Genomic DNA, 57,544 nt, shown 5'->3' with positions numbered 1-57,544 from the left:
CGCTTGCCCGCGAGGTAATCGTCGATACGCTGCATCACGAGCGGCGAGCGATGCCGTTCGGCGCACGCGCGCATTTCGTCGGCGCTCATCCACAGGGTGCGGACGATATCCGGGTCGAGCGCGCGGTCGCCGGGCGTGCCGGCTGCACCGCAGAACGTGAAGCTCAGATACGTCGTGCCGTCGCTGCCGTCGCGCGAGTAATGCGTCATATAGACGCCGATCAGCGCGTCGGGCGTGAACGGATGCGCGGTTTCCTCGAGTGTCTCGCGAACGACCGCCTCGGCGAGGGTTTCGCCTGTTTCGAGGTGCCCGGCCGGCTGATTGAGGCGCAGCCCGGCGGACGTGTGTTCCTCGACGACGAGAAAGCGCCCGTCGCGTTCGACGACGGCCGCGACCGTCACATGCGGAGCCCAGGTTTCCGGTTTCATGGGCCGATATTTTACCGTTTCCGAGGTTTCGCCGCCCGCCGGTGTGGGCCTGCGAGGGCCGACGAGGGACAGCAAGGGTCAACGAGGGTCGGCGAGGCGCCGTCGCGCGTCTGCGGCTTTCCCGTGCCGCGCGACGGCCGACAAATTTAATGCGCGCGCTGGGGTTTCGGTTAAAGTGACGCCGTAGCCGTTGCAGTAAGCAAGCCGGCGAGCCCTCGTCGGCAAGTCCGTCAAACAAGAAGGTCGAGGAGGAGTTCACGATGCACATCGGAGTGCCAGCCGAGACGCGCGCCTACGAAACCCGCGTCGCCGCGACGCCCGAGACGGTTAGAAAGTACGTGTCGCAGGGCCACCGCGTGACGGTGCAAAGCGGCGCCGGGGTGCCCGCCAGCTTTCCCGACGACGCCTTTTCCGCCGCCGGCGCGGAAATGACCGATGCGGCAACGGCCTTCGCCGCCGATCTCGTTCTCAAGGTCCAATCGCCCACCGAAGCCGAATTGCCGTCGATGAAGCGCGGCGCGACGCTGGTCGGCATGCTCGATCCGTTCAACGCAGACAACGCCGCGCGCCTCGCCGCAACAGGCGTCACCGCCTTCGCGCTCGAAGCGGCGCCGCGCACGACGCGTGCGCAGAGTCTCGACGTGCTGTCGTCGCAGGCGAATATTGCCGGTTACAAGGCAGTGCTGCTCGCCGCGGACCTGTATCCACGCTTCATGCCGATGCTGATGACCGCGGCCGGCACCGTGAAAGCCGCGCGCGTGCTGATACTCGGCGCGGGCGTCGCGGGCCTGCAGGCCATTGCCACCGCGAAGCGCCTCGGCGCCGTGATCGAAGCGTCCGACGTGCGGCCCGCGGTCAAGGAACAGATCGAATCGCTCGGTGCGAAATTTCTCGACGTGCCCTACGAAACCGACGAGGAGCGCGAAGCGGCCGTAGGCGTCGGCGGCTACGCGCGGCCCATGCCGCCGTCGTGGCTCGCGCGCCAGGCGGCGCTCGTGCACGAACGCGCGAAGCAGGCCGACGTGGTGATCACGACCGCGCTGATTCCGGGCCGCGCGGCGCCGACGCTGATTTCGACGGACACCGTGCAGTCGATGAAGCCCGGCTCCGTACTCGTCGATCTGGCGGCCGGCCGCGGTGCGGAAGTCGCAGGCGAGGCGGGTCGACGCGGCGGCAACTGTCCGCTGACCGAAGCGGACAAGGTGGTCGTCAGGCACGGCGTGACGCTCGTCGGTTACACGAACCTCGCGGCGATGGTGCCGGCCGACGCGTCGTCGCTGTACGCGCGCAATCTGCTCGACTTCCTGAAGCTGATCGTCACGAAGGAAGGCACGCTCAACATCGATCTGACCGACGATATCGTCGCGGCCACGCTGCTCGTGCGCGATGGCGCGGTGGCGCGCGCAGCCTGATCGTCACGAGCCGGTCGCAAGCGCACAGGCACCGCACAAGCACCGCGCGCGCACTGCGCGAGCACCGCAAAACAACGCTTCAGTACGCTCTCAAGGACGCACAAGGAGAATTGGCGATGGAAGTCATCAACCACACGGTGATCAACCTGATCATTTTCGTGCTGGCGATCTACGTCGGCTATCACGTGGTCTGGAACGTCACGCCCGCGCTGCATACGCCGCTGATGGCGGTGACCAATGCGATCTCGGCGATCGTGATTGTCGGCGCGATGCTCGCGGCGGGACTCACGGTCGGGCCGGGCAAGTTTTTCGGCACGGTCGCGGTCGCGCTCGCGGCCGTCAACGTATTCGGCGGCTTTCTCGTGACAAGGCGCATGCTCGAGATGTTCAAGAAGAAGGAGCCGAAGAAGCTCGCCGCTCCGGGCAAGGAGGGCGCGTAAATGAGCATGAACGTCGTTACGCTGCTCTACCTCGTTGCGTCGGTGTGCTTCATCCAGGCGTTGAAGGGCCTGTCGAATCCGAAGAGCGCACGCGCGGGCAATGTGTTCGGCATGGTCGGCATGGCGATCGCGATCGTCACGACCATTGCGCTGATCGTCAGGCAGGCGGCGCTCTTCGGCACCGATCTGCCGCTTGGGCTCGGCCTGCTGTTCGGCGGGCTCGTGGTGGGCGGCGCGATCGGCGCGTTCATCGCCGCGCGCGTCGAGATGACGAAGATGCCCGAGCTCGTCGCGGCAATGCACTCGCTGATCGGTCTGGCAGCGGTGTGCATCGCTTATGCGGTGGTGTCGGAGCCGGCCGCGTTCGGTCTCGCGGCCGAGGGTGCGCCGTATCCGAACTTCCTGCCGTACGGTAACCGCATCGAGCTCTTTATCGGCACGTTCGTCGGCGCGATCACGTTCTCGGGTTCGGTCATCGCCTTCGGCAAGCTGTCGGGCAAGTACAGGTTTCGCCTTTTCCAGGGCGCGCCCGTGGTCTACGCGGGCCAGCACACGATCAATCTGCTGCTCGCGCTCGCGATGATCGGCTTCGGCATCATCTTCTTTCTGACGCAGTCGTGGCTGCCGTTCGTCATCATGACGCTGATCGCGTTCGTGCTCGGCGTGCTGATCATCATTCCGATCGGCGGCGCCGATATGCCGGTCGTCGTGTCGATGCTGAACTCGTACTCGGGCTGGGCCGCCGCGGGCATCGGCTTTTCGCTGAACAACGCAATGCTGATCATCGCGGGCTCGCTCGTCGGTTCGTCCGGTGCGATTCTGTCGTACATCATGTGCAAGGCGATGAACCGCTCGTTCTTCAACGTGATTCTGGGCGGCTTCGGCGCGGAGCCGGGTGCGGCCGCCGCCGGCGGCGCGCAGGAGCAGCGGCCCGTGAAATCGGGTTCGGCGGAAGACGCCTCGTTCATGCTCGGCAATGCCGAAACCGTCGTGATCGTGCCCGGTTATGGGCTTGCCGTTGCGCGCGCGCAGCATGCGCTGAAGGAACTGACCGACAAGCTCGTGGAGAAAGGCATCGACGTGCGCTATGCGATCCATCCGGTGGCGGGCCGTATGCCGGGGCATATGAACGTGCTGCTCGCCGAAGCCGAAGTGCCGTACGACCTCGTCTTCGAGATGGACGACATCAACAACGAGTTCGGCCAGACCGACGTCGTACTCGTGCTCGGCGCCAACGACGTCGTGAATCCGGCGGCGAAGAACGATCCGAAATCGCCGATCGCGGGCATGCCGATCATCGAGGCGTACAAGGCGCGCACCGTGATCGTCAACAAGCGGTCGATGGCGGCCGGCTACGCGGGCCTCGACAACGATCTCTTCTACATGGACAAGACGATGATGGTCTTCGGCGATGCGAAGAAGGTGATCGAGGATATGGTGAAGTCGGTCGAGTGAGCGATACGGGCCGGGGCGCGGCAAACGGGCGGTTGCCGCGCACCCAGGCCTTCGCGATTACTCCGAGGCCGCAGCGGGCTTCTGTTTGACGCTGCCCGCCACGAGATCGAAACGGAACAGCCGGCATTCGAGCGCGCCGTTGTAAAGCGGCGTCTTGGCCGATTCGCGCAGCCGGAGCTGGCCGGGCAGCTTGCGATCGGACGTCAGAACGAACGCATGCCATCCGGTGAAGCGCTGCTTCAGCGCATCGCCGAGCGACTGGAAAAATTCGCTGTCGGGCGTATCCGAATGCGTGCGATGAAACCGTTCGTCGCGATCGTCGCGATGCTCGCGCTCGCGGCTCGGCGCGCGAACTTCGCCGCGCGGCCCGCGGCCGCGCACTTCGATACGCTCGCCGTATGGCGGATTCGCGACGAGAATGCCCGCTGTGTCGGTCGGCGGCGTCATGCCGCGTGCGTCGACCTGCTTGAGCGGCAGCCCCGGAAAGCCCGCGCGTTCGAAGTTCGCGCGCGCCTTGTCGAGCATGTCGCCGGAAATGTCGCTGCCGAAAATCTGCAGGTCAGCGCGGTTTGCGTTGGCGCGCGCGGCGCGCTTCGCGTCCTGCGCCGCAACCTTCATCGTCTGCCACGCGCCGACGTCGTATTGCTTGAGCTTCTCGAAGCCGAAGCGCCGGTCGGTGCCCGGCGCGATATTCAACGCGACCTGCGCCGCTTCGGCGAGGAACGTGCCGCTGCCGCACATCGGATCGTAAAGGGGCGTGCCCGGCGTCCAGCCCGTCAGCCGCAGAATGCCGGCTGCGAGGTTCTCGCGCAGCGGCGCGGCGCCTTTGTCGAGGCGCCAGCCGCGCTTGAAAAGCGGCTCGCCCGAGGTGTCGAGATACAGCGTGCATTCGGTCGCGGTGAGAAACGCGAACACGCGCACGTCGGGTGCGCCGGTGTCGATGCTCGGCCGCGCGCCGCTGACTTCGCGCAGGCGATCGCAGATCGCATCTTTCACACGCAGCGTCGCGAATTCGAGGCTGCGCAGCGGCGACTTGATTGCGGTCACATCGACGCGCAGCGTTTCATTCGCCGAAAACCATTGTTCCCAGCGTTGCTCGAGCGCGAGCGCATAGACGTCCTGCTCGTTGCGATACGGGCGCTGCGCGATTTTCAGCAGCACCCGGCTCGCGATGCGCGAATGCAGATTGGCGGCCATACCGGCCGCCCAGCCGCCGCCAAAGTGCACACCGCCGGGGACCTGCGCGCCCGCGGTAAACGGCGCGCCGTTCAGATGCGTCGCGGCGATCGCGGTGAGTTCGGCGGCAAGCGCGGCTTCGAGGCCGCGCGGGCAGGGGACGAAAAAATCGAAAGACATGGAGCGGGCCGCAGGGCGTTGGACGCGGTTCGGAACGCGTCGGGCGTGGAGTAAGCCGCCATTGTACGCGGTCGCACGGGCGGCTTTTCCCCGGGATGGCGGCGCGAACCGATCTCCCTAGCTGCCGCCACCGGCCTTCGGCATGGCGGCCGCCGTTGGCGTCGCCTGCACCGAAGCGCTCGGACACGCCGGCGTCGCGCCGCGCGTGGGGTTGGCGGACAGGGCGCGCACCGCATCGGCGATCTCGCCCGAAATCTGCTGGACCGCGCGCTGATGCCCGACGGCGAGCGCATCGTAGCCGCCCGCAACCGGCACGCTCGCCACGGTGCGGCACGTCAGCAGCGCCTGCGTGCGCACCGCGCGCACGCTCCATACGGCATCGATGAGCGCGTGCGAACCAGGCCACGATTCGAAGCGCTGCACGTTCACCTTGACCCGATAGACCGGCACGCGGTCCGGATAAGGCGTGCCGAACACATCGATCGTGCCAAGCTGCCGCGTGAGCGCGTTCGACAACGCGCGGCGGATCTCATCGCCCGGCAGCGACGCCCAGCGCTCCTGTTCGAGCACGTCGACCTGGTTGTTGCTCGTCTGCACCACGAACTGGTTCCTTGCGACCTGCGGTGGCACATCGACGGGCGTCATTTCGATCAGAAACGCCGGATTCGCGACGGCGGAAGTGGCGGCATTCGGCGCGAAAGAAGAATCGCCGGTGGAGAGCGTATAGAACCGGCTCGACGGGGACGAGCATGCCGCCAGCGCCAGCGCGCACAGTACGCCTGCCGTGAGCGCACCAGCAGCCTTGCCGCCGGAACCGGACCGCGCCGCCGTGCCGCGCGGCGCTCGCAACGAACGGGTGAGCCACGCAAACGTCATTTGTTATCTCCTGGTTTTCCGCGGACGAGCGACTCGGGGTGGCGCTCCAGATAATCAGACAGCGCATTCAGCGACTGCAGCGTGCGCGTCAATTCCTGCAGCGCCTGATGGACGTCGGATTGCAGCGGCGAATCCTGCTGCAACGTCTGCTCGGCCGAGCCGAACGTCTGCTTCGCGGCCGCGAGCGTATCGCGCGCCTGTGGCAGCAGCTCCGAGTCGACTTGCGAGAACAGCTTGTCCGCATGCGCTAGCGCCGTGTTCAGGTTCGTGCCGATCTGGTCGAACGGAATCTTGTCGAGCTTCTTTGCGATGTCCGCGATCTGCAACTGCAGTTCGTCGAGCGAGTTCGGCATGGTCGGCAGCTCGAGCGGATCGTGCGATGCGTCGACCGATGCCTTCGGCGCATTCGGGAACATGTCGAGCGCGATATACAGCTGACCGGTGATCAGGTTGCCGGTGCGCAACTGGCCACGCAGCCCATGCCTGACGAGTGCCTGCAGCAGATCGTTGCTCGACGGCGTGCCCGGCGCCGGCAACGCGTCGCGCGTGCGGCGGCGCAGACGGTCCGGATACAGGTTCATCGTGACCGGCATCGTGAAGTTGCGGATCTTCGGATCGTATTCGACGCCGATGCTCGTCACCTGACCGAGCACAATGCCGCGGAAGTCGACCTGCGCGCCGACCGACAGCCCGCGCAGCGACTGGTTGAAGTTCATCACGACGCGCACCGGTTCGCCGTCGGGTTCGCGCATCGCATCGCTTTCGTCGTCGCCGAGACGGAACGTCATATTGTTCGGCGCCTGCACGCCGACCGCCTGGCCCGGCGGCGACTGGAACGCAAGGCCGCCGACGATCACCGTCGCGAGCGACTGCGTGTTGAGCTTGAAGCCGCTCGAATCGAGCCGCAGGTCGACGCCGCTTGCGTGCCACCAGCGCGAGTTCGTGCCGACGTACTGGTCGAACGGCGCATTGACGAACACCTGCACCGTCACGCCGGTGCCGTCCTTGTCGAGCGAGAAGCCCGTGACCTGGCCGACCTGTACGCGCCGGTAGTAAACGGGCGAGCCGATATCGATCGAGCCGAGCGACTCGCCGCGCAGCGTGAACTGCCGCCCTTTCTGGTCGACGGTAACAGCCGGCGGCGCTTCGAGGCCGACGAATTCGGTCTGCGTCTCGGTCGAACGGCCGCCGTCGACGCCGATATACGACCCCGACAGCAACGTGCTCAGGCCCGTCACGCCGCTTGCGCCGATGCGCGGCCTGACCACCCAGAAGCGGCTGTCTTTCACCGCGAAGTCGTCGGCTTCCTTCGACAGCTGCACATAGACGAGCACGCGCGAATGATTGTTCGACAGCTTGATCTGCTTCACGTAGCCGATGTCGACGTCCTTGTACTTGACCTTCGTCTTGCCCGGCTCGAGCCCTTCCGCGGAGCTGAAGCTGATCGTGATGGTCGGGCCTTTCTGATAGATCGACTGGATCACGAGCGCGACGCCGATTAGCGCGGCGATCAGCGGAATCACCCACACGAGCGACGGTAGCCAGCGGCGGCGCGTGTCGATATCGGGCTCGGGCACGTCCGGTCCGGCCGGATCGTGGCGCGGCGCGTCGGGCGTCGGGTCTTGTGGACTATTCATGGGGCGTGTCCTGGGGTTGCCGGGAGTCTTTGGAGGAAGGGGGCGTGCTGCCGTTGTCGGTGGTGCCCGGTCGGCGCCGCGGCGGCGGTCCGGTTTCGATGTTGTCCCAGATCAGGCGCGGATCGAATTGCATCGACGCGAGCATCGTCAGAATGACGACCGAGCCGAACGCAATCGCGCCGGGCCCCGCGGTAATCTCGGCAAGCGACTTGAAGCGCACGAGCGCGACGGTCAGCGTGATGACGAAGATATCGAGCATCGACCAGCGTCCGATCCGCTCGACGACGCGATACAGCGTCGTGCGCTCGTGCGGCCGCCAGCGCGAACGGCGCTGCGTGGTGATGCTGAGCAGCGCAAGCACCGTGAGCTTCATCATCGGCACGAGAATGCTCGCGACGAACACGATGATCGCAAGCGGCCAGTCGCCCGAGGTCCAAAAGTAAACGACGCCGCTCATGATCGTGTCGTTCTCGGTGCCGACCAGCGAGGTGGTGTGCAGCACGGGCAGCAGGTTCGCGGGAATGTAGAGCACGGCGGCCGCGATCAGCAGTGCCCACGTGCGCATCAGGCTGTCCGGATTGCGCCGGTGCATCGGCGCGCGGCACCGCTCGCAGCGCTGCGGCGCATGGTCCGGGCTCGCAAAGCGCGCGCGCTTCTGCACGCGCCCGCATGCGTGGCACGAGATCAGACCGGCGCGCGAGGCCGTCAGGTATTTCATCGGGTGCTCATCCCCCGCGCGACGACGTGCCCGCCGGGTTGCTGCCGGGCCGCTGCGCGGCGGCCTTGGCGAGTTCCTTCGTGCGCCGCATGCGCCGCCGCGTCTGCCGTGTTCTGTGCCGCGTCAGCGTGTCGGCAATCTCCCATAGCGTGCGCGGCTCGAACGTCACGACTACCGCGAACATCAGCGTCAGCGCGCCGAAAGCGAAGAGTGCCGCTTCGGGTATCACGCGCGCGACGCTCGTCATTTTGACGATCGTGACGAGCGTGCCGAGCATGAACACTTCGATCATGCCCCACGGCCGCACGAACTGGATCGCGCGCATGACCTGATGGAATGCGAGCGGCACAAAGCCCGCACGCACCGACAGCAGCACGTACAGCAGCGCGAGCAGTTCGGTCAGAGGAAAGAGGATCGTCGAACAGAACACCATGACGGCGACGATCTGCATGTTTTCGGTCCACAGCACTTCGATTGCGCCGAACAGGCTCGCCTGCGACGTGATGCCATTGGCCTCGAGCTCGATGATCGGGAAGGTCTGCGCGATCAGGAACGTGATCAGCGCGGCCATTGTCATCGCGCAGATCGGATCGAGACGTCCCGTTGAACTGCCGTACAGCACGGCCCCGCAGCGCGGGCAGCGCGCGAGGCGCCGCCGGCCGAGCCGCGGCTTCTGAAACAGCGCATCGCAGTCGTGGCATGCAATCAGGCGGTCTTGTTCCATGCGTACTAGAGCAGAACGTTAAGTGTTCGGCGGTCGGCGGCGCTTGCCCTGGCAGGCGCGCCGCTCTCCGCGGGCGGGCCGCAAAAACCTGGCGACATAGTATCAAAGGCGCTTCGCCGTCACCGCATAGGGTGGCCGGGCCCGGAGCTTAGTTGTTCGAGCGCGGGCTCGGGTTACCGCTGCGAAGCCCGACGGTACGAAGGCGTGCCGGTTCCTGATGAGCCCGAGCCGTTATAGCAAGTTCCGGACCGCACGCGCACCGCACGCGCGATACGCTTCGGACGCTTGCATGAAAGCGCGTAGGGTGGAGTAGCATGGCGCGAAGGCGCGTCCACGATAAAAGGTGCGTCGCTGGTGCGTGACTTAGGGTGCGTGATTGCGCGCGATGCGACATGCATCGGCGGGAATAACGGGCGCTGTCGTGTCGTTTAAATTCAATCTCGCGATTCGCTGTACGGGAGGCTTCGTGGCACATCTCTCGTCGTTTGCCGGGCGCGCGACGAGCCTGCGTTATACGCGCACGGCCATCGCGTTTCACTGGCTGATCGCAGTGCTGATTGTCGGCGGCTTTTCGCTCGGCTGGGTAATGACCGATATACCCGGCTTCACGCCGACGAAGCTGCGCTACTTCTCGTGGCACAAGTGGATCGGCGTCACGATCTTTGCGCTCGTCGTGCTGCGCATTCTATGGCGCGCGACGCATGCGGCGCCGCCGCTGCCCGCGGGCATGTCCGCCTGGCAGCGCAGGGCCGCGCAGGCCACGCATGTCGCGTTGTACGCGTTGATGGTGGTGATCCCGGTATCCGGATATCTGTACAGCTCGGCGGCCAACGTGCAGGTCGTGTACCTTGGGCTCGTGCCGTTGCCGCGGCTTATCGCGCCCGACCCGGTGCTCAAGACGGTGCTCAAGAATCTGCATATCGCGCTCAATTACACGCTGCTCGTGCTCGTGGTGCTGCACGTCGCGGCGGCGCTCAAGCATCAATGGCTCGATCGCGATGGGTTGCTGTCGCGGATGATCCCGTTCCTCAAATAAGGACAACCATTGAAAGCCTCGTTCACTCCGGTCAGGATCGCGATATCGGCCAGGCTCGCTGCCGCCGCGATCGCGGTTGCGCTCGCCGTGCCATTTGCGCTGAACGCACGCGACGCGCATGCGCAGATCGACGCCGTGCACAGCACGATCACGGCGACGTCGAAACAGATGAATGTGCCTGTCGAAGGCAAGTTCACGAAGTTTTCCGCGCAGCTCGCGTTCGATCCGGCGAAGCTGGCTGCAGGCAGCGCGCAGGTCAACGTCGATATGACGAGCTACGACCTCGGCGACGAAACCTATAACGACGAAGTGCGCGGCAAGGACTGGTTCGACGCGAAGACTTTCCCGAGCGCGACCTTCGTGTCGAGCGCAATTGCGCCGGCCGGCGCGGACCGATTCAACGTCACCGGCAAACTGACGATCAAAGGCAAGTCGCAGACCGTGGTCGTGCCGGTCACGGTGACGACGCAGGGCGCGGCGCATGTGTTCGACGGGGCGCTTACGATCAGGCGCTCGCAGTACGACGTCGGGCTAGGCGAGTGGAAGGACACGTCGGTGGTGGCCGACGATGTCGTCATCAAGTTTCATTTCGTGGGTGCTGGAAAGTAGAAAACGCAGCAAGGGCAGCAAGGGTAAGGAGAGACTAACGGCGTCGACGCGCTTTCGCTCGCGCATCGCGCCTTAAAAGGAGAATAAATCGTGAAGAAGACACGCCTGGCCGGCGCGATCGCGCCGCTCGTCGCGGCTTTTGTTTCGCTCGACGCAACCGCGGCCGCCGATACGTATCAGCTCGATCCCAATCACACGTTTCCGAGCTTCGAATCCGATCATATGGGCGGTTTATCCGTATGGCGCGGTAAATTCACGAAGTCGACAGGAACCGTGACGCTCGATCGCGCAGCGAAAACGGGGACGGTCGATGTGACGATCGATACGTCGTCGATTCAGACCGGTAATCCGAAGCTGGACGAGCATGCGCGCTCCGACGAAATGCTCGATGTCTCGAAGTATCCGACCGCGGTCTACAAGGGCACGCAGATCCGTTTCGACGGCGACAAACCGGTCGAAGTGATCGGCAATCTCACGCTGCACGGCGTGACGAAGCCGCTGAATCTGCAGGTCGTGGCGTTCAAGTGCATGCAGCACCCGATGCTCAAGCGCGAGGTTTGCGGCGTCGATGCGACCGCGAAGTTCGACCGCGCCGACTACGGCATCGATCTGGGGCAGAAGCAGGGTTTCGGCATGGCCACCATGCTGCATATCCAGGCCGAGGGGATCAAGCAGTAGCAAGCAGTAGCAAGCAGTAGCAAGCAGTAGCAAGCAGTAGCAAGCGGCGCCGGCCGGGTCACTCGTCTGGTTGACAGAGCGGGGCTCCAGCAAAAAAGGCCGGTTCAACATGAACCGGCCTTCTTGCCGAAGCGAAACGCAGCGCGAAAGTACTGCGATCAGACCTGCGCGCCCGCGTTCGGGTCGTTCGGGTCGTGGCGTTCCTTCTTTTCCTTCAGCAGGTCTTCGCGCTTCACGCCGAGCCACATTGCGAGCGCCGCCGCGACGAATACCGACGAGTAGATACCGAACAGAATACCGACCGTCAGCGCGAGTGCGAAGTAGTGCAGCGTCGGGCCGCCAAACAGGAACATCGACAGCACCATCATCTGCGTACAGCCGTGCGTGATGATGGTTCGCGACATCGTGCTCGTAATCGCGTGGTTGATCACTTCGATCACGCTCATCTTGCGTTCGCGGCGGAACGTCTCGCGGATCCGGTCGAAGATAACGACCGATTCGTTGACGGAGTAGCCGAGCACCGCAAGCACGGCCGCGAGCACCGACAACGAGAACTCCCACTGGAAGAACGCGAAGAAGCCGAGAATGATCACGACGTCGTGCAGGTTGGCGATCACGCCGGCGATCGCGTACTTCCACTCGAAGCGGAACGACAGATAGATCACGATGCCGGCCACCACGCACGCGAGCGCGAGCAGACCGTCGGTGGCGAGCTCCTTGCCGACCTGCGGCCCGACGAACTCGACGCGTTGCAGCTGCACCTGCGCGTTTTCGGCCTTCAGCGCGCCCATCACCTGGTCGCTTTGCTGCGCCGAGCTGAGGCCCTGCTTCAGCGGCAGGCGGATCAGCACGTCGCGCGACGTGCCGAAATTCTGCACCTGCGCGTCGGCGTAGCCGATCTTCGTCAGCGTGTCGCGCACCGGTTCGAGCTGCGCGGCCTGCGGATACTGCACTTCGATCACCGTGCCGCCCGTGAATTCGATCGACAGGTGCAGGCCGCGGTGCACGAGGAAAAACACGGCGGCAATAAACGTGATCAGCGAAATCGCGTTGAACAGCAACGCGCGCTGCATGAACGGAATGTCTTTACGGATGCGGAAAAATTCCATGGTCTCGTTCTCCGGGCATCAGCGGGTTGAACCCGGTTTCTTCGGCGCGTTGCTGCCGCTCGGCGTGCCAGGCGCGTTGCGCCGGCGCACGGTTGGTTTGCCTGGGTTGGCGCGCGTACCGGCGGATGCGTTTGCGGGCGCCTTGCGTTTGGCTGCGGGAGCGGGCGCGCTCGCGCGGGCAGGGCTCGTGACTGTATCGTCGTTCGCCGTATCGTCTTCGAGGTAAGCGGCCGCGCCGCCGGCCGTGGCCGTGGCGGGTCGCCACACCTGGCCGACCGCGAGCGATTTCAGTTTCTTCTTGCCGCCGTACCAGAGGTTCACGAGGCCGCGCGAGAAGAACACCGCGGAGAACATCGACGTCAGAATGCCGATGCAGTGCACGACCGCGAAGCCGCGCACCGGGCCCGAACCGAATGCGAGCAGCGCGAGGCCGGCGATCAGCGTCGTGACGTTCGAATCGAGAATGGTCGCCCACGCATGCGCGTAGCCGTTCTGGATCGCAAGCTGCGGCGGCGCGCCGTTGCGCAATTCTTCGCGCACGCGCTCGTTGATCAGCACGTTTGCGTCGATCGCCATACCGAGCGCGAGCGCGATAGCGGCGATGCCCGGCAGCGTTAGCGTGGCCTGTAGCATCGACAGGATCGCGACCAGCAGCAGCAGGTTTACCGACAGTGCGATCATCGAGATCAGACCGAACAGCATGTAGTACGCGATCATGAATGCGGCGATCGCGATAAAGCCGTAGACGACCGAATCGAAGCCCTTCTTGATGTTGTCGGCGCCGAGGCTCGGGCCGATCGTGCGTTCCTCGATGATGTCCATCGGCGCGGCGAGCGAGCCGGCGCGCAGCAGCAGCGCGAGGTCGGCCGCGGCTTGCGGCGTCGGCTGGCCGGTAATCTGGAAGCGGTCGCCGAGTTCCGACTGGATCGTCGCGACCGTCAGCACCTGGCCCTTGCCCTTTTCGAACAACACCATCGCCATCGGTTTGCCGATGTTGTCGCGCGACACGGTGCGCACCGCGCGGCCGCCGGCCGAGTCCAGACGGATATTGACCGAAGGACGCTGATGCTCGTCGAAGCCCGCCGACGCGTCGATGATGCGATCGCCGGTGAAGATCACCTGCTTGCGCAGCAGTACCGGCACCTGGTTGCCCTGCGTGAAGAGCTCGTCGCCCGGCGGCACCGGGTCGTTCGGATTCGGATGCGTGTTGACGGGGTCCGCGAGGCGCGCTTCGAGCGTCGCCGTGCGGCCGATGATGTCTTTCGCCTTCGCCGTGTCTTGCACGCCCGGCAGTTCGACGACGATACGGTCGTTGCCTTGCTGCTGGATCACGGGTTCCGCGACGCCGAGCTCGTTGACGCGGTTATGCAGCGTCGTGATGTTCTGCTTGAGCGCGGCTTCCTGCACCGCCTTTTCCACCGCCGGCGTAAACGTGCCGACCACTTGCCAGCCGCCGGTCGGCGCCGGTTGCGTGGCCCACTGCAGTTCGCTGACGCCCGTCGTCAGTTGCTTGCGCGCCGCCTCGGCGACGCTCTGGTCCGCGAAGCTCGCGACGACCGACTGGCCGACGCGGTTCACGCCGCCGTCGCGAATGCGGTTGTCGCGCAGCAGCGTGCGCGCATCGGACGCATCGGAATCGAGTTTCTTGTTCAGCGCGCCTGCCATGTCGACCTGCAGCAGGAAGTGCACGCCGCCGCGCAGATCGAGCCCGAGGTACATCGGCAGCGCGTGCAGCGCGGTCAGCCAGTGCGGCGACGCGCTTTGCAGGTTCAGCGCGACGACGTACGTCGGATCCGACGGGTCGCTGTTCAGCGACTTCTGCAGCAGATCCTTGACGCGCAATTGCGTATCCGTATCGGCCACGCGCACGCGGATGTTCGCATTCAGCGTCGAATTGTCGAACGTGACATCGTCGGCTTTGATGTGGCTCTCCGCCAGCGCCGCTTCGACCTGCGACAGCGTGGCCGAATCGAGCTTGACCGTTGCCTTGCCGCTCGACACCTGCACTGCCGGCGCTTCGCCGAAGAAGTTGGGCAGCGTGTACAGGAGGCCGATGGCAAGCGCCACCAGCATCACGGCATATTTCCAGAGGGGGTAACGATTCATGGGATGGTCCAACGGACGGTTGGCGGCAAGGTGCCAGTTGCTTGCAAGGCCGCGCCGCGTTCAGCGGGAGCGGCTTCGTATGAGGCTTCGGGGCAGGGCCTTGCGGGTCTTGCTCTAGTTGCGCACGAGATCGCAAAAAAACGCGCAGGAAGCGTGCAAAAAGCGTGCAAAAAGCGTGCAAAAAAGCGCGCTGGAAACGCGTTACAGCGATTTGATCGTGCCTTTCGGGAGAATCGTCGTGACCGAAGCCTTCTGCACGGTGATTTCCGTTCCTTCGGAGATTTCTACGCCGACATACGCTTCGCCGACTTTCGTGATCTTGCCGACAATACCGCCGTTCGTCACTACTTCGTCGCCTTTGGCCATCGCCGCGAGCATGTTGCGATGCTCTTTCTGGCGCTTCATTTGCGGGCGAATCATGATGAAGTAGAGCACTGCGAACATGAGGATGAGCGGCAGAAAGCTCATCAGGCTCGATTCGGCGCCCCCGGCGGCACTGCCTTGTGCGAATGCATTGGAAATGAACGACGGCACGTTGGTCTCTCCGTTTATACCAGTCAAAAAAAGTCAGCCGATTATTCTACCACCGGCACTTTGCGCGTCGGCGCGCCTCATTTGCATCTGCACCCCGCTTGCGGCACGGTTTCGACCACCGTGCCGACGCCGCGGTTTGACAGATCGAGCGGCACGCCGTTGCGAAAGTGAATTGTAATGTTTCGCGCGCGGTTCGACGTGCCGTTGTGCGGACGTGCGGCTAATCGATGCCGCGCGCGCGATTTTCGTGGAACAGCCTGCGAAACGCGGTGAAGTTGCCGCCGTCGATCGCGTCGCGCATTTCCTGCATCAGCTCGAGGTAGTAGTGCAGGTTGTGGATCGTGTTCAGCTGTGCGCCGAGTATCTCGCCGACGCGATGCAGATGGTGCAGATAACCGCGCGTGAAGTGGCGGCACGTGTAGCAGCCGCATTGCTCGTCGAGCGGCCGCAGCGAGTTCCTGTGCGTCGCGTTGCGGATCTTGATGTCGCCGAAGCGCGTGAAGAGCCAGCCGTTGCGCGCGTTGCGCGTGGGCATCACGCAATCGAACATATCGACGCCGGCTGCGACGCCGGCCACGAGATCCTCGGGCGTGCCGACGCCCATCAGATAGTGCGGCTTGTTCGCGGGCAGCCGCGGCGCGACGTGCTCGAGCACGCGCATCATGTCCTCTTTCGGCTCGCCAACCGACAGGCCGCCGATCGCAAAGCCGTGGAAGTCCATTTCGGCGAGGCCGGCCAGCGATTCGTCGCGCAAATCCTCGAACATGCCGCCCTGGACGATGCCGAACAACGCATTCGGATTCGACAGGCGGCCGAATTCGTCGATCGAACGCTTCGCCCAGCGCATCGACATGCGCATCGATGCGCCCGCTTCGTCGCGCGTCGTCGGCACGCCGTTGGTTGCGTAAGGCGTGCATTCGTCGAACTGCATGACGATGTCCGAATTCAGCACTTTCTGGATCTGCATCGACACTTCCGGCGACAGGAACAGCTTGTCGCCGTTGATCGGCGACGCGAACGTGACGCCGTCTTCGGTGATCTTGCGCAGATCGCCGAGCGAGAACACCTGGAAGCCGCCCGAGTCGGTCAGGATCGGCCGCTTCCAGCCCATGAAGCCGTGCAGACCGCCGTGCGCGGCGACCGTCTCGAGGCCCGGGCGCAGCCACAGGTGAAATGTGTTGCCGAGGATGATCTGCGCGCGGACTTCTTCGAGTTCGCGCGGCTGGATCGCCTTGACCGTGCCGTAGGTGCCGACCGGCATGAAGATCGGCGTTTCGACGACGCCATGGTTCAGCGTGAGGCGGCCGCGGCGCGCGAGACCGTCGGTTTTCAGCAGATCGAATGCGAGGCCGCCGGCGGGCGGCGTGTGATCGGTGTGATTGTCGTCATGATGACCGTCGGTCATTGAGCAGCTCCCGAGCGACCGGAAACACAGTCCGGCGCGTAAAAAATGAAGCCTGCCGGAGGATGCCCGGCGGCCGATAAAGGCACTAGATAAGGCACTGAATGTCAGTCAAACGCTGTCAGTCGAACACGCACGCGCGTTACGCGTCGCTGCGCGTCAGCAGCATCGCGTCGCCGTAGCTGAAGAAACGATAGCGCTCGTCGATTGCATGCCGATACGCGGCACGAATCGTATCGATACCGGCAAATGCGGACACCAGCATCAGAAGCGTCGATTTCGGTAAATGGAAGTTCGTCACGAGCCGGTCGACGACGCGAAAACGATAGCCCGGCGTGATGAAAATGTCCGTCTCCGCGCTCGTTGCCGCGAGCGCGCGGCCCGCGTTCTCCGCATCGCGCGCGGCCGCTTCGAGCGCGCGCATCGACGTCGTGCCGACGGCGATCACGCGCCCGCCGCGCGCCCGTGTCGCGGCGATTTTATCGACCAGCGACTGCGGCAACTGGTACCACTCGCTGTGCATCTTGTGCTCCGCAATGTTCTCGACGCGCACCGGCTGGAACGTGCCGGCGCCGACATGCAGCGTGAGCGTCGCGCGCTCGACGCCGCGCGCGTCGAGCCGCGCAAAAAGCGCTTCGTCGAAATGCAGGCCGGCGGTCGGCGCGGCCACCGCGCCCGGATTCTGCGCGTAGACGGTCTGGTAGCGCGTCTCGTCGGTCGCATCGGGGTCGTGCTCGATATACGGCGGCAACGGCAGCCGCCCGTACTGCTCGATCAGCGTGAGGCAATCGGTCGGAAAATGCAGCGTGTAGAACGGCTCGACGCGCTCGCCGACGGTAACGTCGAACGCATCGGCGAGGCGCAACTGCGTGCCCGCGGCAGGGCTCTTGCTCGCGCGAATCTGCGCCAGCGCGGTCCGTTCGCCGGTGAGCCGCTCGACCAGCACTTCGATTTTGCCGCCGCTCGACTTATAGCCGGGAAAGCGCGCCTTCAGCACCTTCGTATCGTTGAACACGAGCAGGTCGCCCGGTGCGACGCAATCGGGTAGTTCGGCAAAGCGGCGGTCGGTGAGCGTCGCCGGGCGGGTCCGGTTGTCCACTTCGAGCAGGCGGCTCGCGCTGCGCTCGGGCAACGCGACTTGTGCAATCAGTTCGGGCGGCAGCGCGAAATCGAAATCGGAAAGGGTGAACATGCGCACGGGTGTGGATACGGAACGGCTAAAAAAGGGCGTGCTAATAAACGGCGTGCCAATAGACGGCGTGCCAATAGACGGCGTGCTAATGGCGCGGGCACTTCGAATCAGACAGAATCGACGCCGCGCGCCGAGCGGCTATGATTGCGGGACACTGCCGAGCGGGCGCCGGCCGTCCCGATGCCGCGCCGAACGGCCACGAAAACGTGGAAAGCCGATATTGTACTTGCGAAGCGACTCATGCCCTTGTCCGAACGCCGTCCGCCTGTAGACCCCGATGACGCCGACACAGCGCCGCCGCGGCGCGCCGCGCGCAGCAAGGCGGCGCACGCGCGGATCGGCGACAATGTTGCGGCCGGGCACGCGCCGCACGATCCGGTGCCCGCAACCGAAGATTCGACCTCGAAATCGGCGATGCAGCCGGCTGCGAAGCCGACTGCAAAGCCGGCTGCAAAGCGCACCGCAAAGCCCGCCGGTTCCGTGCCGCAAGAGTCGACGGACGGGTCCGCGCAAAAGGCCGCCCTGCCGCGCACCGGCGACAAGCTCGCGAAGCTCGGCCTGTCGCGCGACATCGATCTCGTGCTGCATCTGCCGATGCGTTACGAAGACGAAACGTCGCTGACGCCGATCGGCGAGCTGCTGCCCGGTGGCATCGCGCAGACGGAAGGCGTCGTGTTCGACAACGAAATCGCGTACCGGCCGCGTCGTCAGTTGCTCGTGAAGCTGCGCGACGATGCGGGCGACGAGCTCGTTCTGCGCTTCCTCAATTTCTATGGCTCGCAGGTCAGGCAGATGTCGGTCGGCGTGCGGCTGCGCGTGCGTGGCGACGTGCGCGGCGGTTTCTTCGGCATGGAAATGGTGCACCCGGCCGTGCGCGTCGTCGACGAGGATACGCCGCTGCCGCAGGCGCTGACGCCGGTCTATCCGAGCACGGCGGGCGTGACGCAGGCGTATCTGCGCAAGGCGATCGACAACGCGCTGTCGCGCACGTCATTGCCGGAACTGCTGCCGGAGCCGATCGCGCGCGCGTATCTGCAGCCGCTTGAGCTGCCGCCGCTGATGCAGGCGGTGCGCACGCTGCATCACCCGCATGCGGACGCGGACGAAACGGCATTGATCGACGGCACGCATCCCGCATGGTCGCGCATCAAGTTCGAAGAGCTGCTCGCGCAGCAGATGTCGCTCAAGCGCGCGCACGAAGAGCGCCGCACGCGCTCGGCGCCCGCGATGCCGCGCCGTGCGTCCGGCGACGCCGATTCGCTCGTCGCGCGTCTGCTCGCCGCGCTGCCGTTTTCGCTGACGGGCGCGCAACAGCGCGTCGGCGCCGAAATCGCAAACGATCTGACGCAGCCGCACCCGATGCAGCGTCTCTTGCAAGGCGACGTCGGCAGCGGCAAGACGATCGTCGCCGCGCTTGCCGCCGCGCAGGCGATCGACGCCGGTTACCAGGCCGCGCTGATGGCGCCGACCGAAATCCTCGCCGAGCAGCACGCCCGCAAGCTGCGCGGCTGGCTCGAACCGCTCGGCGTCACGGTCGCATGGCTCGCGGGCAGCCTCAAGGCGAAGGAAAAGCGCGCGGCGCTCGAAGCGGCTGCGCTCGGCACCGCGCGGCTCGTGATCGGCACGCACGCGATCATCCAGGACACCGTCGAATTCGCGCGCCTCGGGCTCGTGATCGTCGACGAGCAGCATCGGTTCGGCGTCGAACAGCGTCTAGCGTTGCGCGGCAAGGCGAAAAACGCCGCGGATGGCGCGCGCGCTTTCCAGCCGCATCAACTGATGATGTCGGCGACGCCGATTCCGCGCACGCTCGCGATGACGTACTACGCGGACCTCGACGTGTCGACGATCGACGAACTGCCGCCGGGCCGCACGCCGATCCTGACGAAACTGATCTCGGACGCGCGCCGCGAAGAGGTGATCGGGCGCGTGCGCGAAGCGGCGCTGACCGGGCGTCAGGTGTACTGGGTGTGCCCGCTGATCGAGGAGAGCGAGACGCTGCAATTGCAGACGGCCGTCGAGACCTACGAAACGCTGGTGGCCGCGCTGCCGGAGCTGAAAGTCGGGCTTGTGCATGGTCGCCTCGCGCCTGCCGAGAAAGCGGCAGTCATGGACGCGTTCACGCGCAACGAGGTCCAGCTGCTCGTGGCGACGACGGTGATCGAAGTCGGCGTCGACGTGCCGAACGCGTCGCTCATGGTGATCGAACACGCGGAGCGCTTCGGGCTTGCGCAGCTGCATCAGTTGCGTGGCCGCGTTGGGCGCGGCAGCGTCGCGTCGGTGTGCGTGCTGCTGTATTCGGGGCCGCTGTCGATCGCCGGCCGCGCGCGCCTGCAGACGATGCGCGAAACCACCGACGGCTTCGAAATCGCGCGGCGCGACCTCGAAATTCGCGGTCCCGGCGAATTTCTCGGCGCGCGCCAGTCCGGCGCGGCGATGCTGCGCTTCGCCGATCTGCAGCAGGACGGCTGGCTCATCGAGCCGGCGCGCGAAGCGGCGGCGCAGTTGCTGGCGCAATACCCGGACGTCGTCACGCAGCACCTCGCGCGCTGGCTCGGCGCGCGCGAACACTATCTGAAGGCGTAAGTCATAGCGCGGAGGCGGACTCGCGCACTTCGCTCAAGGTGCGCACGCGTCGCGCTGCAGCGGCATGCGGGGTGGTTGGCGAATTGGCCCCATAGGTGTATAACTGAAACCTATTGATTTTATTGCACTGATTGGTCCCTCAATGACGCTCACAGAACTGAAGTACATCGTCGCGGTGGCGCGCGAGCGGCATTTTGGCCGCGCGGCGGAGGCCTGTTTCGTCAGCCAGCCGACGTTGTCCGTAGCGATCAAGAAGCTCGAAGACGAACTGAACGTGCAGATTTTCGAGCGCGGCACGAGCGAAGTCAGCGTGACGCCGATCGGCGAGCAGATCGTCACGCAGGCGCAGCGCGTGCTCGAGCAGACGCTCGCGATCAAGGAGATCGCGAAGCAGGGAAAAGACCCGCTCGTCGGGCCGCTGCGTCTCGGCGTGATTTACACGATCGGGCCGTATCTGCTGCCGACGCTCGTCAAGCAGATGATCAAGCGCGTCCCGCAGATGCCGCTGATGCTGCAGGAAAACTACACGCTGAAGCTGATCGAACTGCTCAAGCAGGGCGAAATCGACGTGGCGATCATGGCGCTGCCGTTTCCCGAAACGGGCCTGATGCTGCGGCCGCTCTACGACGAGCCGTTCGTCGTCGCGCTGCCGTCGGGCCATGCATGGGAGACGCGCGACAAGATCGACGCGAGCGACCTCAAGCAGGAAACGATGCTGCTGCTCGGCAGCGGGCACTGCTTCCGCGATCACGTGCTCGGTGTATGTCCGGAGCTCATGCGTTTCTCGCAGAACGCGGACGGCATTCAGAAGACATTCGAAGGTTCGTCGCTCGAGACGATCCGTCATATGGTGGCGAGCGGCGTCGGCATTACGGTGCTGCCGCGCATGTCGGTGCATGAGGTGAAGCCGCATGCGGGCGGCGTCGATTCGGGGCTGCTCAGCTACGTGGCCTTCGACGAGCCGGTGCCCGATCGCCGCGTCGTGCTCGCCTGGCGCAAGAGCTTCACGCGCATGCCGGCGATCGATGCGATCTGCGACGCAGTCGCGGCGTGTGATCTGCCCGGGGTGAAGAAGCTTGATTTGCCGGTGGCGGTGAATTGAGCGGGGCGGGCCCCGGCGCGATGACGGTGCGGCCCCGGTAGTGCGTCAGCCGAAGGCCGGGTCATGTCAGCCGAAGGGCCGGGTCATATGTCATCGCGTTTTTGACCGCGATGCGGCAGCGTCCGCAAGCTTTCGCAATAGGTGACGACTCGATCCACATACTGCGCAGCCACGCGCGGTGTAGAGACATCCGCGAGATATCGCTCGAGATTGGCCAGGTGCTCCAGCGCTTCGGCAGCGAATCTGGCTTCGGATGTCGTCATAGCAGATCACTCTCTCGTTTTTCGTTTGGCGGCGAGCGCTGCGCGAACGTCGCTCGCGCTGATCGCACGCGACGGGTCGGCCCTCAGCGTGGCGTAGGCGGTGCAACTTCGTCGCCAGGCTCGTGTGACGGCCTATCGAATAGATAAATTTAATTAAATTATAAAAATCGATAGCTTTGTTATAGTGCGTCTCATGGATCGCCGATCCCCAACAACGAGAACCCGGAGGTACCCATGCAGCACGTGCCGTCGTTTGACATCCAGTCCCGCATTCAGTCTGCTCCCGCGTCATCCCAGCAACAGGCCGCATCGATCGCGGCGGGTAACACCGCGCCCGCGATGACCTTGCGCACCGTTGCGATTGCGCTGCTCGTCGATCGCGCCCTGTCCGCGTGATCCCGCGCATCGACTGCCTCTCCCGAAGAACTAATCGCCCCAGACAAACAAAGGAACAGAGCAATGACCGAACGTACCCTCACCAACGCGGCTGGCGCGCCCGTTGCCGACAATCAGAACTCGATGACAGCCGGCGTGCGCGGCCCGGTTGCCTTGCAGGACATGTGGCTCATCGAAAAGCTCGCGCACTTCGATCGCGAAGTGATCCCCGAGCGCCGCGTGCATGCGAAGGGTTCGGGCGCGTTCGGCACGCTGAAGGTCACGCACGACATTTCGCGCTATACGAAGGCGAAGGTGTTCGCGCAGGTCGGCAAGGAAACGCCGCTTTTCATGCGGTTTTCGACGGTGGCGGGCGAGCGCGGTGCGGCCGATGCCGAACGCGACGTGCGCGGCTTCTCGATCAAGTTCTACACCGAAGAGGGCAACTGGGATGTCGTCGGCAATAACACGCCGGTGTTCTTTATCCGCGATCCGCTCAAGTTCCCGGATTTCATCCACACGCAAAAGCGCGATCCGTACACGAATCTGCGCAGCAACGTTGCGGCGTGGGACTTCTGGTCGCGTCATCCGGAATCGCTGCATCAGGTGACGATTCTGATGAGCGACCGCGGCATTCCGCAGAACTATCGGCAGATGCACGGCTTCGGCTCGCATACGTTCTCGTTCATCAACGCGAACAACGAGCGCTTCTGGGTGAAGTTCCACTTCAAGTCGATGCAAGGTATCGCGAACTACACCGACGCCGAAGCGGCGCAAGTGGTCGCGCAAGACCGCGAAAGCGCGCAGCGCGACCTCGTCGATAACATCGACAAGGGCAATTTCCCGCGCTGGCGCTTCTGCATCCAGGTGATGCCTGAAGCCGATGCGGCGAACTATCGCTACAACGCGTTCGACATCACGAAGGTGTGGCCGTACAAGGACTATCCGCTGATCGACGTCGGCGTGATCGAACTGAATCGCAACGCGGACAACTATTTCGCGGACGTCGAGCAGTCGGCGTTCACGCCGGCGAACGTGGTGCCGGGCATCGGCGTCTCGCCGGACCGTCTGTTGCAAGGGCGTCTGTTCTCGTACGGCGACACGCAGCGCTATCGTCTCGGGATCAATCATCACCAGATTCCGGTGAACGCGTCGCGCGCGCCCGCGCAGCGCTCGTTCCATCGCGACGGCGCGATGCGCGCCGACGGCAATCTCGGCCGCACGGCGAACTACGAACCGAACCGGTTCGGCGACTTCGCGCAGGATCCGAACGCGGCGGAGCCGCCGCTCGCGGCCGGAGCGGTCGATCGCTACGACCATCGTGACGACGACGATTACTACAGCCAGCCCGCGGCGTTGTTTCGCCTGTTCGACGCCGCGCAGCGCGAGCGTTTCTTCGGAAACATTGCGCGCCACATCAATGGCGTGCCGGAAGACATCGTCGCGCGCCAGATCGAGCATTTCCGCCGGATCGATCCGGCGTACGCGCAAGGCGTGATCGCGGCGATCGCGAAGCTCGCCGGAACCGCGGAAACGGTGAAGTAACCGGGCGGCCAGGCAGTTCGACGGCGGCGCGACACGAAGCCGCGCCCCAGCGCGAAGCTCGCGCCGCCGTCCTGATGTGAAAGGAGAAGGGTCATGGTCCAGATGGTATTGATGAGTATCGGCGGCCGGGCGCACGCGCAGCAGTCGCAGCGCATGACCAATGCGGCGCTTGCGCGCAGGATGCTCGGCTTCGCGGTCGTCAGCAGCGGCTACGCGGTGCTCGTCGCGCACGGCATCGCGCACGTTTTCGGCGGGTGAGCGCGAGCGATTCCGGCTGTTGAGCGCGAGCCGACACAGGGAACGATGTGACGCCGCGTGCGCAATGCAGTGATGGCCGCAGTGATGGCAGGGAAGCACGCCGCCTCGCACGCGGAGGCCTGGCGTTCTACGCTAAACTGTCGGGCGTTCGAAGGTTCAAGGATTGCGAACAGACAATCCGGGGCAAAGCGACCGGTACGAATCACTCTTCAAAGGAGTCATCATGGCCAAAAAAGAAGCCGTTTCGCACGTCAATATCGGCATCAGCGACAAGGATCGCAAGAAGATCGCGGAAGGTCTGTCGCGCCTGCTGGCCGATACCTACACGCTGTATCTGAAGACCCACAACTTCCACTGGAACGTGACGGGGCCGATGTTCAACACGCTGCATCTGATGTTCGAAAGTCAATACAACGAGCTCGCGCTCGCCGTCGATTCGATCGCCGAGCGGATTCGCGCGCTGGGCGTGTTCGCGCCGGGCAGCTACAAGGATTTCGCAAAGCTGTCGTCGATCGCTGAAGCGGACGGCGTGCCGTCGGCGGAAGACATGATCCGCCAGCTCGTCGAAGGCCAGGAATCGGTCGTGCGCACCGCGCGCGAAATTTTTCCGATTACCGAAGCGGCTAACGACGAGCCGACCGCCGATCTGCTGACGCAACGCATGCAGACGCACGAAAAGACCGCGTGGATGTTGCGCTCGATGCTTGCCTGAGCGAGCGAACGCGCAAGACGTCGCAGCTAACGTGAGAAAGCCCGACAGGTCAAGAACCTGTCGGGCTTTTTTTCATGCTGCACTAAAATGGCGGAATCGTTCTCCGCGCACTTCCCATGTTCGCCCGACTCCCGCTCTATCTGCGGCTCGTCCGCATGGACAAGCCGATCGGCAGCCTGCTGCTGCTGTGGCCCACGCTCAACGCGCTGTGGATTGCCTCCGACGGCCAGCCCTCGGTGTCGCTGCTCGTTATTTTTGTGCTCGGCACGTTGCTCATGCGCTCGGCCGGCTGTGCGATCAACGACTACGCGGACCGCGATTTCGACCGCTTCGTGAAGCGCACGGAAAACCGGCCGATCACGTCGGGCAAGATCAAGGCGTGGGAAGCCGTTGCGCTCGCCGCGGCGCTTGCGCTGATCGCGTTTCTGCTGATCTGGCCGCTCAATACGCTGACGAAGGAACTGTCGGTGTTCGCGCTGTTCGTCGCTGGTACGTATCCGTTCACGAAGCGCTTTTTCGCGATTCCGCAAGCGTATCTCGGCATTGCGTTCGGCTTTGGCATTCCAATGGCGTTCGCCGCCGTTCAGGACCGCGTGCCGGCGCTCGCATGGGTGATGCTTGCGGCGAACGTGTTCTGGTCCGTTGCGTACGATACCGAATACGCAATGGTCGACCGCGACGACGACATCAGGATCGGCATCCGCACGTCAGCGCTCACGTTTGGCCGCTACGACGTTCTCGCGATCATGCTCTGCTACGCGGTGACGCTTGGCATATACGCGGGCATCGGCGTCGTGCTGCATTACGGTGTGCTTTACTGGATCGGGTTGGCGGCGGCGGTGGGCTGTGCGATCTATCACTACACGCTGATCCGCGGCCGCGAACGGATGCCGTGCTTCGCCGCGTTTCGCCATAACAACTGGCTGGGCGGCGTGCTGTTCGCCGGCATTGCGGCGCATTATGCCGCGCAGAATCTCTGATCGATAAACGGACCGCGCCAGGTCGGGCGGCCCGGCCGGCGCATCGGTCGATGCGCGCGGGCAGCGGGCACGACCCGCGGGTCCAACAGCGGGCGCTACTGCTTGCCGAATTCCTCCCCCATCTCTTTCGCGCGCGCGTCCGCTGCCAGTGCGCCGCGCACGATGGCATCCTTCACATGCTGCGCGTCGAATGCGGCGAGCGCCGCCGCGGTCGTCCCGCCTTTGGACGTCACGCGTTCGCGCAACACCGACGGCGGTTCATCCGATTGCGCCGCCAGTTGCGCCGCGCCGGTGAACGTGGCGACCGCGAGCGCGCGGCCCTGCGCTTCATCCATGCCGAGCTGGCGCGCCGCTTCCTGCAGCGCCTCGATGAAATAGAAGACGTACGCGGGGCCGCTGCCCGAGATTGCGGTGACCGCGTCGATTTTCGCCTCGTCGTCGAACCAGACCGTTTGTCCGACCGCGCCGAGCACTTGCGATGCGAGCGCGCGTCCTGCTTCGTCGACGCCGCCCAGCGCAACGAGACCTGTCACGCCCATGCCGATCAGCGCGGGCGTATTCGGCATCGTACGCACGATGCGCGCATGGCCGTTCAGCCAGCGCGACAGGTCGGCGGCGCGAATGCCCGCGACGATGCTGATCACGAGCTGCCGCGCCGACAGATGCGCCGCCAGCGCGCCGGCGACGTCCTTCGCCACTTGAGGCTTGACCGCCAGCACGACCGCGTCGAACGAGGCGAGCGCCGCATCGGCGGCCGCGCCGGTGGCGATGCCGAACTGTTGCTGGTTGCGCTTGCGTGCGTCTTCGTTCGGGTCGATCGCATAGAGATCGGACGCCGCGACGCCGCGCTTGATCAGACCGCCGATCAGCGCGGCAGCCATGTTGCCGCCGCCGATAAAGGCAATTTTCATGGTGTGTCCGGAAGGAGGTTTAGTGGGAGTAGTCGCGCGCGCCGAAGATCGCCGTGCCGATGCGCACCATCGTCGCGCCTTCGAGTACGGCCGCTTCGAGGTCGCCCGACATGCCCATCGACAAGGTGTCGAGTTCGAGCCCGTCGGCGCGCAGCCTGTCGAACAGTTCGCGCAGCGCGCGGTGCGGCACCCGTTGCTGTTCGATGCTGCCGACGGGTTCCGGAATGGCCATCAGGCCACGCAGGCGCAGCTTCGGCAGCGCTGCGATCGCGTGCGCGATCCCGGCTGCTTCGCCGGGCGGCACACCGGATTTCGACACTTCGCCGCTCACGTTGACCTGCACGCATACGTTGAGCGGCGGCACGCCGTCCGGCCGCTGTTCGGCGAGCCGTTGCGCGATCTTCAGACGATCGATCGAATGAACCCAGTCGAAACGCTCGGCGACGGGGCGCGTCTTGTTCGATTGCAGCGGTCCGATGAAATGCCACTCGATCGTGTCGCGCAGATCGGCGAGTGCGTCGAGCTTCGTCAGCGCTTCCTGCACGTAGTTTTCGCCGAACGCGCGCTGCCCCGCGGCGTGCGCGGCGCGGACATCTTCGGCCGGAAACGTCTTCGATACCGCGAGCAGCGCGACCGAGCGCGGATCGCGGCCGGCGACTTGCGCGGCGAGCGCGATGCGCTGGCGCACCGCGTCGAGATTGTGGATCAGGTCGGGCATGACAACGTCTGCAAGGGTCGATGGCGTTTAATTATACGGATGCGAAGGGCGTGCTACCGCGCGACTACATCGGCGCCGCGCCTTCGCTTGACTGGTCCGTCCGCTTTTGCGTACCCGCTCCAAATGCTTTCGCGCGACCGGCCTGTCACCGCGCCAGCATGTGCTCGACGAGCTCGATCCAGTGGACCACCGGCGTCGACGTTCCGCTTTGCAGATGCGCAATGCACCCGACGTTTGCCGATACGATGATCTGTGGCTCCTGCGCGTGCAGGCGCTCGAGCTTCTGGTTGCGCAGCGCGTACGACAGCGCCGGCTGTGTCAGCGAATAGGTGCCGGCCGAGCCGCAGCACAGGTGACTATCGGCGGGTAGCCGCACGTCGATGCCGAGTTCGCCGAGCAGGTGCTCGACCTTGCCGCGGATCTGCTGCCCATGCTGCAGCGTGCACGGCGGATGGAACGCCACCGTGTGCACCGCGCGCGGGCGCGCGAGGGCCGCCAGCGGTTCCTCGAACTCGGGCAGGATTTCCGCGATGTCGCGGGTCAGTTCGACGATGCGGCGCGCCTTCTCCGCATACGCCGGGTCGTCGCGCAACAGATGCGCGTATTCCTTGATCGTCGCGCCGCAGCCCGACGCGTTCATTACGATCGCTTCGACACCTGCTTCGACATACGGCCACCATGCATCGATGTTTGCGCGCATGTCGTCGAGCGCTTCGTCGTTGTAGCCCAGGTGCAGGCGGATCGCGCCGCAGCAGCCGGCGTCCGGCGCGACGATCGTCTCGATGCCGAGCGCGTCGAGCACACGCGCGGTGGCCGTGTTCACGTTCGGCATCATCGAGGGCTGCACGCAGCCGGCGAGCATCAGCATCTTGCGCGCATGCTTCGACGCGGGCCATTCGAGCTGGCGCTGGCGCGCCGGCACCTTGTCGCGCAGCTTCTTCGGCAGTAGCGGACGTACGTGCTGGCCGAGGCGCATCGCGGGGGTGAACAGCGCTTCGTTCGGCACGAAGCTCGCCAGCATGCGGCGCAGCACGCGCTGGCCGAGCGGCCGCGACACTTTCTCTTCGGTCAGCTTGCGCCCGATCTCGACGAGCCGGCCATATTGCACGCCCGACGGGCAAGTCGATTCGCAGTTGCGGCATGTGAGACAGCGATCGAGGTGAGTCTGCGTGCTGCGCGTGACAGGCGTGCCTTCGACCAACTGCTTGATCAGATAGATGCGCCCGCGCGGGCCGTCGAGTTCGTCGCCGAGCAGCTGGTAGGTCGGGCACGTCGCCGTGCAGAAACCGCAGTGCACGCATTTGCGCAGGATCGCGTCGGCTTCCGCTCCGTCGGGCGTATTGCGAATGAAGTCCGCGAGGTTCGTTTGCATCGCGCGCTCAGAAGTCGGGGTACAGCCGGCCGCGATTGAAGATGCGAGCCGGATCGAAAGCGGCCTTCAGACCGCGGTGAATCTTCATCAACGGGGCGGGCAGCGGCGTGAACACGCCCGCGCTGCGATCGTAGCCTTGGCCGGTGCGGAAAATCGTTGCGTGACCGCCGGCCTGCTTGGCGCTGATGCGCACCGTTTGCGCGTCGGCGTCGGTGATCCACCAGCGCTGTGCGCCGCCCCATTCCATCATCTGCGCGCCGGGCAGCTGAAGCGGTTCGGTGATGGTCGGCAGTGCGAGCCGCCACAGCGCAGCCTTTGGCGCGATCGCCGCAAAGAACGGGTCAGTCTGTTCACGCAAGCCTGACCAGAAGCGTTCCGCTTCGACCGCGTCGACGACTTCGCCGCCGAGCGACGAGCGCGCCGACTTCACGGCCGCTTCCGCGCCGCCGAGACGCAGCACGAGCGTGCCGTTGCGCCACGCGCTCGCGCTGACCGGCAGCGGCCGGCCGCCCCATTCGTTGAGCTTGCGGACCGCGTCGGTACCGTTCATATCGAATTTCAGCGTGATTTCCGCCTTCGGGCGCGGCAATACCTTGACCGACAGTTCCAGAATCAACGCGAGCGTGCCGAGCGAGCCGGCCATGAGTCGCGAGACGTCGTAGCCGGCGACGTTCTTGACCACCTGTCCGCCGAAGTGCAGCACCTGGCCATGGCCATTCATCACGACCGCCCCGAGCACGAAGTCGCGCGGCGCGCCGGCCGATTGACGGCGCGGGCCCGCGATACCGGCGGCGATGCAGCCGCCGAGCGTCGCTTGCGGGCCGAAATGCGGCGGTTCGAAGGCGAGCATCTGGTCGTGCTCGGCGAGCGTCGCTTCGATTTCCGCAAGCGGAGTGCCTGCGCGCGCGGTGATGACCAGCTCCCCGGAATCGTACGCGATGATGCCGCGATGGGCGCGCGTATCGAGGACGTCTCCCTGTAGCGACTGGCCATACCAGTCTTTCGTGCCGCCGCCGCGAACTCGCACTGGGCGTCTTTCGGCGGTGGCCGAACGGATTCGTTCGGACCATTCGGCGACGATGTCGTCCTCTTCCATAGCGTCGTGTTTCGTTGTAGTTGATTCGATTGTACCGGGCGATGCCTGGCTGGCAACCCGGAACGGACCCGTACGGGAAGCGCCAAGGGGCGCTATCGAAGGCGTTGCTCAAAGTCAGTAAGAACCCCAATGGGCGGGCGTGCGCCGGGTTCGCGGGCAAGGACACCCACGTCTGCGCGTTGCGCGAAGCGCAGGCCGCAGGCGTGGGCGAAAGACTCCGGTTACCGCGCAAAAGCGGCCGCTAGAAGCGCGGCAGTTCCGGATGCGGCAACAGGCCCGCGCGAATATGCATTTTGCCGTACTCGGCGCAGCGCGCGCGGGTCGGGATGCCCTTGTCGGGGTTCAGCAGGCCGGGCGGATCGAACGCACGCTTTACCGCATGAAACGCATCGCGCTCCTCCGCCGAAAATTGGACGCACATCGAATTGATTTTCTCGATGCCCACGCCGTGCTCGCCCGTGACGGTGCCGCCCAGCTCGACGCAACTCTCGAGAATATCCGAACCGAATGCTTCGGCGCGATGCCACTCGTCGAGGTCGTTGCCGTTGAAAAGAATCAGCGGATGCATATTGCCGTCGCCCGCATGGAACACGTTGATGCAGCGCAGGTTGTACTTCTGTTCCATTGCTTCGATGCGGGCGAGCAATGGACCGATGCTGCGGCGCGGCACCGTGCCGTCCATGCAGTAGTAGTCGGGCGAGATGCGGCCCGCCGCCGGAAATGCGTTCTTGCGGCCGGACCAGAAGCGCAGGCGCTCGCTTTCCGAGCGCGAGATCTGGATGCGCGTGGCGCCGTGCTCGCGCAGCACCGCGGTCATCCTGACGATTTCTTCGCTGACTTCTTCGGGCGTGCCGTCCGATTCGCAAAGCAGAATCGCCGCTGCGTCGAGGTCGTAGCCCGCGCGGACGAACTCTTCGACCGCGCGCGTGGCCGGCTTGTCCATCATTTCGAGGCCGGCTGGAATGATGCCTGCGGCGATGATGCCGGCGACCGCGTCTCCGCCTTTCACGACGTCGTCGAAACTCGCCATGATCACCTGCGCGGTCTGCGGCTTCGGAATCAGACGGACCGTGACCTCGGTGACAATCGCGAACATGCCTTCGCTGCCGACGACCACCGCGAGCAGATCGAGGCCCGGAGCATCGGGGCTTAGCGAGCCGAACTCGACGACTTCCCCTTCCATCGTGATCGCACGCACGCGCATGACGTTGTGCACGGTCAGGCCATATTTCAGGCAGTGGACGCCGCCCGAGTTTTCGGCGACATTGCCGCCGATCGTGCAGGCGATCTGCGACGATGGGTCCGGTGCGTAGTAGAGCCCGTAAGGTGCGGCGGCTTCGGAGATCGACAGGTTGCGCACGCCCGGCTGTACCGTTGCGGTGCGTGCATACGGGTCGACTTCGACGATCTTGCGAAAGCGCGCGAGCGATACCACCACGCCGTGCCGGATCGGCATCGCGCCGCCCGACAGGCTCGTACCCGCACCGCGCGGCACGATCGGCACATCGAGCCGATGGCAGATCTGCACGATGCGCTGCACTTGCGATTCGGTCTCGGGCAGCACGACGGCGAGCGGCAGGCGCCGGTACGCGGCGAGGCCATCGCATTCATAAGCGACCGTATCTTCTTCGCGATACAGCAGACAGTGAGTCGGCAGCACGGCCATCAAGGCCTGCACGACTTCTCGTTGCCGTTGCGCGAGCACTTCGGCTGACAGTTCGGCGGGCGCGTTCATGGTCTGTCTCCTCGTATTTTGCTTGCGCATTTGCCTATGACGGCGGTGCCGGCCGGGCACGCACGGTTCGTCTTCGTTGTTGTGCGTGCGTGCGGGATGTGCTTCGGCTCGGCCGGTCAGTTCATGCTATGCCGCCCACGAAAATATCTTGCCCGGATTCATCAGATTGCGCGGGTCGAGCGCGTGCTTGATCGCGCGCATCGTGTCGATCGCTACCGGGCCCGCTTCCTCGACGAGAAAATCGATCTTGTGCAGGCCCACGCCATGCTCGCCCGTGCAGGTGCCGTTCATTCGCAAGGCGCGCTTGACGATGCGATGGTTCAGACGCTCGGCTTCGGCGAACTCCTCGGGCCGCTGCGGATCGATCAGCATCGCAACGTGGAAGTTGCCGTCGCCGACATGTCCGACGATCGGGCACGGCAGCGTCGACGCCTTCAGGTCCTGCTCCGTTTCGACGACGCATTCGGCGAGTCGTGAAATCGGCACGCATACATCGGTGGTGACCGCGCGGCAACCCGGCTTCAGCTGCAACATCGCGAAGTACGCGTTATGTCTCGCGTTCCACAGGCGGCTGCGGTCCTCGGGGCGCGTCGCCCATTCGAAGCCTTCGCCTGTGTTCTGGGCGGCGATTTCCTGGACGAGTTCGGCCTGTTCCTTCACGCTCGCTTGCGTGCCGTGAAACTCGAAGAACAGCGTCGACGCTTCGCGCAGCGTCAGATTCGAATGGCGGTTGATGGCGCGGATCGCAAGCGCATCGACGAACTCGACGCGCGCAATCGGCACACCCATCTGGATCGTTTCGATGACCGCGCGCACGGCGCTTTCCATGGACGCGAACGTGCACACCGCGGCGGACACGGCTTCCGGTAGCGGATAGAGCCGCAATGTGATTTCGGTGACGACACCGAGCGTCCCCTCCGAGCCGACGAAAAGACGCGTCAGATCGTAGCCCGCCGACGACTTGCGCGCGTGCGTGCCCGTGCGGATCAGGCGGCCGTCGGCGAGCACCGCGCACAGGCCGAGCACGTTTTCGCGCATCGTGCCGTAGCGCACCGCGTTCGTGCCCGATGCACGCGTCGCGGTCATGCCGCCGATGCTTGCGTCGGCGCCGGGATCGATCGGAAAGAACAGGCCGGTGCCGCGCAACGCTTCATTGAGCTGCTTGCGCGAAATGCCGGGCTCGACGGTTACCGTCAGGTCTTCCGCATTGATCGACAGCACGCGGTTCATTTCGGCAAGGTCGATCGACACGCCGCCTTGCACCGCGAGAAGGTGACCTTCGAGCGACGAGCCATTGCCGTAAGGAATGACCGGTACGTCGTACCGGGCGCAGAGCCGGATAACGGTTTGCACGTCTTCGGCGTTGCGCGCGAAGACGACGGCATCGGGCAGTTGCGGATCGAACGGCGATTCGTCGCGGCCATGATTGGTGCGGACCGCTTCGGCGGTCGAGACGCGTTCGCCGAATGCGGATTGCAGCGCGCTGAGCAACTCGGCGGGGAAGGGACGGCGCACGGCGGTGGGCGGCGCGGGATGGTTCACGCTGGTCTCCTGTAAGGCATATTTGTTGCAGCGATTTGAACCATTCTACGCCGATGCCTCGGCAGCAAACACGGGATGGCGGTGGGCTGGCGATTCGCCCGCAAAACTTATAATGGTCTCGACCGATGCGCAGCGCCACTACAGAGGAACGACATCATGGGTAACCGCCTGAGCAAGATTGCAACGCGCACCGGCGACGACGGCACGACCGGCCTTGGCGACGGTCGCCGCGTGCGCAAGGACGATGCGCGCATCGTGGCCATCGGTGAAGTCGACGAACTGAACTCCCATATTGGCCTGCTGCTCTGCGAAAGCTTGCCCGACGACGTGAGCGCCGCGCTGACGGCGATCCAGCACGATCTGTTCGATCTCGGCGGCGAACTGAGCGTGCCCGGTCACACGATGATTGCCGACGCGCATCTGCGCTGGCTGGACACATGGCTTGCCGATTACAACGCGACGCTGCCGCCGCTGAAGGAGTTCATTCTGCCCGCCGGTTCGCGGGCCGCTTCTCAGGCGCACGTTTGTCGAACCGTGTGCCGCCGCGCGGAGCGCGCGATCGTTGCGCTCGGCACGATGGAGGGCGTAAGTTCCGCGCTGCGCGGTTACGTCAACCGCTTGTCGGACCTGTTATTTGTGCTTGCGCGCGTGCTGAACAGAGTGGATGGTGGCAGCGATGTGCTATGGCAGCATGAGCGCGCCGCGAAGCGTTAGGGGTTAAGGGCGGGGGATGTGCGAACACGCGGCGCTAACCGACAGCGAGCGTCACCGGCTTGCCGATGCGGCTCAACATTTCGACCAGCGTATCGATGGTGAACTTCGACGTCTTCTTGTTCACGACGTCGGACACACGCGGCCGCGACACCATCAGAATTTCAGCCGCTTCCGCCTGTTTCAGATGATGCTGTTCGATCCAGCTCGAGAGTTCGGTCATGAGCTGTTCCTTCAGCACGCGCGTGTCATTGATCTGTTTCTGCGAAGCAGCGTGCAGGCGCTTCGCTTCCGCCGCGGAGAAACCGAGTTCGAGGAACAGGTTCGCACCGGGCTTCGTAACGTGACGGATTCTGGTATCGATGGTCATCGCTATGCCTTCCTAACATTTGCCAAAGCACGATAACGCGCTTCGGCGATTTCTCTGTCTTGTTTGCTCGTTGCCTGCGTCTGCTTCTGGAAACAATGCAGCACATAGATGGCTTCGACGAACTTTGCGACATACATGACGCGAAATATGCCTTCTGCTTCGTGAAGGCGAATTTCGCGCGTTCCTGCACCGACCCGATCAAAGGGTTTCCAGTTGTCCGGGTCAAGTCCGGCTTGTACTTTGGAAAGCTGAAAACCTGCTTGCCGCCGTGCTTCCTCTGGAAACGCCAGAAGGTCGTCATAGCTGGAGCCAACCCAGCGAATCTCTTTTTCCCGATTCATAGACTACCTTCATGTACAAAATTTTGTACCAATTCTTCTTTCAGGTCAAGTCCTTTCAACATGCCTGCGAAGAACGCCTACGGTACTCGTGTCGTACATGAATGAACATTCGTCCGGATGGCTAACGAAAAAAAGCCCGGCACGTGGCCGGGCTTTTCAGGGCGTCGAGAAGTGCGCTATCGCATGATTCAGTTGCCGCTGCCTCGTGCAATACGACGTTGTCTGACGGCCTCGGCGAGTCCGTCGAGTACGCCGATGCTTTCGTCCCAGCCGATGCACGCGTCGGTGATGCTCTGGCCGTATGTGAGCGCGCAGCCTTCCTGCAGATCCTGGCGTCCGGCAACCAGATGCGACTCGACCATCACGCCGACGATGCGCTCATCGCCGCCCGCGATCTGGCGGCCGATATCGGCGCAAACCGGAATCTGGTTCTCGTGCTTCTTCGAGCTGTTTGCATGGCTTGCGTCGATCATCAGTCGCGCGGCGAGACCGGCCTTGCCGATGTCCGCACACGCGACATCGACGCTTTGCGCATCGTAGTTCGGCGCTTTGCCGCCGCGCAGGATGATGTGGCAATCTTCGTTGCCCGCGGTCGACACGATCGCCGAATGGCCGCCCTTCGTCACCGAAAGGAAGTGGTGCGGCTGCGACGCCGCCTTGATCGCGTCGACGGCGATCTTCACATTGCCGTCCGTGCCGTTCTTGAAGCCCACCGGACACGAGAGCCCCGAAGCGAGTTCGCGATGCACTTGAGATTCCGTGGTGCGCGCGCCGATCGCGCCCCACGAGACCAGGTCGGCGATGTACTGCGGGCTGATCATGTCGAGAAACTCGCTGCCGGCCGGCAGACCCAGCTCGTTGATATGCAGCAGCAGTTCGCGCGCGGCACGCAGGCCGTCGTTGATCTTGAAACTGTTGTCGAGATGCGGGTCGTTGATGAGACCTTTCCAGCCGACCGTCGTGCGCGGCTTCTCGAAATACACGCGCATGACGATCTCGAGCTCGCCCGCGAGGCGTTTGCGCTGTTCGATGAGGCGCCCGGCGTACTCGAGCGCCGCTTTCGGGTCATGAATCGAGCACGGACCGATGATGACGATCAACCGGTCGTCCATGCCGTGCAGGATGCGATGCAATGCCTGCCGCGTGTTGAAGATCAGGTCCGATTCCTTTTCGCTGCACGGGAATTCGCGGATCAGGTGCGCGGGCGGGGTAAGTTCCTTCAGTTCGCGAATTCGGACATCGTCGGTATTGTGCGGGGGCATGTCGTTCTCCAGGTGCAGTTCGTAGCGTCGGTATGTGGTGTGTTGTTGCGTGTTCGTTGCATGTGAGCGGGAGCGTCGGCTCCGCGCATCGGATAAGTGGGGGAAAAGCCGCGGCAAAAAAAAACCGCCAGACTCGCTGGCGGTTTTTCGGGAATTTCGGGCTTGCCTTTTATGCACTAACACCCCTCTCGATCCGCCAGCGGTCTGAGATGCCAAAAGAAATAAAAATAAAACCGGGCGGACATGATGGAAAAGAGTGGGTTCTGCAAAAAAGGTTGAGTGGCTTTATACCTTGCACAAGCGCGCTTGACAAGCGGATCGATCAAAAAACGCGGAAAATCCGCACGTTTTCAGCAATTTCTGCGGGAAGCGTGCGAATCGCCGCGTTCAGACTGTTCCGCCGACCGTCATCCGGTCGATGCGCAGCGTCGGCTGGCCGACGCCGACCGGCACGCTCTGGCCTTCCTTGCCGCATACGCCGACGCCGGTATCGAGCGACATATCGTTGCCGATCATGCTCACGTATTTGAGCGACTCGGGGCCGCTGCCGATCAGCGTCGCGCCCTTCACCGGATAGCTGATCTTGCCGTTCTCGATCATGTACGCCTCGGACGCCGAGAACACGAACTTGCCGTTCGTGATGTCGACCTGGCCGCCGCCGAAGTTCACCGCATAGAGGCCGTTCTTCACCGACGCGATGATTTCCTGCGGATCCTTGTCGCCGTTCAGCATGTAAGTGTTGGTCATGCGCGGCATCGGCAACGCCGCGTACGATTCGCGGCGCGCATTGCCGGTTACCGGCATCTTCATCAGGCGCGCGTTCAGCGTGTCCTGGATGTAGCCCTTCAGAATGCCGTCTTCGATCAGCGTCGTGCACTGCGTCGCATTGCCTTCGTCGTCGATATTGAGCGAGCCGCGGCGGTTCGGCAGCGTGCCGTCGTCCACGACCGTGACGCCCCTGGCTGCGACCTGCTCGCCGATGCGGCCCGCGAACGCCGACGAACCCTTGCGGTTGAAGTCGCCCTCGAGCCCGTGGCCGATTGCTTCATGCAGCAGCACGCCCGGCCAGCCCGGCCCGAGCACGACGGTCATGGCGCCGGCCGGCGCCGGACGCGCGTCGAGGTTCACGAGCGCCGCATGCACGGCGTCGTCGACGTAGCGCGAGAGGACATCGTCGGTGAAGTAGCCGTAATCGAAGCGGCCGCCGCCGCCGCCGGTGCCGATTTCGCGGCGGCCGTTCTGTTCTGCGATTACGGTTACCGATACACGCACGAGCGGCCGGATGTCGGCCGCCAGCGCGCCGTCGCTGCGTGCGACCAGCACGACGTCGTATTCGCCGGCGAGGCCCGCCATCACTTGCGTGATGCGCGGGTCGCGGCCGCGCGCCATCTGTTCGATGCGCTCGAGCAGCTTGACCTTGGCCGTTGCGTCGAGCGAATGCAGCGGATTGGACGGCAGATACAGATCGCGGCCCGCCACGCCCGTCAGCGACGAAGCTGCCTTGATCTTCTGCTTGCCGCCGCCGCTTTTCGCGATCGCGCGCGTGGCGATCGCGGCCTGGCGGATCGCGTCGGGCGACAGATCGTCCGAATACGCGAATGCGGTGCGGTCGCCGGACACGGCGCGCACGCCGACACCCTGGTCGATGCTGAAGCTGCCGGATTTGACGATGCCTTCTTCGAGACTCCACGCTTCGCTGCGCGTGGCCTGGAAGTAAAGGTCCGCGTAATCGACGCGATGCGTGAAGATCTCGGCGAGCGTGCGGGTCAGCAGGGCTTCGTCGAGGCCGTAGGGCGTGAGAAGGACGTCCTTGGCCGTCGCGAGATTACGGATGCTGGGTTCGATGATGTTCATGCGCAGTAGGTTCAGCTCGATTCAAGAGATTCGGACGGTGCACTCGGCTTGACATATGGGTGACGGCCGATGCGCTTTCAATGTGCGGCGGTTCTCGTTTGGCTACATGCAATTGCACGCGATGATCCCGGCCGGCGCTCGCCGCGCTAGCCGAGCACGCGATGCCGGTATGCCGGCAGGCTTTGCCGCACTTCGTCGATGCGGGCCCGTTCGACTGTGCCGGCGACGACGCCCGCGCCTTCGTCGCGCACGTCGAGAATTTCGCCCCAAGGGTCGATCAGCATGCTATGTCCCCATGTGCGGCGGCCATTTTCGTGCTTGCCGCCTTGCGCTGCGGCGAGCACGTAGCACTGGTTCTCGACGGCGCGCGCGCGCAGCAGCGTTTCCCAGTGGGCGCGGCCGGTCGTATACGTAAACGCGGACGGCACGACGATCATCGCGCAGTCGCCGAGGCGCCGGTACAGCTCCGGAAAGCGCAAATCGTAACAGACCGACAGGCCGACCCGCCCGAACGGCGCGTCGAAGCTGCGCACGGTTTCGCCGGGGCGGATCGTGCGCGCTTCGTCGAATGATTCGTCATCTTTTTCGAAGTTGAACAGGTGGATCTTGTCGTAGCGCGCGACTTCGCGGCCGGCGGGGTCGAATACCAGCGTGGTGTTCAGCACGCGCGACGGTTCCGGCGCGGTCAGCGGCAGCGTGCCGCCGATGATCCATACATCATGCCTGCGTGCGGCATCGGACAGAAAGCGCTGGATCGGACCGTCGCCGTACGGCTCGCGCACGGCGAGCTTGTCGGTGTCCTTGAAGCCCATGAAGCAGAAGTACTCGGGCAGCAGCACGAGTTGTGCGCCTCCGGCGGCGGCCTGCGCGATGAGCTTTTCCGCGTCGGCGAGGTTGCGATCGCGATCGGGCGTGCTGACCATCTGCAGCGCCGCGACGCGGTACGGGGCGGCCGGCTGTGACGACGAGGCCTGGCTGCCCGGGGATTGCGCGTGTTGATCGCTCATGAGCGTATCGAAAGATTCCTTTCGGAGCCGCGTGCGCCATTGACGGCGACGACGGGCGTGGACGGAACGGCGCCACAAGACTGCGCGACGAAAGTTGTGCGGTGCGGCGAGTGACCTGCCGCCATTCGCCTACTGGGCCACTGCCGCCTGCGCCGCAGGTAGCTCGCCCATCTTACCGCGATCGCCGTGCACCCGCTCGACGTGAGGCTTCGCCCACGATCCGGTAATCGCGTAGTCGAGCACGAACGCATACTCGAGCGATTGCGACAGCACGATGTCGCCCACGAGGGCGCCGAGCCCGATCAGCGGATTGATGATCGTCGCGGCGACGACGCCCGCGCCGACGCTGACGGTCGGAAACACGCGCACGTTCAGGTCCTGCGTCTCGTGCGCAAGGTCGACGCTGCCGTTCATTTCGGCGCGCGCAGGCGCCGTAATCAGCTTGAAGTTGTTCGTGCGGCCGATGCCGTCGGTAATTTCGCTGGTGCCCGTGGCGCTCGAGAACGGCAAACCCTCGCCGATCACATCGCGGAAATTGAGCGTCGCGAAGCGCGCGAGGCTTTGCAGGCTCACCACGCCCAGCAGCTTCGCGACGCCGGGGTCGACCTTCAGAATCTGCCCGTGGCGCAGATCGACCGCGAGATTGCCGTTCAGCGTCGTATAGTCGATGCGCGTCGGACCGCCTTGCCATGCCAGCTTGCCTGACAGCGTGCCTTCACCGTCTTTCAGCGTGCGCGGCAGGCCGGCGCGTTCGAGCAGTGCGCCGGCATCCTTCACGTCGAGCTTGAAATCGACGGCCGTGCGGCGCGGCGTGCTCTGGTCCGTCACCGCGCCGTATTCGCGCAGCGTCCGCCAGTTCGCGGTGGCGGTGAAGGTCGCCGCCGGGTTGCTGATGTCGAGCTTGTCGAGTTGCCAGACCGGCACGCCGTCTTCCTCGAAATTGCGCGCGTCGACCTCGAGCCGGCCGACATCGCGACCGCGCACGATCAGCTCGTTGACGACGAGGTCGATGCTCGGCATGTTCTGCGCGGGCTGCTGCATCGCCGGCCCGAGCAGATCGTTGTCGGTCGCGGCGGGAATCACGAGGCGCGCGAGGCGCGCCTGCAGCGTGCCCGGCGAACCGGCCGTCGCGCCCGGCATCCACGACACGTGGCCTGACACCTGATTCGATCCGATGTTTGCCTGCCACGTGCGATCGTAATGCGACGCGCCGACCACGACGCTCTCCCAATGGCGCTTGAGCAGCGTCAGCGTGCCGATGTGCAGCGCGAAGCGGTTCGGGACGAACTGCGCGGTCGTTTCGCTCGGCGGCACGGGCGCCACGCCCTGGTTCGCATTGCGCATCTGGATGAAGAGTGCACGCCACGCGTCGGCGTCGAGCGTGTCGAGATCGATCGTGGCGGCGACGCCTTCGGAGGGCAGGTCGGCGGGCCGGTTCACGCCGATCGCGCCGCGCACGACTTTCGGCATGTGATGCGGTTCGCTGCGCAGAAGGTAGGTCGCTGAGATCGGGCCGAAGTTCAGATCGGCACGTTCGAGGCCGCTGTCCGCGTCGCTTTTTGCGCTGCTATCTGTGCCGCTATTTGCGCCGCCGTTCGTCCCGACCGCGCCGTTCTGGCCCACGCTGTTCCGCCCCACGCCGTTCTGTCCGTTTGCCGGCGGCTTGAACGAGAAGCTGAGCGGCATCGGCGTGCCGGCGGGCTTGTTGAACGGTGCCGGGAAGTCGAGTGCGAGGCCCGTCAGGTCCGAATGGCCGGACATCTCGGGCAGCCGTCCCTTGGCGCCGCGCACGCTGAGCGCATAGGGCGCGCCTCCCTGGATATGGCTCAGCACCTGCGGTGCAAGGCCGTGCAGATCGAGCTCTCGCGCCGCCTCGAGCGCGACGTGTCCGTTCAGATCGAGCGCATAGCTGCCGTTTTCCTGAAGGCCGCCGTTCGCGTGCATATCGCCCCCGAAAAAGTGCCCCGAGAGGTTATCGACCTGAGCGGTGTGCTCGGTGAAGCGCACCTTGCCCTTGAGTTGCGACAGCGGCGGCACTTTTTCCATCGCGAGCCGGTTGTTCTCGAACGTGATCGAGCCGGCGACGCCGACGCGCGGCCGCGGCGCGCGCGGATCGAGCGGCGCGCGCGGCACGGTCAGCTTCAGCGCGAGCGCGGCGGGACCGTCGGCCTTCACTTTGCGCGTGATGTGCTTCGTCAGGATGCCAAGCGAGCTGTCGTCGACATAGTCGAGCATGTCCGATAGCGGCCCGCGCCCCGTGCCGTTGATGACGAGGGCCTTCGAGCGGTCGCCGAGATCGCTGATCTCGCCCGTTACCTTGTTGACCTTTACGCCTTTGTAATGCGCGCGGTCGACGTCGAAGCGCAGCACGTTTTCCTTCAGCGAGAACACGCCGTCGATGCCCTCGAAGCCAGGCCAGACGCTTGGTGTGCCGTTTTTCATCGTACGCGGCGGATACGGCGTCGGATCGAAGCGGCCACCGGTAAACGGCGCAACGATACGGAACACGCCGGCGCTCGGGTCGCGCGAATACGGGAATTTTTCGAGGTTGCCGTGAATCTGGATCGTCGCGCCGCGCGACATGCCCGCCTGCAAGCCGTGGCCCAGATACGTCCTGAGCCGTTCGCTGATGCTGGTCGGCAGATAGCGGACGATGCGCGACACCTGTGCGCGCTCGAAGGTCGCATCGAGATCGAGCGAGCCCCGCCCGTGCCCGACGTTGGAGTAGCTCGCGCTTGCTTTCGCGCTGGTGTCCGCATTCGCAACCGTGAGCTCGGACACGTCGACCTTGAATGCTTTGTGCTTGTCGCCGGGCGCGATGCTCTGCGCGACCGTCCACGTGCCTTTGCCTCGCAGGCGGTCGAAGGTCAGGCGCGGATCGTCGAAGACGCCCGGCAAGGTGATGGCCGCCTTTTGCGTATCGAGCGTGAGCGAGCCTTGTTTTTCATTCGCGTCGACCGATCCCCAGAGGTTTTCGAAGCCTGGAATGCCGGCGCGCGGATGGCCGCGCGCGGTCAGGCCGGGTGGCGGTTCCTGGGCGGCTACGCTGATGCCTTGCAGATCGGCCTTGAACGTATAGTGGATGACCGGTTCCGCGCCGGTCTCGGCGCGTTCGCTTGCCGCTTCGCCGGAATCCGGCTTGTCGCGCTCGACTTCGATCGTGTAGTTCGACACGATGCCGCGCGGATTGAAGCGCACGAGATTGTTGAGAAGCCGCCGCGGCAGCGGCAGCGCACGGCTGAATTCGGCGAGGATGCCGAGGTCGACGCGATCGCCCGAGAAGCTGATCAACTGGCCATGCTGGACGCTTTGCTTGCGAAAGCGACCATTCAACGTGCCGAAGGTCAGCGCGCGCGTCACCGGCGTACCGTCGGACAGCGGCGGCTGGCCGAGTTCCGCGCGCAGGTTATGGAGCTGCAACGTGTATTCGTCGGCTTCGTGTGCGAAGGTCCACGTGAAGCGCGCGACCGGCACGTCGAGCTTCGGCTGGGTCGGACGCACACGCAGTGCAATATCGCTGCCCGACAGTTCGCCGGTCGCGGACAGGATGCGCCCTTCGGCAAACTCGACCCAGATTGCGTTATCGATGCGGCCCGCGTACGTCGAGATCGGGAAGTCGATGTAACGCGCGAGCGTCGGCAGATCGACGGGTCCGGTCGACAGGTAGGCGCTGCCGCTCCAGTTGATCGGCTTGCCCATCGCGCCGACCCGTGCGTTCCTGAAATGCGCGCGGAAATCGAGCGGGCCGGACAGCACCTTGCCGTCGGCGGGCGCCTGCAGCGCGAAGCGATGTTCGTCGCCATCGTTAAGAATGGCGAGGCGGATGTTCTGCAGTGCGATTTCAGGCGCGTTCTTCTTTTGCGCGTCGCGCCAGCGCAGCGTGCCGCCGCGCAGGACCATGGCCTGCTGACGCAGCAGCCAGGTCGAAAACGTGTCGTTGCCCGTATGGCCGGACGGCAGCGGCACGCCGGCGACCGACAGCGTGCTGTCGTCATTGCGCTCGACGAGCAGATTCGGTTGATCGACGACGAGGCTCGAGAGGATCGGCTTCAGCTTCCACAAGGTGCTCCACGACACGGTGGCCGTAGCGTGCGGAATTGACAAAGCGACATGGCCGTTGCGATCGCGAATCGTGAGATCGGAGACCTCGACACCGGGCTGGAAGCTGATCCAGTGCGGCGTCAGCTTACCGATCGACAACTGCGCATGGATCTTCTCTGAAATCGCCGCTTCAATGCGCGGACGAAACGATTCGACTTGCGGCAGCACGACATAGCGCAGCCCGAGCACGAGCAGCAACGTGAGGAAGTACGCGACGAGCGCGACGCCCAGCACGAAGTGAAGTGTGTGCCGCAGCACCAGATGGTCGCCTCCGCTTTCGTGCCGGACGCGTCCTACGTCGGGCCGGTCAGCGGGTAGGTTTCGCTCGGACATGCTTAAGGCAGGTTGGGCGTATGGTAGTTTTGCGGACTAACGATGAAATGTATCACACGAACCGTCGCGAGGTACTTCCGGCAAACCCTGTGCCGGTGGGGCCTGGCGGCCAGCCGGCCGAACTTTTTTCAATGCCTTTGCAAACCCGCTTCCGCTTGAAGACGGTGCGGTGCGGCAAGCGGGAATCAAAGCAACACATGGAAGTCAGTCGAAGCAACGAGCGAGCCAGATACCGATGACCGATACGACGTTGTTGAGTTCCAGCTATTCGAATTACGCATGCCGCGCGTATGCCGCGCGTCCTGAACTGGCGGCACGCGTCGCGACGCTGGCCGCGGCGCCCATCACGCGCGAGAGGATCGACGCGCGCCTCGATGAACTGTGTGAAGCGTGCGATGCAAGGCGCGCGGCCAATCATGCAACGCTTACCGAAGAAGCGTTGAAGCAGGTGCTGCGGCAATTGCGCACCGAAGTGTTCTGTGCGGCGATGGAGCGCGATCTGGCCGGTCACGCGGACGTCGCCGAAGTCACCGGCACGATGACCGACCTCGCCGAAGCGACGATCCAGCGCGCACTCGCCGTGTTGTCGGCCGAACTCGAAGCGCAGTTCGGCGAGCCGCGCGGTCCGGACGGCGAGCGGCTCACGCTCGGCGTGGTCGGCATGGGCAAGCTCGGCGGGCGCGAGCTCAACGTGTCGTCGGACATCGATCTGATTTTCGTCTGCGAAGACGATGGCGAGACCGCCGGCGGGCAGCGCGCCGCGATCACGACCCAGGAATATTTCACCCGGCTCGGCAAGCGGTTGATCGGTGCGCTCGCCGAAGTGACGAGCGATGGCTACGTGTTTCGCGTCGACATGCGATTGCGGCCGAACGGCGATGCGGGGCCGCTCGTCTGCAGCCTCGGCATGCTCGAGGAATATTTCTATGTGCAGGGGCGCGAGTGGGAACGCTATGCATGGATCAAGGGGCGGCTCGTGTCCGAGCAGAGCAGCGCCGAGGCGCGGCGCCTTTCGAAGCTGCTCGACGCGATCGTGAAGCCGTTCGTCTATCGCCGTTATCTGGATTTCGGCGTGATAGGCGCGATTCGCGCGTTGCATCTGCAGATCCGTCAGGAGGCGCAGCGCCGCGCGTCGATGCGGCCGGACAAGGCCGACGACATCAAGCTCGGACGCGGCGGCATACGCGAGATCGAGTTTAGCGCGCAGGTGTTTCAACTGATCCGCGGCGGTCAGGACGCGGGCTTCCGGATCCGGCCGACGCTCGCGGTGCTGCGCCACGCGACGGCGCGCGGGTTGGTCGCGGCGCCGGTCTGCGAAGCGCTGACCGATGCTTACCGCTTTCTGCGCAAGCTCGAACACCGGCTGCAGTATCGCGACGATGCGCAGACGCACGCGATGCCCGTCGACGACGACGAACGCGCGGCTCTCGCGCAGTCGATGGGTTTCGCGGACTACGCCGCATTGATGGCGACGCTCGACGCGCATCGCGAGCGCGTCGAGCAGCAGTTCGATCAGATCTTTGCCGACAAGGTGAACGGCGAAGGCGGCCGCACTGCCGACGACGGCGGCGCGGCCGACTGGGTGTGGAGTAGCGCGCTCGCCGACGAAAGCGCTGGCGATGCGCTTACGGCACGGCTCGTCGAACTCGGTATTGCGGAGCCCGCCGAACTGCTGGCCCGGATGCGTGCAGTGTGGCAGTCGTCGCGTTATGCGGGACTGCCCGAGCGAAGCCGCGAGCGCTTCGACAGCGTCGCGCAGCGCACGCTCGAAGCGGCGCGCAAGCTCGAGCCGCCGCAGCGGCGCGGCGACACGGTCGCGCGCGTGTTCGATCTGCTCGAAGCGGTGAGCCGGCGCGGCGCATATCTCGCGCTTCTGACCGAGTATCCGCAAGCCTTGCATCGTGTGCTGTCGGTGCTCGGCGCGTCGCGCTGGGCGGCCGGCTATCTGATTCGCCATCCGCAGCTGCTCGACGAACTGCTCGACGACGAAGCGATGGCGAGCCCATTCGACTGGGCCGAATTCAAGCGCACGCTGCGCCTGCGGCTCGCGGCGGCCGACGGCGTCGAGCAGCAGATGGATCTGCTGCGGCATGCGCACCAGGCCGAGGTGTTCCGCATTCTGCTGATCGATCTGGCCGGCAAGCTCAGCGTCGAGCATGTGAGCGACCGCCTGTCCGAGCTCGCCGACGCGGTGCTCGACGTGACCATCGAAGCGGTCTGGAATCAGCTCGCGAAACGCCATCGCGATGTGCCGCGCTTTGCGATCATCGCGTACGGCAAGCTTGGCGGCAAAGAGCTCGGCTATGCGTCGGATCTCGACCTGATCTTTTTGTACGACGATCCGGCCGACGTTGCGCCCGACGTCTACGCGACATTCGCGCGCCGGCTGATCTCATGGCTCACGACCGCGACCGGCGCCGGCACGCTGTTCGACATCGATCTGCGCTTGCGGCCGAACGGTGAGTCGGGGTTGCTCGTGACCGATCTCGATGCGTTTCGCCGTTATCAGCTGCGCGAAGGCGATGCGGCGAATACCGCATGGGTCTGGGAGCATCAGGCGCTGACGCGCGCGCGTTACTGCGCGGGCGACACGCAGATCGGCGCGCGCTTCGAGGCGATCCGCGAACAGGTGCTGACGATGCCGCGCGAAGCGGCGCCGCTGATGAAGGAAATCGTCGAAATGCGCGAGCGCGTGGAGGCCGGCCATCCGAATCGCACGCCGCTTTTCGACCTGAAGCACGATCGTGGCGGGATGGTCGATATCGAGTTCACGGTTCAGTACTGGGTGCTGCTGCATGCGGCGCGCGATCCGGAGCTGATCCGCAATACCGGCAATATCGCGCTGCTGCGCGAGGTGTCGCGCTTTGGGCTCATGAGCGGCGACGAAGCGGAAACGGTCGGCGCGGCGTACCGGCGGTATCGGAAGCTGCAGCACCAGTTGCGGCTCGACGGGATGGAGAAGGCGCGCGTCGATCCGGAGACGGTGAGGGCGGAGCGCGATGCCGTGTTGCAGCTCTGGGAACGGGTATTCGGGTAGCGCCGCTCCGCCCGCCTGTGAAGATCAGGCTCAGGCCGTCAGCATTTCCTTTGCATGCTTGCGTGTCGTCGCGGTGATCTCGAGGCCGCCGAGCATGCGCGCTACCTCCTCGATCCGGCTTGCCTTGTCGAGCGGCGTGACGGTGCTGAGCGTCGCGCTCTTGCTGCCCTTGCCGTTTTTTCCGTTTGTGCTCTTCGCGACCTGGAAGTGATGGTCGCCACGCGCGGCGACTTGCGGCAAGTGCGTCACGCACAACACCTGTCGGTCGCGGCCCAATTGATGCAGCAGCCGCCCGACCACTTCCGCGACGCCGCCGCCGATGCCGGTGTCGACTTCGTCGAAGATCAGCGTCGGCGTCGGGCTCGCCGCGCTTGCGATCACCGCGAGCGCGAGACTGATACGCGCAAGCTCGCCGCCGGAAGCGACTTTGGCGAGCGGCCGCAGCGGCACGCCCGCATGGCCGGCCACGCGGAACTCGATCTGCTCGAGGCCATGCGCGCCCCCTTCCGGCAACGCGACCAGCGCCACTTCGAAGCTGCCGCCCGCCATCGACAGCTCCTGCATGCCGGTCGTCACCGCCGAGCCGAGCGCTTTCGCCGCTTTTCCGCGTGCTTTCGACAACTGCTTCGCTTCGGCGAGGTAGGCGTCTTTCGCCTTGCTCTCGGCCGCGCGCAGGCTGTCGAGGTCGGCGGCCGCGTCGAGCGCGTCGAGCTGCGCGCGGCGCGCCTGATGTTCTTCGGGCAACGATTCGGGCTGCAGTCTGAATTTGCGCGCGGCCGAATGCAATGCGTCGAGGCGTTTTTCGACCTCCGCGAGCCGGTCGGGGTCGAGTTCGAGCCGCTGCGCATAGTGGGACAGCGAGTACGACGCTTCCTGCAACTGGATCTCGGCCGGTTCGAGTGCGGCGAGAACGTCGTTGAGCGCCGGGTCGATGTCGGCCAGATCGCGCAGCTTCGAGATGATCGCACCGAGGTGCGTGATCATCGCGTCGTCCGATTCGGACAATGCGCCGAGTGCGCCCTGCACGCCGTCGATCAGGCTGGCCGAATGCGACAGGCGCCGGTGTTCGCTGTTCACTTCTTCCCATTCGCCGGGCTGCGGTGCGAGCTTGTCGAGCTCGGCGAGCTGCCAGGCGAGCCGTTCGCGCTCGAGCTGCAGTTCGCGGTCGCGCGACTGCGCATGCTCGACCGCTTGCGCTGCTTCGCGCCAGTTGCGCCAGCTGCGCGATACGGCAGCGGCCATGTCGCCGAGTCCCGCGTGCGTGTCGAACAGCTCGCGCTGCGCGTCGGGGCGCATCAGCAATTGATGCGCATGCTGGCCGTGGATGTCGACGAGCATTTCGCCGACTTCGCGCAACTGCGCGAGCGTCGCCACCGTGCCGTTGATGAACGCGCGCGAGCGGCCGTTCGCGTCGATCACGCGGCGCAGCAGCACGGTGCCGTCCTGCATTCCGCCGTCTTCGGCTTGAGCTGCGAATGCGTGCTCGTCGAGCCACTGGTCGACGAGCGCGTGCGTGTCGAATTCCGCGGTGATGTCGGCGCGTGTCTCGCCGGTGCGCACGACGCTCGCGTCGGCGCGAGCGCCGAGCGCCAGCGCGAGCGCGTCGATCAGAATCGACTTGCCGGCGCCGGTTTCACCGGAGAAGACCGTAAAGCCGCTGTCGAATTCGAGGTCGAGTGCGGCGACGATGACGAAATCGCGAATCGAGAGGTGGCGAAGCATGGAGTCGGCTTGTTCGTGGTGTCCGGCAGCGTGCAGGTTCAGTTTGGGGATGCGGGCGGGTGGCTTCGGTTCGTGCGGCGTGGCCGGCTTCAGTGATCTGGCATGCTTGCCGGATTACTGCTCTTCTTCATCGTTCTCATGTGACGGATATTCGTTCCAGTGCAGCTTCTTGCGCAGCGTCGCGTAGTAGCTGTACCCGACCGGATGCAGGAACGGCACCATGTGGCGCGAGCGCCGCACCTCGATCGTGTCGCTCAGTTCGAGCGATGTGAACGACTGCATGTCGAAATTCACGTTGACGTCGCGGCCCGACACGATCTGAATGCTGACATTCGAATGGTCCGGCAGCACGATCGGGCGGTTCGACAGCGCATGCGGCGCGATCGGCACGAGTACGATGCCGTCGAGCTGCGGATGCAGGATCGGCCCGTTCGTCGAAAGCGCATAGGCGGTCGAACCGGTCGGCGTGGCGACGATGAGGCCGTCCGAGCGCTGGTTGTACATGAAGCGGCCATCCACCGAGACGCGCAGTTCCACCATGCCCGACACGCCGCTGCGGTTCACGACGACGTCGTTGAAAGCGAGCGCATGATAGAGCGGCTCGCCCGCGCGCATGATGCGTGCCTCGAGCAGCGTGCGCTCCTCCCGTTCGAAACTGCCGCCGAGCATCTGTACGACGATCTTCTGCATGTCCGAGATCGGGATGTCGGTAATGAAGCCGAGGCGGCCGTGGTTGATGCCGATCAACGGTGTCTTGTACGGTGCGAGCTGGCGGCCGATGCCGAGCATCGTGCCGTCGCCGCCCAGCACGACCGCGACGTCGGCACGCGCGCCGATTTCCGCGGGCCGCAGCGCCGGATAGCCGGTGACCCCGATCTCCTCCGCGATCTGCGCCTCGAATACGACGTCGAACCCGCGCCTGGCGATGCAGGACGCGAGTTGCATCAGCGGCTCGCCGATGCCGGGCGTCTGGGGGCGCCCGACGAGCGCAACGGTCTTGAACTGGCTGGTAACTTGCATGCCGGCATTACACCATAGCTGCGGGCCGAAAAGAACCGTCGCCCCGCGCCGGAAGAGCCGTCGCGGCGGGCCGATGGAGTTGTCGTTGCTGGCGCCGGCGCGCGGGAGCGCCGCTGTCTTGCGTGTAGCCGATTATCGTTAGAATGGTGAAGCGCTGATGACAACGGCCGGCGCTTGTCCTTGCAAGCGCGCGAGCGACGGCCTTCGCGGTGCGCTTCGCATGGCGCGGCGGCGCAATGCGTTGCGGGGTGCGTGTTGCAGGTACGCTTAACGCTCGCGGCAGCGTCGTCATTGAGCTAAAATTTTTCGCCATGTTAGATCCTCGCGCACAAACCCTCCTCAAAACGCTGATCGAGCGGTATATCGCCGAAGGTCAGCCGGTAGGCTCGCGCACGTTGTCGCGGTTCTCCGGGCTCGAACTGAGCCCGGCCACCATCCGCAACGTGATGTCCGACCTCGAGGAGCTCGGTCTCGTGATCAGCCCGCATACGTCGGCTGGACGCATTCCGACGCCGCGCGGTTACCGGCTTTTCGTCGACACGATGCTGACCGTCGAATCGGTCGCCGATGAAGAGGCCGTGACACGGGCTGTCAAAAAGACGCTGCAGCCCGACACGCTGCAGGCCGGCGAGCCGCAAAAAATCGTCGCGGCCGCGGCGAGCGTGCTGTCCAACCTTTCCCAGTTCGCCGGCGTCGTGCTGACGCCGCGGCGCAGCCACGTATTCAAGCAGATCGAATTCATGCGTTTGTCCGACAAGCGCATCCTGCTCATCATCGTGACGCCCGAAGGCGACGTGCAGAACCGCATGATGGCGACGCAGCGCGACTATTCGCCGGCCGAACTCATCGAAGCCTCGAACTACATCAACGCGCATTTCGCCGGGTTGTCGTTCGACGAAGTGCGCCGCCGGCTGCGCGAAGAGATCGACCAGCTGCGCGGCGACATGACGACGCTGATGCATGCGGCCGTCACGGCGAGTACCGACGAAACCGATACGGGCGAAACCGTATTGATTTCGGGTGAACGCAAACTGCTCGAGGTGGCCGACCTTTCGTCGGACATGGCGCGGCTGCGCAAGCTGTTCGATGTGTTCGACCAAAAGACGAGCCTCCTTCAATTGCTCGACGTATCGAGCCACGCGCAAGGCGTGCAGATTTTCATCGGCGGAGAGTCGAATCTCGTGCCGATCGAGGAAATGAGCGTCGTAACCGCGCCGTACGAAGTGAACGGCACGATCGTCGGTACGCTCGGCGTAATCGGGCCGACCCGCATGGCTTATAACCGTGTGATTCCGATTGTCGATATCACTGCGCGCCTGCTTTCGTTGACGTTGAGCCAGCAGTAGAGCCGCAGGCGCGTGGCTGTGCGGCGTGCCGCACATTTTCATGCATGTGCCTGCCTTCATGATGCTGCGTTGTGCGGTGCCTGCCAATCTGCCGAATGGCTAGCTTTCGGTCATGAAACGCGCCGCTATAATGGCCTTCACCTGAAACGCTTGTCGTTCGCCCCGCAGCCCTTCGCCTTTAATTCGTTACCTATGCACTTCGATCTCGAGCGGCCTCTGCAGTCTGCTGTCGCGCACCGCGTCGCGGTCCTGCTGATCAACCTTGGCACGCCCGATGCGCCGACGGCGGGCGCGGTGCGGCGCTATCTCGCTCAGTTCCTGTCCGATCCGCGCGTGGTCGAAATTCCGGCGATGCTGTGGCAAATCATTCTCCGCACGGTGATTCTGCCGTTTCGCAGCCCGGCATCGGCGAAGAAGTATGCAGCGGTATGGATGCCCGAAGGGTCGCCGCTCAGGGTCTACACCGAGAAACAGGTGGAAGGCCTGCGCCAGTTGCTGCACGCGAACGACTACGCGGTGATCGTCGACTATGCGATGCGCTACGGCACGCCCGACATCCCGGCCATGCTGAATCAGCTGAAGCTGGCGGGCGCCGAGCGGGTGTTGCTGATGCCGATGTATCCGCAGTACTCGTCCTCGACTACCGCCACCGCGTTCGACGCGGCGTTCGGCGCGTTAAAACGGATGCGCAATCAACTCGAGATCCGCACTGTGCGCCACTATGCCGATCATCCCGCGTATATCGCCGCGCTGGCGGCGCAAGTGAAGCATTACTGGCACGCGCACGGACGTCCGGATTTCGCGGCGGGGGACAAGCTGGTGTTGAGTTTTCACGGCGTGCCCAAACGTACGCTGGACCTTGGCGACCCGTACCACGAGCAATGTCAGCAAACGGCGTCGCTGCTCATGCATGCGCTGGAACTGACACCGGTCGAGTGCCGGGTCACGTTTCAGTCGCGCTTCGGCAAGGCTGAATGGCTTCAGCCTTATACCGCTCCGACGGCCAAAGAACTCGGTGCGGCCGGCGTGCGTCGTATCGATGTGTTTTGCCCAGGATTTACCGCCGACTGCCTTGAGACGATCGAGGAGATCGGCATGGAAGTGCGCGACGAATTCGTGCATGCGGGCGGCAAGGAGTTTCACCGCATTGCTTGCCTGAATGCCTCGCCCGCGTGGATCGCCGCGCTTGGCGAAATTGTCGCGCAACATTTGCAGGGATGGCCGGTGCAGGAGAGTGCGCGGCAAGCAGCGGTGGCATCGTAAGCGAAGTCTGCTGGTGCTGGTGCTGGCGCGTGCAGCGGGCATGCTGTCTGCACCCGTCACCCGGTAACGTGCTTCTGCTTCTGCTCCTGCACACGCGACACGTCAAAACGCACGAGGCGTTCGAACGACAGAAGATGAACTACAAGATTTCGACTGAACCCGGCGCGCGATTGCGCATCGATAAATGGTTGTGGGCGGCGCGCTTCTTCAAGACGCGTTCGCTGGCGGCGGATGCAGTCGAGAAGGGCCGGGTGCGCATCGGCGGTGCGAGCGTCAAACCCGCGAAGGACGTGCGCGTGGGCGATCTCGTTGAAATTGAAATCGAGCGGATTGTCTGGCAGGTGCAGGTGTTGGGCGTGTGCGAGGTGCGCGGGCCGGCCCCGGTCGCTCAGTCGCTTTACGCGGAAACGGACGAAGGCCGGACGAAGCGGCAGGCGGAACTCGAACGGCGCAAGCACTTTCGGGAGCCGACGGCCGCGTTGCACGGCCGGCCGACGAAGCGCGACCGGCGCGTTATCGACAAATTTTCAGGTGGGGATTGAACAGCGACTCCATCGTCGCGTGCACACCACCGTATTCTGTGGTGTGGTCGTTGACGGCGCCGGACATGCAGATGGTCGTGGTTCCCGCGATGAGCACCAAGGCGACCACCGATATTGCGAAGGTCAGTTTCACGGTACTCCCCCAGGAGATGCCAAACGGGAAACGGGCGGTTCACGGTGGTAAGCGATACGTCAGATTAGGGTAAACATGCCTTTTCTGGCGTTCTCAATGAGTTTAGGTCACTCGCGCATCGCGCTCAATCTCAATATGATGACGGGCGAGTCACGGTTGTAACGGCGAGTTTCTGCGATCGTTTTTTGCCCCGTTGCGGTGCAAAAAGGGCTGCAGAGCCGCTTGAAACCGGCGGTGTGCAACCTCATATCGAGTGCTGTCGAGCAGCTGCGCGTGTTGTGAAATTGCAACGCTTTGCGCGCACGGGAACCGCCTGGTCAAAGCGGGCCATGCGCGCGAAACGCGAGCGACATGCAGGCCGTTTTAATAGTTTTAATTCTTTATCGACTTTCAGCGACATGGAAAACACGCAAGAGAAACCGACGAGCCAGAATCCCACGCCCGCCGACGACACCGCGCGCCAGGCCGCCGATGCCGCGGGGCAGCAGCCCGCAGGCGCAGCCAGTGCGGCCGATACGCAGGCATCGAGCGCGGAAGCCGCACTCGCCGAAGCGCAGGCGAAGGTTGCCGAGTTGCAGGAAAGCTTCCTGCGCGCGAAGGCCGAGACCGAAAACGTGCGTCGCCGTGCTCAGGAAGACGTCGCAAAGGCGCACAAATTCGCGATCGAAAATTTCGCCGAGCACCTGCTGCCGGTCATCGATAGCCTCGAAGCTGCCGTCGCGCATTCGTCCGACGACCTTGCGAAGGTACGTGAAGGCGTGGAACTGACGTTGCGCCAGCTGACCGGCGCGCTCGAAAAAGGACGCGTCGTCGCAATCAATCCGATCGGCGAGAAGTTCGACCCGCATCGCCATCAGGCCATCTCGATGGTGCCGGCCGAGCAGGAAGCGAATACGGTCGTCGCCGTACTGCAGAAGGGCTATGTGATTAACGACCGGGTGCTGCGCCCGGCGCTTGTCACGGTCGCGGCGCCGAAGTAAGCGCGGCGCATTCCGTCCGGCATTCGGCGCGGCATTGGCGCGGCGTTTGACGTGTAACGCAATCGAAGTTTCTTGCATTTCGGTTTATGGCCAGTATCCCTGTCGATCCATCCGCCTTCGCCGCTTTCGATATGCAGGAACTGACCGCCGGTACGTTCGACGCCGGCCTCCAGTCGGCCGGCGACGAACTGGCGGTCGTGTTTTTCTGGGGCTTCGATTGCTTCAACTGCGAGATCGCCAAGAAGGCGATGCTCGCGAAGCCTGATGAGATCCGCGCGCTCGGGCTGCGCTGGTTTCACAGCAATGTGTACGAGCATCGCGAGTTGGGCCGCCGGTTCCTGCTCCATGGGGTGCCCACGTGGTTCTTCTTCCATCGGGGCAAGCGTCTGGGCCGGGCGACCGGCTGGCACGGCATCGCTCAGTTCGAAGCCGCCGTGGCGGCCGCTCGTGAGAAAATCCGCGCCGCCGAACAGGTCAACCTCGAGCGCGACAGCAGAAGCGACGGCGCGGCCGCGGCGATTGAAAAAAATTAAAGACCGCATCGTATTCAAGGTCTTGAAAACGCTGCCAGCGCACTTATGTTGGGTGCAGGTATGAATTGAGGGGCGGGACGACCGGTAGAGAACGGCGTTCCCGCAGCGATCAAAGTCAGGAGATTAGTAAAAATGGGCAAGATTATCGGTATCGACCTCGGCACCACGAACTCGTGCGTGGCGCTGATGGAAGGCAATCAGGTCAAGGTGATCGAGAACTCGGAAGGCGCTCGCACGACGCCGTCGATCATCGCGTACATGGACGACAACGAAGTGCTCGTCGGTGCGCCTGCGAAACGCCAGTCGGTTACCAACCCGAAGAACACGCTGTTCGCGGTCAAGCGCCTGATCGGTCGCCGTTTCGAAGAGAAGGAAGTCCAGAAGGACATCGGCCTGATGCCGTACAAGATCGTCAAGGCTGAAAACGGCGATGCATGGGTCGAGGCGCACGGCCAGAAGCTCGCGCCGCCGCAAATCTCGGCGGAAGTGCTGCGCAAGATGAAGAAGACCGCCGAAGACTATCTCGGCGAGCCCGTTACGGAAGCGGTAATCACCGTTCCGGCGTACTTCAACGACAGCCAGCGTCAGGCGACCAAGGACGCGGGCCGCATTGCCGGCCTCGAAGTGAAGCGGATCATCAACGAGCCGACCGCTGCTGCGCTCGCGTTTGGTCTCGACAAGGCCGAAAAGGGCGACCGCAAGATCGCGGTGTTCGACCTCGGTGGCGGTACGTTCGATATTTCGATCATCGAAATTGCGGATGTGGACGGCGAAATGCAGTTCGAAGTGCTGTCGACGAACGGCGACACGTTCCTTGGCGGTGAAGACTTCGACCAGCGCATCATCGATTACATCATCGGCGAGTTCAAGAAGGAGCAAGGTGTCGACCTGTCGAAGGACGTGCTCGCGCTGCAGCGCCTGAAGGAAGCTGCTGAAAAGGCGAAGATCGAACTGTCGTCGACGCAGCAGACCGACATCAATCTGCCGTACATTACGGCGGACGCGTCGGGTCCGAAGCACCTGAATCTCAAGTTCACGCGCGCGAAGCTCGAGGCGCTTGTCGAAGAGCTGATCGAACGCACGATCGAACCGTGCCGCACCGCGATCAAGGATGCGGGTGTGAAGGTCGGCGAGATCGACGACGTGATCCTCGTCGGCGGCATGACGCGCATGCCGAAGGTGCAGGAAAAGGTGAAGGAGTTCTTCGGCAAGGATCCGCGCCGCGACGTGAACCCGGACGAAGCAGTGGCAGTCGGCGCTGCGATTCAGGGCCAGGTGCTGTCGGGCGACCGCAAGGACGTGCTGCTGCTCGACGTGACCCCGTTGTCGCTTGGTATCGAAACGCTCGGCGGCGTGATGACGAAGATGATCAACAAGAACACCACGATCCCGACGAAGCACGCGCAAGTGTATTCGACGGCCGACGATAACCAGTCGGCGGTGACGATCAAGGTGTTCCAGGGCGAGCGCGAAATGGCGGCGGGCAACAAGCTGCTGGGCGAGTTCAACCTGGAAGGTATTCCGCCGGCACCGCGCGGCGTGCCGCAGATCGAGGTGAGCTTCGATATCGACGCGAACGGTATTCTGCACGTCGGCGCGAAGGACAAGGCGACCGGCAAGGAAAACCGCATCACGATCAAGGCGAACTCGGGTCTGTCCGAAGCCGAGATTGAAAAGATGGTGAAGGACGCGGAAGCGAACGCCGAGGAAGATCACAAGCTGCGTGAGCTGGCCGATGCCCGCAACCAGGGCGACGCGCTGGTCCACAGCACGAAGAAGGCGCTCACCGAGTATGGCGACAAGCTCGACGCCGGTGAGAAGGAAAAGATCGAAGCGGCGTTGAAGGACCTCGAAGACACGCTGAAGAGCGGCTCGGCCGACAAGGCGGAGATCGACGCGAAGATCGAGACCGTTGCGACCGCATCGCAGAAGCTCGGCGAAAAGATGTACGCCGACATGCAGGCAGCGCAGGGCGCGGCCGGCGCGGCAGCGGGAGCTGCGGCTTCCGACAGTGCGCCGGGTGCAGAGAAGGCCGACGACGTCGTCGATGCGGACTTCAAGGAAGTGAAGAAGGACTAAGCCGGGGTGCCGTCCGACCCGAACCGCGCGTGGCTCGACCACGCGCGGCCCGGCTGGAAGACCTGCGGTCAACCCCGGATCGAAGTCTTGGGTCAGACGCCCGGTTAAACCTGGCGTAGTCCCAGGATTAAAACCCCGGGTCAAAACCTGAACGGAAGCCGCACGGAAAACGCGCCTGGCGAGCCTTTTTGGCTCTCCGGGCACATTTGTTTTATGGCAGGCATGGCTTTGCATCGGTAGACAGCTGCGAAGCCAGCGCCGGACGAGTCGCTAGACTCCAGCATTCATGAGGAGCCGCCGCGTTGCAGTGCGCGGAGGGCGTTGAACCGATATGGCGAAACGGGATTACTACGAGGTTCTGGGCGTCGCGAAGAACGCAAGCGACGACGAAATCAAGAAGGCTTATCGCAAACTCGCGATGAAGTATCACCCCGACCGCAATCCGGGCAACAAGGATGCGGAAGAGCATTTCAAGGAAGCCAAAGAGGCCTATGAAATGCTGTCGGACTCGCAGAAGCGCGGTGCGTACGACCAATACGGTCACGCGGGCGTCGATCCGAACATGGGAGCGGCGGGCGCACAAGGCTTCGGCGGTTTTGCCGACGCGTTCGGCGATATCTTCGGCGACATCTTCGGCCAGGCGGCCGGCGGCGGTGGCCGCGGGGGACGTGCCGGTCCGCAGGTGTATCGCGGCGCGGACCTGCGCTACAGCATGGAAATCACGCTCGAGCAGGCTGCGCACGGCTACGACACGCAAATTCGCGTGCCGAGCTGGGTATCATGCGAGGTCTGCCACGGCTCGGGCGCGAAGCCCGGCACGAAGCCGGAAACGTGCCCGACCTGCAGCGGCTCGGGCACCGTGCGGATGTCGCAAGGCTTCTTCAGCATCCAGCAGACGTGTCCGAAGTGCCACGGCACCGGCACGTATATTCCCGAGCCTTGCACGCACTGCCACGGCGCGGGCAAGACGAAGGAAACCAAGACGCTCGAAGTGAAGATTCCTGCCGGCATCGACGACGGCATGCGGATCCGCTCGGCCGGCAATGGCGAGCCCGGCATCAACGGCGGTCCGTCGGGCGATCTGTATGTCGAGATCCACATCAAGCCGCACTCGGTTTTCGAGCGCGACGGCGACGATCTGCATTGCCAGATGCCAATCCCGTTCACGACGGCGGCGCTCGGCGGCGAGATCGAAGTGCCGACGCTAGCCGGCCGTGCGAGCTTCACGGTGCCGGAGGGCACGCAGTCAGGTAAAACCTTCCGTCTGCGCGGCAAGGGTATCAAGGGCTTGCGCTCGAGCATCGCAGGCGACCTGTACGTGCACGTCCAGGTCGAGACGCCGGTCAAGCTTACCGACACGCAGCGCGATCTGTTGCAGCAGTTCGAGAAGTCGCTTGTCGAAGGCGGAGCGCGACATAGTCCGCAAAGCAAGAGCTGGTTTGATCGGGTCAAGAGCTTTTTCGATTAAATTTCGAATTAGTGCAACTTGATGTCGGCGGTACCCATGGCGGTCGATGACCCGCATGCCGCATACGCGCTGCTCGATGATTGCAACTCGACTGCGGTCCGCCGATCGAGTCGTCTGTACACGGGCTTTCGCCATGAGCGCGTATGTACCGACAGCGCGCAACTCGACGCCGTGTGCGAGGCGGCCGCCGACGACGCCCGCCGCGGTCTGCATGCGGTCGTGATCGCGGACTACGAATTCGGCCGCAACCTCGTCCTCACCAAAACGACGCAACGCGTCGGGGCCCGCGCGGGTCCGCATTCGAAGACAACCGGCGCGCTGCGTTTCCTGTTGTTCGATCAGTGCGTGAAGCTCTCGCGCGACGAAGTCGACGCGTGGCTTGTGCAGCGCGACAGCGGCGCGGTCGAGCCGTCGGTGGCGGGCACGGGCGGCGTGCGCGCGAGCGTCGATTATCCCGAGTTCGAGCGCGCGATCGGCGCCATTCACGACGCGTTGCGCGCCGGCGATTCCTATCAGGTCAACTACACATACCGTC

At 64.3% G+C, this 57,544-nt stretch carries 50 protein-coding genes (2 of these 50 running past the window's edge); 23 read left to right on the top strand and 27 right to left on the bottom strand.

What is annotated here, in order from left to right:
• Nucleotides 1–428 carry the 5' portion of an NUDIX hydrolase gene (locus QYH69_RS04580; protein WP_308830720.1) on the bottom strand. The gene continues 49 nt to the left of window position 1, outside the view, so the window shows 428 of its 477 coding nt (coding positions 1–428); the start codon lies at nt 426–428; its stop codon lies beyond the left edge, outside the window.
• A gap of 260 nt (nt 429–688) precedes the next feature.
• Between QYH69_RS04580 and QYH69_RS04575 the strand changes: the two genes are divergently transcribed.
• From QYH69_RS04575 to QYH69_RS04565, 3 genes are all read left to right on the top strand, one after another.
• On the top strand, nt 689–1,840 hold the full coding sequence (locus tag QYH69_RS04575; RefSeq protein ID WP_308830719.1) for a Re/Si-specific NAD(P)(+) transhydrogenase subunit alpha: 1,152 nt from the start codon (nt 689–691) through the stop codon (nt 1,838–1,840).
• 116 nt (nt 1,841–1,956) lie between these two features.
• The gene (locus tag QYH69_RS04570; protein WP_308830718.1) at nt 1,957–2,280 is read left to right on the top strand and encodes an NAD(P) transhydrogenase subunit alpha; all 324 of its coding nucleotides are present in this window, start codon (nt 1,957–1,959) and stop codon (nt 2,278–2,280) included.
• Nucleotides 2,281–3,735 carry an NAD(P)(+) transhydrogenase (Re/Si-specific) subunit beta gene (locus QYH69_RS04565; RefSeq protein WP_308830717.1) on the top strand — a complete coding sequence of 485 codons (1,455 nt, stop codon included), beginning with the start codon at nt 2,281–2,283 and terminating at the stop codon, nt 3,733–3,735.
• A 57-nt stretch (nt 3,736–3,792) separates the two neighbouring features.
• On the opposite strand, the gene QYH69_RS04560 is transcribed toward QYH69_RS04565, so the two are convergent.
• The 5 genes from QYH69_RS04560 to QYH69_RS04540 all read right to left on the bottom strand — a co-directional run bounded on the left by QYH69_RS04560 (nt 3,793) and on the right by QYH69_RS04540 (nt 9,046).
• Nucleotides 3,793–5,091 (bottom strand): class I SAM-dependent RNA methyltransferase, encoded by a 1,299-nt coding sequence (locus QYH69_RS04560; protein ID WP_308830716.1) that lies wholly within the window; start codon nt 5,089–5,091, stop codon nt 3,793–3,795.
• A gap of 117 nt (nt 5,092–5,208) precedes the next feature.
• On the bottom strand, nt 5,209–5,967 hold the full coding sequence (locus QYH69_RS04555; protein WP_308830715.1) for a PqiC family protein: 759 nt from the start codon (nt 5,965–5,967) through the stop codon (nt 5,209–5,211).
• A complete protein-coding gene (locus tag QYH69_RS04550) occupies nt 5,964–7,604 on the bottom strand; it encodes an MlaD family protein (protein WP_308830714.1) in 1,641 nt (546 codons plus the stop codon). The genes QYH69_RS04555 and QYH69_RS04550 overlap by 4 nt, the downstream gene beginning before the upstream one ends.
• A complete protein-coding gene (locus QYH69_RS04545) occupies nt 7,597–8,322 on the bottom strand; it encodes a paraquat-inducible protein A (protein ID WP_308830713.1) in 726 nt (241 codons plus the stop codon). The genes QYH69_RS04550 and QYH69_RS04545 overlap by 8 nt, the downstream gene beginning before the upstream one ends.
• Nucleotides 8,323–8,329: 7 nt before the next feature.
• A complete protein-coding gene (locus tag QYH69_RS04540; RefSeq protein WP_308830712.1) occupies nt 8,330–9,046 on the bottom strand; it encodes a paraquat-inducible protein A in 717 nt (238 codons plus the stop codon).
• 466 nt (nt 9,047–9,512) lie between these two features.
• Between QYH69_RS04540 and QYH69_RS04535 the strand changes: the two genes are divergently transcribed.
• The 3 genes from QYH69_RS04535 (at nt 9,513) to QYH69_RS04525 (ending at nt 11,369) form a co-directional block, all read left to right on the top strand.
• Nucleotides 9,513–10,082 (top strand): cytochrome b, encoded by a 570-nt coding sequence (locus QYH69_RS04535; protein ID WP_308830711.1) that lies wholly within the window; start codon nt 9,513–9,515, stop codon nt 10,080–10,082.
• A 9-nt stretch (nt 10,083–10,091) separates the two neighbouring features.
• Nucleotides 10,092–10,691, top strand: coding sequence for a YceI family protein (locus tag QYH69_RS04530; protein ID WP_374992349.1), 600 nt, complete (start codon nt 10,092–10,094; stop codon nt 10,689–10,691).
• Nucleotides 10,692–10,781: 90 nt separating this feature from the next.
• Nucleotides 10,782–11,369 (top strand): YceI family protein, encoded by a 588-nt coding sequence (locus QYH69_RS04525; protein ID WP_374992348.1) that lies wholly within the window; start codon nt 10,782–10,784, stop codon nt 11,367–11,369.
• 158 nt (nt 11,370–11,527) lie between these two features.
• Here QYH69_RS04525 and secF read toward each other — a convergent pair whose 3' ends face one another.
• From secF to queA, 5 genes are all read right to left on the bottom strand, one after another.
• Complete coding sequence (gene secF / locus QYH69_RS04520) at nt 11,528–12,478, bottom strand: protein translocase subunit SecF (protein ID WP_075158108.1); 951 nt, start codon at nt 12,476–12,478, stop codon at nt 11,528–11,530.
• Between the two features lie 18 nt (nt 12,479–12,496).
• Nucleotides 12,497–14,584, bottom strand: coding sequence for a protein translocase subunit SecD (secD, locus tag QYH69_RS04515; RefSeq protein ID WP_308830710.1), 2,088 nt, complete (start codon nt 14,582–14,584; stop codon nt 12,497–12,499).
• Nucleotides 14,585–14,785: 201 nt separating this feature from the next.
• Nucleotides 14,786–15,052 carry a preprotein translocase subunit YajC gene (gene yajC, locus QYH69_RS04510; protein WP_232243547.1) on the bottom strand — a complete coding sequence of 89 codons (267 nt, stop codon included), beginning with the start codon at nt 15,050–15,052 and terminating at the stop codon, nt 14,786–14,788.
• Nucleotides 15,053–15,338: 286 nt separating this feature from the next.
• Nucleotides 15,339–16,523 carry a tRNA guanosine(34) transglycosylase Tgt gene (tgt, locus tag QYH69_RS04505; protein ID WP_308830709.1) on the bottom strand — a complete coding sequence of 395 codons (1,185 nt, stop codon included), beginning with the start codon at nt 16,521–16,523 and terminating at the stop codon, nt 15,339–15,341.
• A 139-nt stretch (nt 16,524–16,662) separates the two neighbouring features.
• Nucleotides 16,663–17,712: a tRNA preQ1(34) S-adenosylmethionine ribosyltransferase-isomerase QueA gene (gene queA / locus QYH69_RS04500; protein ID WP_075158104.1), complete on the bottom strand. Its 1,050-nt coding sequence runs from the start codon at nt 17,710–17,712 to the stop codon at nt 16,663–16,665.
• Between the two features lie 240 nt (nt 17,713–17,952).
• On the opposite strand from queA, the gene recG reads away from it, so the two are divergent.
• Both recG and QYH69_RS04490 read left to right on the top strand, forming a co-directional pair.
• On the top strand, nt 17,953–20,298 hold the full coding sequence (recG, locus tag QYH69_RS04495) for an ATP-dependent DNA helicase RecG (RefSeq protein ID WP_308830708.1): 2,346 nt from the start codon (nt 17,953–17,955) through the stop codon (nt 20,296–20,298).
• 142 nt (nt 20,299–20,440) lie between these two features.
• A complete protein-coding gene (locus tag QYH69_RS04490; RefSeq protein WP_075158103.1) occupies nt 20,441–21,400 on the top strand; it encodes a LysR substrate-binding domain-containing protein in 960 nt (319 codons plus the stop codon).
• An 83-nt stretch (nt 21,401–21,483) separates the two neighbouring features.
• On the opposite strand, the gene QYH69_RS04485 is transcribed toward QYH69_RS04490, so the two are convergent.
• On the bottom strand, nt 21,484–21,663 hold the full coding sequence (locus tag QYH69_RS04485; protein WP_308830707.1) for a type II toxin-antitoxin system RelE/ParE family toxin: 180 nt from the start codon (nt 21,661–21,663) through the stop codon (nt 21,484–21,486).
• 234 nt (nt 21,664–21,897) lie between these two features.
• Between QYH69_RS04485 and QYH69_RS04480 the strand changes: the two genes are divergently transcribed.
• The 5 genes from QYH69_RS04480 (at nt 21,898) to ubiA (ending at nt 25,533) form a co-directional block, all read left to right on the top strand.
• Nucleotides 21,898–22,059, top strand: a complete 162-nt coding sequence (locus tag QYH69_RS04480; protein ID WP_308830706.1) for a hypothetical protein — start codon at nt 21,898–21,900, stop codon at nt 22,057–22,059.
• A 63-nt stretch (nt 22,060–22,122) separates the two neighbouring features.
• Nucleotides 22,123–23,583: a catalase gene (locus QYH69_RS04475; RefSeq protein WP_308830705.1), complete on the top strand. Its 1,461-nt coding sequence runs from the start codon at nt 22,123–22,125 to the stop codon at nt 23,581–23,583.
• A gap of 93 nt (nt 23,584–23,676) precedes the next feature.
• On the top strand, nt 23,677–23,841 hold the full coding sequence (locus QYH69_RS04470) for a hypothetical protein (protein WP_308830704.1): 165 nt from the start codon (nt 23,677–23,679) through the stop codon (nt 23,839–23,841).
• Between the two features lie 223 nt (nt 23,842–24,064).
• Nucleotides 24,065–24,553 carry a Dps family protein gene (locus QYH69_RS04465; RefSeq protein ID WP_308830703.1) on the top strand — a complete coding sequence of 163 codons (489 nt, stop codon included), beginning with the start codon at nt 24,065–24,067 and terminating at the stop codon, nt 24,551–24,553.
• A gap of 116 nt (nt 24,554–24,669) precedes the next feature.
• Nucleotides 24,670–25,533 carry a 4-hydroxybenzoate octaprenyltransferase gene (gene ubiA, locus QYH69_RS04460; RefSeq protein WP_308830702.1) on the top strand — a complete coding sequence of 288 codons (864 nt, stop codon included), beginning with the start codon at nt 24,670–24,672 and terminating at the stop codon, nt 25,531–25,533.
• Between the two features lie 95 nt (nt 25,534–25,628).
• On the opposite strand, the gene proC is transcribed toward ubiA, so the two are convergent.
• The 6 genes from proC to QYH69_RS04430 form a co-directional block, all read right to left on the bottom strand.
• On the bottom strand, nt 25,629–26,444 hold the full coding sequence (gene proC, locus QYH69_RS04455; RefSeq protein ID WP_308830701.1) for a pyrroline-5-carboxylate reductase: 816 nt from the start codon (nt 26,442–26,444) through the stop codon (nt 25,629–25,631).
• Nucleotides 26,445–26,463: 19 nt separating this feature from the next.
• On the bottom strand, nt 26,464–27,162 hold the full coding sequence (locus tag QYH69_RS04450; protein WP_308830700.1) for a YggS family pyridoxal phosphate-dependent enzyme: 699 nt from the start codon (nt 27,160–27,162) through the stop codon (nt 26,464–26,466).
• 145 nt (nt 27,163–27,307) lie between these two features.
• Nucleotides 27,308–28,534 (bottom strand): glycolate oxidase subunit GlcF, encoded by a 1,227-nt coding sequence (glcF, locus tag QYH69_RS04445; RefSeq protein WP_308830699.1) that lies wholly within the window; start codon nt 28,532–28,534, stop codon nt 27,308–27,310.
• A gap of 7 nt (nt 28,535–28,541) precedes the next feature.
• The gene (gene glcE, locus QYH69_RS04440) at nt 28,542–29,630 is read right to left on the bottom strand and encodes a glycolate oxidase subunit GlcE (protein WP_308830698.1); all 1,089 of its coding nucleotides are present in this window, start codon (nt 29,628–29,630) and stop codon (nt 28,542–28,544) included.
• 241 nt (nt 29,631–29,871) lie between these two features.
• Nucleotides 29,872–31,365, bottom strand: a complete 1,494-nt coding sequence (locus QYH69_RS04435) for an FAD-linked oxidase C-terminal domain-containing protein (protein ID WP_308830697.1) — start codon at nt 31,363–31,365, stop codon at nt 29,872–29,874.
• A gap of 126 nt (nt 31,366–31,491) precedes the next feature.
• Nucleotides 31,492–32,907 carry an FAD-linked oxidase C-terminal domain-containing protein gene (locus QYH69_RS04430; protein ID WP_308830696.1) on the bottom strand — a complete coding sequence of 472 codons (1,416 nt, stop codon included), beginning with the start codon at nt 32,905–32,907 and terminating at the stop codon, nt 31,492–31,494.
• Nucleotides 32,908–33,063: 156 nt separating this feature from the next.
• On the opposite strand from QYH69_RS04430, the gene QYH69_RS04425 reads away from it, so the two are divergent.
• On the top strand, nt 33,064–33,621 hold the full coding sequence (locus QYH69_RS04425) for a cob(I)yrinic acid a,c-diamide adenosyltransferase (protein WP_308830695.1): 558 nt from the start codon (nt 33,064–33,066) through the stop codon (nt 33,619–33,621).
• Between the two features lie 34 nt (nt 33,622–33,655).
• Here the strand turns inward: QYH69_RS04425 and QYH69_RS04420 are convergent, their stop codons facing one another.
• The 6 genes from QYH69_RS04420 to QYH69_RS04395 all read right to left on the bottom strand — a co-directional run bounded on the left by QYH69_RS04420 (nt 33,656) and on the right by QYH69_RS04395 (nt 42,886).
• Nucleotides 33,656–33,988, bottom strand: a complete 333-nt coding sequence (locus QYH69_RS04420; RefSeq protein WP_075158093.1) for a helix-turn-helix domain-containing protein — start codon at nt 33,986–33,988, stop codon at nt 33,656–33,658.
• 2 nt (nt 33,989–33,990) lie between these two features.
• Entirely contained in the window at nt 33,991–34,329 is a 339-nt protein-coding gene (locus QYH69_RS04415; RefSeq protein ID WP_308830694.1) for a type II toxin-antitoxin system RelE/ParE family toxin, read from the bottom strand.
• Between the two features lie 188 nt (nt 34,330–34,517).
• Nucleotides 34,518–35,591: a 3-deoxy-7-phosphoheptulonate synthase AroG gene (gene aroG / locus QYH69_RS04410; protein WP_075158091.1), complete on the bottom strand. Its 1,074-nt coding sequence runs from the start codon at nt 35,589–35,591 to the stop codon at nt 34,518–34,520.
• 387 nt (nt 35,592–35,978) lie between these two features.
• Complete coding sequence (gene tldD, locus QYH69_RS04405; RefSeq protein WP_308830693.1) at nt 35,979–37,445, bottom strand: metalloprotease TldD; 1,467 nt, start codon at nt 37,443–37,445, stop codon at nt 35,979–35,981.
• A gap of 146 nt (nt 37,446–37,591) precedes the next feature.
• On the bottom strand, nt 37,592–38,452 hold the full coding sequence (locus QYH69_RS04400; protein ID WP_308830692.1) for a carbon-nitrogen hydrolase family protein: 861 nt from the start codon (nt 38,450–38,452) through the stop codon (nt 37,592–37,594).
• Between the two features lie 129 nt (nt 38,453–38,581).
• Nucleotides 38,582–42,886 (bottom strand): AsmA-like C-terminal region-containing protein, encoded by a 4,305-nt coding sequence (locus QYH69_RS04395; RefSeq protein WP_308830691.1) that lies wholly within the window; start codon nt 42,884–42,886, stop codon nt 38,582–38,584.
• Between the two features lie 235 nt (nt 42,887–43,121).
• Between QYH69_RS04395 and glnE the strand changes: the two genes are divergently transcribed.
• Nucleotides 43,122–45,923, top strand: coding sequence for a bifunctional [glutamate--ammonia ligase]-adenylyl-L-tyrosine phosphorylase/[glutamate--ammonia-ligase] adenylyltransferase (gene glnE / locus QYH69_RS04390; protein WP_374992346.1), 2,802 nt, complete (start codon nt 43,122–43,124; stop codon nt 45,921–45,923).
• Nucleotides 45,924–45,953: 30 nt separating this feature from the next.
• Here the strand turns inward: glnE and recN are convergent, their stop codons facing one another.
• Together recN and QYH69_RS04380 are read right to left on the bottom strand one after the other, a co-directional pair.
• Nucleotides 45,954–47,645: a DNA repair protein RecN gene (gene recN, locus QYH69_RS04385; RefSeq protein ID WP_308830690.1), complete on the bottom strand. Its 1,692-nt coding sequence runs from the start codon at nt 47,643–47,645 to the stop codon at nt 45,954–45,956.
• Between the two features lie 114 nt (nt 47,646–47,759).
• Nucleotides 47,760–48,665, bottom strand: a complete 906-nt coding sequence (locus QYH69_RS04380; protein WP_308830689.1) for an NAD kinase — start codon at nt 48,663–48,665, stop codon at nt 47,760–47,762.
• A 311-nt stretch (nt 48,666–48,976) separates the two neighbouring features.
• Between QYH69_RS04380 and hrcA the strand changes: the two genes are divergently transcribed.
• From hrcA to QYH69_RS04365, 3 genes are all read left to right on the top strand, one after another.
• A complete protein-coding gene (gene hrcA / locus QYH69_RS04375; RefSeq protein WP_075158084.1) occupies nt 48,977–50,011 on the top strand; it encodes a heat-inducible transcriptional repressor HrcA in 1,035 nt (344 codons plus the stop codon).
• A gap of 192 nt (nt 50,012–50,203) precedes the next feature.
• Entirely contained in the window at nt 50,204–51,274 is a 1,071-nt protein-coding gene (gene hemH / locus QYH69_RS04370) for a ferrochelatase (protein ID WP_308830688.1), read from the top strand.
• A gap of 134 nt (nt 51,275–51,408) precedes the next feature.
• Nucleotides 51,409–51,816, top strand: a complete 408-nt coding sequence (locus QYH69_RS04365) for an RNA-binding S4 domain-containing protein (protein WP_308830687.1) — start codon at nt 51,409–51,411, stop codon at nt 51,814–51,816.
• Here the strand turns inward: QYH69_RS04365 and QYH69_RS04360 are convergent.
• Nucleotides 51,788–51,949 (bottom strand): hypothetical protein, encoded by a 162-nt coding sequence (locus QYH69_RS04360; RefSeq protein WP_219799017.1) that lies wholly within the window; start codon nt 51,947–51,949, stop codon nt 51,788–51,790. The genes QYH69_RS04365 and QYH69_RS04360 overlap by 29 nt on opposite strands.
• Before the next feature lie 398 nt (nt 51,950–52,347).
• Between QYH69_RS04360 and grpE the strand changes: the two genes are divergently transcribed.
• The 5 genes from grpE to pabB all read left to right on the top strand — a co-directional run.
• Nucleotides 52,348–52,929, top strand: coding sequence for a nucleotide exchange factor GrpE (grpE, locus tag QYH69_RS04355; RefSeq protein WP_308830686.1), 582 nt, complete (start codon nt 52,348–52,350; stop codon nt 52,927–52,929).
• Between the two features lie 86 nt (nt 52,930–53,015).
• Nucleotides 53,016–53,462, top strand: a complete 447-nt coding sequence (locus tag QYH69_RS04350; protein ID WP_308830685.1) for a thioredoxin family protein — start codon at nt 53,016–53,018, stop codon at nt 53,460–53,462.
• A 132-nt stretch (nt 53,463–53,594) separates the two neighbouring features.
• Complete coding sequence (dnaK, locus tag QYH69_RS04345) at nt 53,595–55,541, top strand: molecular chaperone DnaK (RefSeq protein WP_308830684.1); 1,947 nt, start codon at nt 53,595–53,597, stop codon at nt 55,539–55,541.
• Between the two features lie 331 nt (nt 55,542–55,872).
• Entirely contained in the window at nt 55,873–57,009 is a 1,137-nt protein-coding gene (gene dnaJ / locus QYH69_RS04340) for a molecular chaperone DnaJ (protein WP_308830683.1), read from the top strand.
• Nucleotides 57,010–57,045: 36 nt separating this feature from the next.
• On the top strand, nt 57,046–57,544 hold the beginning of the coding sequence (pabB, locus tag QYH69_RS04335; protein ID WP_308830682.1) for an aminodeoxychorismate synthase component I. Its footprint extends 1,406 nt past the window's final position; the window shows 499 of its 1,905 coding nt (coding positions 1–499); it begins with the start codon at nt 57,046–57,048; its stop codon lies beyond the right edge, outside the window.

It is taken from the genome of Paraburkholderia sp. SARCC-3016, from assembly GCF_031119615.1.
In the GTDB taxonomy this organism is placed as follows: domain Bacteria; phylum Pseudomonadota; class Gammaproteobacteria; order Burkholderiales; family Burkholderiaceae; genus Paraburkholderia.
This window is presented reverse-complemented; position numbering and strand designations above follow the sequence as displayed.

Coding starts and splice junctions, on each gene's coding strand:
- QYH69_RS04575 (WP_308830719.1), top strand. CDS start 689: ATGCACATCGGAGTGCCAGCCGAGACGCGCGCCTACGAAACCCGCGTC.
- QYH69_RS04570 (WP_308830718.1), top strand. CDS start 1,957: ATGGAAGTCATCAACCACACGGTGATCAACCTGATCATTTTCGTGCTG.
- QYH69_RS04565 (WP_308830717.1), top strand. CDS start 2,281: ATGAGCATGAACGTCGTTACGCTGCTCTACCTCGTTGCGTCGGTGTGC.
- QYH69_RS04560 (WP_308830716.1), bottom strand. CDS start 5,091: ATGTCTTTCGATTTTTTCGTCCCCTGCCCGCGCGGCCTCGAAGCCGCG.
- QYH69_RS04555 (WP_308830715.1), bottom strand. CDS start 5,967: ATGACGTTTGCGTGGCTCACCCGTTCGTTGCGAGCGCCGCGCGGCACG.
- QYH69_RS04550 (WP_308830714.1), bottom strand. CDS start 7,604: ATGAATAGTCCACAAGACCCGACGCCCGACGCGCCGCGCCACGATCCG.
- QYH69_RS04545 (WP_308830713.1), bottom strand. CDS start 8,322: ATGAAATACCTGACGGCCTCGCGCGCCGGTCTGATCTCGTGCCACGCA.
- QYH69_RS04540 (WP_308830712.1), bottom strand. CDS start 9,046: ATGGAACAAGACCGCCTGATTGCATGCCACGACTGCGATGCGCTGTTT.
- secF (WP_075158108.1), bottom strand. CDS start 12,478: ATGGAATTTTTCCGCATCCGTAAAGACATTCCGTTCATGCAGCGCGCG.
- secD (WP_308830710.1), bottom strand. CDS start 14,584: ATGAATCGTTACCCCCTCTGGAAATATGCCGTGATGCTGGTGGCGCTT.
- yajC (WP_232243547.1), bottom strand. CDS start 15,052: ATGAGCTTTCTGCCGCTCATCCTCATGTTCGCAGTGCTCTACTTCATC.
- tgt (WP_308830709.1), bottom strand. CDS start 16,523: ATGACCGACGGTCATCATGACGACAATCACACCGATCACACGCCGCCC.
- queA (WP_075158104.1), bottom strand. CDS start 17,712: ATGTTCACCCTTTCCGATTTCGATTTCGCGCTGCCGCCCGAACTGATT.
- recG (WP_308830708.1), top strand. CDS start 17,953: ATGCCCTTGTCCGAACGCCGTCCGCCTGTAGACCCCGATGACGCCGAC.
- QYH69_RS04490 (WP_075158103.1), top strand. CDS start 20,441: ATGACGCTCACAGAACTGAAGTACATCGTCGCGGTGGCGCGCGAGCGG.
- QYH69_RS04485 (WP_308830707.1), bottom strand. CDS start 21,663: ATGACGACATCCGAAGCCAGATTCGCTGCCGAAGCGCTGGAGCACCTG.
- QYH69_RS04480 (WP_308830706.1), top strand. CDS start 21,898: ATGCAGCACGTGCCGTCGTTTGACATCCAGTCCCGCATTCAGTCTGCT.
- QYH69_RS04475 (WP_308830705.1), top strand. CDS start 22,123: ATGACCGAACGTACCCTCACCAACGCGGCTGGCGCGCCCGTTGCCGAC.
- QYH69_RS04470 (WP_308830704.1), top strand. CDS start 23,677: ATGGTCCAGATGGTATTGATGAGTATCGGCGGCCGGGCGCACGCGCAG.
- QYH69_RS04465 (WP_308830703.1), top strand. CDS start 24,065: ATGGCCAAAAAAGAAGCCGTTTCGCACGTCAATATCGGCATCAGCGAC.
- ubiA (WP_308830702.1), top strand. CDS start 24,670: ATGTTCGCCCGACTCCCGCTCTATCTGCGGCTCGTCCGCATGGACAAG.
- proC (WP_308830701.1), bottom strand. CDS start 26,444: ATGAAAATTGCCTTTATCGGCGGCGGCAACATGGCTGCCGCGCTGATC.
- QYH69_RS04450 (WP_308830700.1), bottom strand. CDS start 27,162: ATGCCCGACCTGATCCACAATCTCGACGCGGTGCGCCAGCGCATCGCG.
- glcF (WP_308830699.1), bottom strand. CDS start 28,534: ATGCAAACGAACCTCGCGGACTTCATTCGCAATACGCCCGACGGAGCG.
- glcE (WP_308830698.1), bottom strand. CDS start 29,630: ATGGAAGAGGACGACATCGTCGCCGAATGGTCCGAACGAATCCGTTCG.
- QYH69_RS04435 (WP_308830697.1), bottom strand. CDS start 31,365: ATGAACGCGCCCGCCGAACTGTCAGCCGAAGTGCTCGCGCAACGGCAA.
- QYH69_RS04425 (WP_308830695.1), top strand. CDS start 33,064: ATGGGTAACCGCCTGAGCAAGATTGCAACGCGCACCGGCGACGACGGC.
- QYH69_RS04420 (WP_075158093.1), bottom strand. CDS start 33,988: ATGACCATCGATACCAGAATCCGTCACGTTACGAAGCCCGGTGCGAAC.
- QYH69_RS04415 (WP_308830694.1), bottom strand. CDS start 34,329: ATGAATCGGGAAAAAGAGATTCGCTGGGTTGGCTCCAGCTATGACGAC.
- aroG (WP_075158091.1), bottom strand. CDS start 35,591: ATGCCCCCGCACAATACCGACGATGTCCGAATTCGCGAACTGAAGGAA.
- tldD (WP_308830693.1), bottom strand. CDS start 37,445: ATGAACATCATCGAACCCAGCATCCGTAATCTCGCGACGGCCAAGGAC.
- QYH69_RS04400 (WP_308830692.1), bottom strand. CDS start 38,452: ATGAGCGATCAACACGCGCAATCCCCGGGCAGCCAGGCCTCGTCGTCA.
- QYH69_RS04395 (WP_308830691.1), bottom strand. CDS start 42,886: ATGTCCGAGCGAAACCTACCCGCTGACCGGCCCGACGTAGGACGCGTC.
- glnE (WP_374992346.1), top strand. CDS start 43,122: ATGACCGATACGACGTTGTTGAGTTCCAGCTATTCGAATTACGCATGC.
- recN (WP_308830690.1), bottom strand. CDS start 47,645: ATGCTTCGCCACCTCTCGATTCGCGATTTCGTCATCGTCGCCGCACTC.
- QYH69_RS04380 (WP_308830689.1), bottom strand. CDS start 48,665: ATGCAAGTTACCAGCCAGTTCAAGACCGTTGCGCTCGTCGGGCGCCCC.
- hrcA (WP_075158084.1), top strand. CDS start 48,977: ATGTTAGATCCTCGCGCACAAACCCTCCTCAAAACGCTGATCGAGCGG.
- hemH (WP_308830688.1), top strand. CDS start 50,204: ATGCACTTCGATCTCGAGCGGCCTCTGCAGTCTGCTGTCGCGCACCGC.
- QYH69_RS04365 (WP_308830687.1), top strand. CDS start 51,409: ATGAACTACAAGATTTCGACTGAACCCGGCGCGCGATTGCGCATCGAT.
- grpE (WP_308830686.1), top strand. CDS start 52,348: ATGGAAAACACGCAAGAGAAACCGACGAGCCAGAATCCCACGCCCGCC.
- QYH69_RS04350 (WP_308830685.1), top strand. CDS start 53,016: ATGGCCAGTATCCCTGTCGATCCATCCGCCTTCGCCGCTTTCGATATG.
- dnaK (WP_308830684.1), top strand. CDS start 53,595: ATGGGCAAGATTATCGGTATCGACCTCGGCACCACGAACTCGTGCGTG.
- dnaJ (WP_308830683.1), top strand. CDS start 55,873: ATGGCGAAACGGGATTACTACGAGGTTCTGGGCGTCGCGAAGAACGCA.